Genomic DNA, 56,738 nt, shown 5'->3' with positions numbered 1-56,738 from the left:
GGACGCGGCCCTCGCCGTCGGCGGCCGGGCGGTGCTCTACACCGGGGGGTTCACCGACCCGGCCCGGCTGCGTGTCTCCGGTCACCCGGTGGCGGACACGCTCACCGACGCGGTGGCCCTGGCCGCCCGGGAGGTCAGTTCCGCAGGTAGGTGAGGACCGCCAGCACCCGCCGGTGCTGCTCGGTGTCCGGCGGGAGGGTGAGCTTGGTGAAGATGTTGCGCACGTGCTTCTCCACCGCACCGTCGCTGACCACCAGCGCTCGGGCGATGGCCGTGTTCGACCGACCCTCGGCCATCAGCGCGAGCACCTCCCGCTCACGCGGCGTCAACTCGCGCAGCGGGTCGTCGCGGCGGCGTCGGGCGAAGAGCTGGCCGACCACCTCCGGGTCGAGCACCGTGCCGCCGGCCGCCACCCGGCGCAGCGCGTCCAGGAACTCGTCGATCGCCGCCACCCGGTCCTTGAGCAGGTAGCCGATCCCGCCGCCGCCGGCGCCGCCGGTGGTGGCGAGCAGATCATCGGCGTACGACACCTCGACGTACTGGGAGAGCACCAGGATCGGCGTACGCGGCACCAGTTGGCGCGCCTGCACCGCCGCCCGCAGCCCCTCGTCGGTGTGGGTCGGCGGCATCCGCACGTCGACGATCGACACGTCGGGCCGGTGCTCGACCACCGCCTCGACGAGTGCCTCACCGTCCCCGACGGCGGCCACCACCTGGTGCCCGCTCTCGGTCAGCAGCCGTACCAGCCCCTCCCGGAGCAGGACGGCGTCGTCAGCGATCACGATGCGCATGGCTGTGGTGTCTACCACGTCGGGGCGGCCTTCCGGTGTGTTCACAGCGGCAGGTCGGCGCGGATCTCGGTGGGGCCGCCGTTCGGGCTGACCACGGTCAGCTCACCGCCGGCCGCCCGGATGCGGTCGGCGATGCCGGCCAGCCCGTGGCCCTTGGCCAGGTGCGCGCCACCCTGCCCGTCGTCGCCCACCCGCACCTGGAGGTGGGTGCCCTGACGGGCCACGACGACCATGGCCTCGGTGGCCCGACTGTGCTTGGCGATGTTGGTCAGTGCCTCGGCCACCACGAAGTACGCGGTGTTCTCCACCGCCGGGTCGAGTCGGCCGTCCCGCGTACCGAGCTGCTGGTCGACCTGAAGCTCGATGGGGATGAGCCCGCGACCGGCGAGCGCGGCCAGTGCGCTGGGCAGACCTCGGTCCACCAGGATCGGTGGGGCGATGCCCCGGGACAGCGCCCGCAGTTCGGCAAGCGTCTCCCGGGTCTGGGTCACCGCCTCGTCGATGGTCCGTCCGGCCTCCTCCGGGTCGGAGGCGAGCTGCATCCGGGCTCGGCTGAGGTCCATCGCCAGGCGGACCAGGCGCTGCTGCGGCCCGTCGTGGATGTCGCGCTCCAGCCGGCGCAGCGCGGACGCCTCGGCGGAGACCGCAGCCCGCTTCTGCTCCTCCAGCACGGTGATCCGGTCCCGCATCTCGGCCACACCGGTCAGCAGGGCCTTGGCGAAGCTGGCCTGGAGCAGCGCACAGCCCCGGACCACGATCGGCAGCGTGATGAGGAAGAACACCCCGATCGCGGTGTTCAGCCCGATCCGGGCGGTGGTCGAGTCGCCCAGGCCGAGGAGTTGCGTCAGATCCTGGTTGCCTTCGGACGGGCGGGGCAGAGCCCAGTCGTACGTCCAGTAGAGCGATTCCACGATCGTGGCGGCCCACCAGGCCATGGTCACCCCGAAGGTGACCAGTGCCACGATCAACCGCAGGAGTCCATGCGCCAGGTCGAGCCAGGACTGTGCGTCACGCATCGGCAGGAAGATCCGCCGCCAGGCGTTCGCGCCCGGCTCCGGCAGCCGGTAGCGCGGTCGCACCCGGGGCTGCCGGAGCACGGCGGGCAGTCGCAGGCGCTCGATGTCGGCCATCCCGCGTGCGGCGTACAGGGTGCCGCTGAGGATCGGCAGGCCGATCACGGTGACCATCAGGCCGATGCCGAGCGAGAGGCCGACCAGGAGCACGACGAAGCTGGCCACCGCCAGAGGGAGGCCGAGCAGCACGTACCCGGAGTCGACGAAGAGTTGGCGGGGAATACTCCGTGCCAGCGGGTGTCGGTCGCTGGTGGCGGCAACGGCGGTCATGGCAGAAAGGCTAGGCAGTCGCCGCCCCGCCCCCCATCCCGAAGCCCGGTCTCTCCCCGGTAGTGCTGCCCCCACCCCCGCGCTCCCCGCCTCTTCTCCGCGCCGATCTTGCAATTGCTGTTGACGATCTGCCCTGACGTGCGCCTTATGCGGCGACAGAAAGTGCAAGATCGCGGGGCGGGGGCAGGCGTGGGCTCGGTCGGGCGCGGGATTGGTCAGAGAAGTCGGGATTGAGCAATAATCGCGCGGGCGGTGAGCGCTCAATCGATCTTGTGGAATGGAGGGGCAGGTGGGGTCGTGTCCCGGAGCGGCAAGATCGCGATTTGTGCACGTCTTCACAAGCGCCTACTCTCTAGTTCCGACGCGCCCTGCTAGCACAGCCGGCAACCTCGGTCGCCAGCGGGAGTCCATAAGCGGCCGACCAGCGGAGTTGGCCGAGGATCGCACCGCACGGAGTCTCATGAGTCAGCACCGTCAGTCAGGTGCGCCCGGCCGCGCCGGTGGCGTACCGGCGCTCCCGGATCTTCCCGAGGCGACCGTCGCTCGGCTCCCGGAATACCTACGCGCGTTGCACAATCTTGCCGACGCAGGGCACGAAACGATCTCCAGTGAAGGTCTCTCGGCGGCCGCGGGGGTCAATTCCGCCAAGCTCCGCAAAGACCTCTCCCACCTCGGTTCGTACGGCACACGGGGCGTCGGCTACGACGTCGCGCTGCTGATCGAGCAGATCGAGTACGTGCTCGGGCTCACTCAGCGTCGCGCGGTGGCCCTGGTCGGCGTGGGTAATCTCGGTCACGCTCTGGCCGGCTACGACGGGTTCGCCAGCCGGGGCTTCCGGATCGCCGCACTGCTCGACGCCGATCCCTCCCGGGTCGGTGAAGAGATCAACGGCCTGGTTGTCCGGCATGTCGACGAGCTGCCCGCGGTCGCCGCGGAGGAGTCCATCGCGATCGGCGTGATCGCCACCCCGGCCCCCGCCGCCCAGCGGGTCGCCGATCAGCTGGTCGCGGTCGGCGTGACGAGCATCCTCAACTTCGCGCCCTGCGTACTCTCTGTCCCGGAGGGGGTCGACGTGCGCAAGGTCGACCTCGCCATCGAGCTGCAGATCCTGTCCTTCCACGAGCACCGTAAGGCGTCGCTGACCGCGCTGCCCGCCACCGGCGGGTCCGCTCTCACCGCCCTGCCCGGCGGGCTCGCGGCCACCGACACCCAGGAGGCGATCGGCACGTGAAACTGCTCGTCGTCGGCGCGTCCTACCGGACCGCCCCGGTCGCCACGCTGGAGCAGCTGGCCGTGCCCCCCGCCGACCTCACCCGCACCCTGGACCGCCTGGTCGCACAGCCGTACGTGAGCGAGGCGGCGATCGTCTCCACCTGCAACCGCGTGGAGATCTACGCCGCCGTGTCCGGTTTCCACGGTGGGCTCGGCGACATCTGCGCCGTACTGGCCGAGCAGGCCGACAGCACTCCGGCGGCGCTCGCCAGCCACCTGTACGTCCACTACGACACCGCCGCCGTGGACCACGTCTTCCGCGTCGCCACCGGGCTGGACTCGATGGTCGTGGGCGAGGCGCAGATCCTCGGCCAACTGCGTGACGCGTACCACTGGGCCACCGGCGCCGACTCCGCCGGCCGCCTGCTGCACGAGCTGATGCAGCAGGCGCTGCGCATCGGCAAGCGGGCCCACGCCGAGACCGGCATCGACCGGGCCGGCCAGAGTGTGGTGACCGCCGCGCTGGAGCTGGCGGCCGGGCACCTCGACGGCGACCTCGTCGGCCACCCGGCCCTGGTGATCGGGGCCGGCGCGATGGGTTCGCTCGGGGTGGCCACGCTGTCCCGGCTGGGTGCGGGGCCGCTCACGGTCACCAACCGGGGCGCCGACCGGGCCGTCCGGCTCGCCGAGTCGTACGGGGCGAGTGCCGCGCCGATGACCGAGCTGGCCGCCACGCTCTCCACAGTGGACATCGTAGTGGCCGCCACCGCGTCCACCGAGCCGGTCCTCACCCGGGCGGTGGTCACCGCCGCGCTCGCCGAGCGTGACCCGGCTCGAGGCCCGCTGGTCCTGCTCGACCTGGCCGTTCCGCGCGACGTCGAGGAGGGCGTCGCCGACCTGCCCGGCGTCGAGGTGATCGACATCGACCGGATGGCGGCACTGCTCGCCGACGGCCCGGCCGCAGCGGATGCCGCCGCCGTCGAACGGATCGTGCTCGGCGAGGTGGAGGGCTTCCTCACCTGGCTGCGCGGCGCCGACGTGGCGCCCACCGTGGCGGCGCTGCGGGGTCGCGCCGACGACGTCGTCGCCGCCGAGCTGCGCCGCCTGGCCCAGCGCCGCCCCGACCTCGGCGACGACCTGCGCGCCGAGGTGGCCCGTACGGTGCACCGGGTGGTGCAACGGCTGCTGCACCAACCCACCGTCAAGGTCCGCCAGCTCGCCGCCGAGCCCGGTGGTGACCAGTACGCGGCGCTGCTGCGTGAGCTGTTCGACCTCGAGGTGCCGCAGACCTCGCCGGTCGACACCGTCCCGGACGTGCTGACTCCCGACCTCGGCATGACGCTCCCGGACACCGCCCCGGTGTCCGGCACCGACGCCACCGAACCGACCCCACCCACCGGAGGTGCGCGTTGACCGCCCCCCTGCGCCTCGGCACCCGGGGCAGCACCCTGGCCATGGCCCAGTCCGGCCACGTCGCCGAGGCGGTGACCGCCGCCACCGGCCGCCCGGTCGAGCTGGTCGAGGTGGTCACCGCGGGCGACCGCTCCAGCGCGCCGGTGCACCGGCTCGGCGTCGGAGTGTTCGTCTCCGCGCTGCGCGACGCGCTGACCGCCGGGACGATCGACTTCGCAGTGCACTCGTACAAGGACCTGCCCACCGCCGCCGCGGGCGGGCTGCACATCGCGGCGGTCCCGGCGCGGCAGGATCCTCGGGACGCGCTGGTCGCCCGCGACGGCCGGACGCTCGCCGAGCTGCCGTCCGGCGCCACGGTGGGCACCGGCGCGCTGCGTCGCATCGCCCAGTTGCAGGCGCTCGGCCTGCAACTGGAGGTCACCCCGATCCGCGGCAACATCGACACCCGCCTGGCGCGGGTGATCGGCCCCGACGCCGACCTCGACGCCGTCGTCCTGGCCCGGGCCGGGCTGGCCCGGATCGGTCGGGTCGACGTGATCACCGAGACGCTGGACCCGATGCTGATGCTGCCCGCGCCCGCCCAGGGCGCGCTGGCCGTGGAGTGCCGGGTCGACGACCAGGACCTGGTCGAGCTGCTCGGAATGCTCGACCACGCACCGTCACGCTCCGCGGTCACTGCGGAACGTGCGTTTCTGGCAACCCTGGAGGCCGGGTGCAGCGCACCCGTCGCCGCCTACGCCGAGCTTGCCGAAGGCGAGACCGGTGATGAGATCTACCTGCGCGGGGCGGTGATCAGTCCGGACGGCACTCGTGACCTCCGGCTGTCCCGCACCGGAACGCCCGCCGACGCAGCGGAGATCGGTAAGGCACTCGCCGCCGAACTCCTCGAACTCGGCGCCGACTCGATCCTCGGCCACGAAGGACACACCGGCCCGGGGACCCAGCAATTTGGGAGCACAGAATGACCCGCACCCGTAAGCCCGTCGGCCGTATCGCGTTTGTCGGGGCGGGCCCCGGCGACCCAGGTCTGCTGACCCGCAGGGCGCACGACGCCCTGGTCGACGCCGACCAGGTGATCTACGACCGGGGAGTCCCGGAGTCGCTGCTCGCCGCCGTCCGGGCCGAGGCCAGGGACGACGCCGAGTTCACCCCGGCCGAAGGTGCGCCGGGAGACGTGGCGAAGGTGTTGATCTCCGCGGCCCGGTCCGGGCTGAACGCGGTGCACCTGGTCGCCGGCGACCCGTTCGGCCACGACTCGGTGGTCAAGGAGGTGCAGGCCGTGGCCCGTACCGCCGCCCACTTCGAGGTGGTGCCCGGCGTCGGCCAGGCCGAGGGCGTGGCCACCTACGCGGGGGTTCCGCTGCCGGGCGTACGTACCGCCGCCGACGTCGAGGACGTCAGCGTGCTGGACTTCGAGGCGCTGGCCGCCGCCGTCGGCCGGGGTTCGCTCGCACTCGCCGTGGACGCCGGTGACCTCGCCGCCGTCCGGGACGGGCTGCTGGCCGCCGGCGTCGACGGCACCACCGGCGTCGGGGTGACCGGCGACGGCACCGGCGAGACCCAGTACACGACCACGTCGACCGTGGACAGCTTCGTGGCCGCCGCGCTCGGCTTCACCGGCCGGGTGGTGCTCACCGTCGGGGTCGGGGTCGGGCAGCGCGACAAGCTGAGCTGGTGGGAGAACCGCCCGCTGTACGGCTGGAAGGTGCTGGTACCCCGTACCAAGGAGCAGGCCGGTGCGATGAGTGCCCGGCTGCGGGCGTACGGAGCGATCCCGTGCGAGGTGCCGACCATCGCGGTCGAGCCGCCGCGCACCCCGGCCCAGATGGAGCGGGCGGTCAAGGGCCTTGTCGACGGCCGGTACGCCTGGGTGATCTTCACCTCGGTCAACGCCGTACGCGCGGTCTGGGAGAAGTTCGCCGAGCACGGCCTGGACGCCCGGCACTTCGGCGGGGTCAAGATCGCCTGTATCGGCGAGGCGACCGCGGACGCGGTCCGCGCGTTCGGCATCCAGCCGGAGCTGCTCCCCGCCGGGGAACAGTCCTCCGAAGGGCTGCTGGCCGAGTTCTCGCCGCACGACGAGATCCTCGACCCGGTCGGCCGGGTGCTGCTGCCGCGCGCCGACATCGCCACCGAGACGCTCGCCGCCGGGCTTACCGAGCGCGGCTGGGAGGTCGACGACGTGACCGCGTACCGGACGGTGCGGGCTGCGCCGCCGCCGGCCGAGATCCGGGACGCGATCAAGTCGGGCGGGTTCGACGCGGTGCTCTTCACGTCTTCGTCGACCGTGCGGAACCTCGTCGGTATCGCCGGGAAGCCGCACGCGCGCACGGTTGTTGCCGTGATTGGGCCCAAGACGGCGGAGACCGCGACGGAGTTCGGCCTTCGGGTCGACGTCCAGCCGCCGCACGCCTCGGTGCCCGACCTGGTGGAGGCGCTCGCCGCCTACGCCGTCGAGCTGCGCGAGAAGCTGGCCGCCATGCCGGCCAAGCAGCGTCGTGGCTCGAAGGTGCAGGGGCCGACCGCCCTGCGCTTCCGGTAGTCGTCGTTCAGGAGGACCCTTCCATGTCGTACCCCGAGATCCGGCCTCGCCGCCTGCGCCGCACCCCGGCGATCCGCCGGCTGGTGTCCGAGACCCGGGTCGACCCGGCCGAGCTGATCGTGCCGATGTTCGTCAAGGAAGGGTTGTCCGAGCCGCGGGCCATCGCGTCGCTCCCGGGGGTGCTTCAGCACTCCCGGGACTCGCTGCGCAAGGCGGCCGCCGAGGCGGTCCAGGCCGGCGTCGGCGGGATCATGCTCTTCGGGGTGCCCGAACGGCGTGACCCGACCGGGTCCGGCGGCATCGACCCGGACGGCATCCTGAACGTCGCCATCCGCGACGTGGTCGCCGAGGTGGGCGGCAGCACCGTCGTCATGAGTGACCTGTGCCTGGACGAGTTCACCTCGCACGGGCACTGCGGGGTGCTCGCCGCCGACGGCGACGTCGACAATGACGCCACCCTGGCCGCGTACGCCGAGATGGCGGTGGCGCAGGCCGCCGCCGGGGTCGACGTGGTCGGGCCGTCCGGGATGATGGACGGCCAGGTCGGCGTGGTACGCCGGGCGCTCGACGCCGCCGGGCACCAGAACGTGGCGGTGCTGGCGTACGCGGTGAAGTACGCCTCGGCGTTCTTCGGCCCGTTCCGGGACGCGGTGGAGTCGGCGCTGGAGGGCGACCGGCGCAGTTACCAGCAGGACCCGGCGAACCTGCGCGAGTCGCTGCGCGAGGTGGCGCTCGACGTCGCCGAGGGCGCCGACATGGTGATGGTCAAGCCGGCGCTGCCCTACCTGGACGTGGTGTCGGCGGTCCGGGCCGCGGTGGACGTCCCGGTCGCCGCATATCAGGTCTCCGGCGAGTACGCGACTGTCGAGGCCGCCGCCGCGAACGGCTGGATCGACCGGGAGCGGGTGATGATGGAGACGCTCACCTCGATCAAGCGGGCCGGCGCGCAGATCATCCTCACCTACTGGGCGGTCGAGGCCGCCGGTCTGCTCCGCCAGCGCTACTGAGCGAACGCTCCTCCGGCTGCCTCTGCCGATTGCCGTTGCGCGGCCCTGCCCTTTCTGGTTACTTCCTGCCCCCTTGGGCGCCTCTGCCCTTTTGGGTGTCCATGCCCTTTTGCGTGTCCCTGCCCTTTTGGGTGTCCGGGCCCCAGGCGTGCCCCTGACATCCTTTGCTCTGCTTCAGCGGAGGCAACAGTCAGAGCCTGAAACTGTTGCGCCCGTTGAAGCAGAGCAAAGGACGCGCGCGAGGTGCGGCACACCCGCGGATGAGCCGGTTCTCCACAGGGTTATCCACAGGGGTTGAGTGAGCGATTCCGGCCGAGAATCGTGGTCGGATGGCTTCCGCACTCGATCCTCCTACGCCACCGGGCCCGACCCTCGGGCGGTTCCCGATCACCGGCCTCGTCCGTCGGGCCCGCCGGATGAAGGGGCTGGGTCAACGCCAGATGGCCCGGTTCGCCAAGGTCGCCCCATCGACCGTGGGCAAGGTCGAGGCCGGCAGTCTGACGCCGAGTCTGGCCGTGCTGGAGCGCCTGCTCGGTGCGGCCGGGCTCTACCCGGTGGTGGTGGACCAGGACGGCCGGATCGTCCAACCGATGGTCGACCGGGAGGACGTCCACGACGGCGCCGGCCGCCGCTACCCCGCCCACCTCGACACGATCCTCGATCCGAAGCCGGGGGAGTGGTGGGGAGACATCTACGGGCTGGCGCGACCACCGGAGACCTACCACCGCAGCTCGGCGGACCGCGAGGCGCGACGTCGGCGCAGCCAGTGGGAGGTGCGGGTCGCGCGGCATCGGCACCTGCCACCGCCGCCGATCATCCAGGAGTACTACTGACAACGCGAACGGCCCACCCTCCGTGGAAATCTGGAGGGTGGGCCGTCAGCGCCAACGATCAGTCGTCGTTGCTGATCGTTCCGGTCGCCAGCGGGTCGGCCAACCGCAGGCCGGGCACACCGGCCACCAGCAGGGTCAGCTTCTCGTCCGACTCGCGCCTGCGGTCGCCGCGCACGGTCACCGGGAAGGCCACCGACGTCTCACCGGCGGGTAACACCTTGCAACCGGCGTACGCGTCGAAGTCCGAGCCCACCTGCGCTGTGAGACCAACGGCCGCGGCGCAGAGCAGCACCGGCTGCGACAGCGGCCGGGACACGGTGGCGGTGAAGACCATCTGCCGGGTGCCCTGGTCGCCCTCGACGACCGTGGTGTCGGCGACGCTCAGCGACGCCCGGGAGCGGAACCGGGCCACCTGCGGGTCGTGATCGCTGGAACCCCGCGACCCGTCACCGGTGAACTCGGCCGGCCAGTCGGCGTTGACGTGCGCCGCCCGCACCTGCACCAGATCGCCGTAGAGCGCGTCGTTGACGAACAGGTGGTCGAGCGTCTGGGCCTGCCCCTCGAAGCTGTACGAGTAGGCCGAAGCCGGCACGTCCGCGACCAGGGTGTCCCACAGGTTGTGCAGGCCAGCCTCGTACAACGGGGCGAGCTGGTCCGACGGCGTCGGCTGTGCGCCCGTGGCGATGGGATCGTCCGGCCGGGGGAAGACGTTCAGGTCACCGCCGTAGACGACGCGGGCCGACTGATCGGCCGCCTCGATGGCGGTGACGATCGCCGCCCCGTAGCGCGCCTGCTCCCGCCGCTGCCCGATCCGGCCGTCCGGACCGGACGAGTAGTGGTTGCTGAGCGCGTACAGGGTGAACCGCTCGGATGAGCCCGGTGCCGCGGCAACGCTGAACTTGCCCAACTGGGGTGCTCGCGTGAAGACGTTGTTCCCGTCCTTGCCGGTCGACGTGTCCACGTCGGACGGCAGCACCGCGTTGAGCGCCTTGGGGTTCTGCACGTCGGCATTGCCCGGCAGCCCTGCGGTGCGGTACTGCACGGTCGGCGTCGAGCCCAGCAGAGGGTCGCTCGCCGTCGCAGCCGCCAACGACAGCCGGTCCGTGCGGTACAGGAACGCGGCGGTGATACCGCGGGCGTCCGCGCCGGTCCGGTCGTAGGCGGCGGCGTACGCCGGCCCACCGGCCGCCGCCACCGCGAGTGCCAACTCCTGGACGCTGTCCGGAGCGCCGTCGGCGTTGTTGGTGTCGCCGCAGGCCAGCGTCGCCCCGGAGACCGTGCAGATGTCCTGGTCCTCGGCCTCCTGGACGAGGATCAGATCCGGTGCGTGCAGATCCTTCGCGATCTGGTCGGCGAGCGACGTCAGGTGCTGGCGGTAGTCGGCCTCGCTGCTCGGCACGTAGTCGAACGGCGGGCTGACACCGGTGCAGCCGGCGTTGCCGGTGAAGTCGCAGCCGTCGAACGGGTCGTCGCGGTAGTCATACAGGTTCTCGACGTTGTACGTGGCGACCGCGACCTCCTGTGCCCGGTCGGCCGGCTTCGGCGGGTTGTTCTTCGACGGATCGGCGCCGGCGTCGAACTCGGCCCGCTCGACCTGCACGCCGTACTTTTCGAACGAGTAGTAGACGCCGCCCACCGCGTCCGCGCGCAGCGTGTCGAAGGTGTGCGCCGGCGGGAGCAGCGCGGTGCTGTCACCGGCGGCGGCCTTCACGCCCATGCTTCCGAGCAGTACCCGCTGCCCGTTGCCGTCGTCGAAGCGCCGGGTCGGGTCGTTGTCCAGCGGGTGCGAGTCCCGGAAGACCCGCCGGGCGTACGGGTCGGCACGGTCCAGCAGCGGATCGTCGCGGTCGACGACCCACAGCTCCGAGTCCGCCGTGGACGAGAAGACGTCCCGGCCGCTCACCGCGCCGCTGCCCGCGCGTACGCGCAGTCGGGCACCCTCGTGCCGCTCCCACCAGCGCTGCGCATCGGTGAGCTCGACCGGAGGCGCCGCGTTGGTCACCGTGACCGTCGTGTCCACGTCCAGGCCGGTGGCGATCCGGCGGACCAACGACGCGCCGGACAGCTGGGTGAAGTTGTAGTACTCCGACACCCGGGCCCGGAGCACCACCTCGTCGCCGACCGTCGGGACGTAGCCGCCGACCAGGGAGGTGAACGCGCCCATGAAGACGAAGATGCCGTCGGAGCTGGTCGGGTCGCCGTCGGTGTCGCCGCTGCGGCTCTGCAGGAAGAATCCGTTCTGCTCCGCCCCGGCCGACGTCCGGGCCAGCGTCCGCTGGGTGATCACGCCCCGGACGTCGTATATCGTGCTGCTCGTGCCGTTGCCGCTCGCCGGTGCGAGCGGTGAGCGGTCGGCGGGGCCGGCCTCGGCGTCGGTGGTCGGGCCCTGCACCTCGCCGACGGTCAGTTCCCGGGTCACCTGCACGGCCAGCGCGCAGGTGGCGGTGTCACCGCCCGCGTCGGTCGCGGTCACGGTCACGGTGTACGCCCCGGCGGTGAGGTCGGCGCTCACGCTGACCGTGGCGCGGGCCGTGCCACCCGCCTCGCCGGCCGGGGTGAACGCGGTACGGGTGATCGAGCCGCTGGCCGGGGCCGGGCTGACCTCGGTCACCGCCAGGTCGACGATCGTGTCGTCCGGGTCAGTGGCGGTGATCTCCCGACTCGTCGCCGTCCCCGACGCGGTGACCAGTGGTCCGCCGCAGGTCACCGTCGCCGGGACGTCGACCGGTCCACCGCCGTCCACGGTGTGCGAGCCGAGCCCGTCGAAGGTGTCGACCGGCAGCCCGGCCCACTGCGCGGCGGGGTCGAACGCGTCCGACGGGTCGGTGTCGCCCGCCGTCACCGAGGGCAGCCGGCGCAGCGTGTTGTCCGCCGTGCTGGCCGTGCCCGTGCCCCACTCGGTGCCCGGGTCAACGCCCACCTGACCGATCGAGTCGAGCACGGTGGTGCCGCGGCGGAGCACGATCGCGTCGTCGCCGTTGAACAGACTCGCACCGGTGGTCTGGTCGGCCTGGGCGAGGATGGCCGCTGCGGCCGAGGCGCTGGCGAACACGAAAGCGTCCCCGGCGGCGACGGTCCCGGTCAGCGCGATCGTGGTCGCCGTGGTGGAACCGTTGAAGTAGAGCTGGAGCTGGTAGCCGCCCGCGGTGAGGTCGACGGGAGCGCCGGTGCCGTTGAACAGCTCGATCGCCTTGTTGTTCGACGAGCCTTCGACGTACTCGGAGATGAAGAGGTCGGTGGGCGCAGCGCTGGCCGCGGTGGGCGTGACGCCGAGGGCCGTGACGGTCACTGCGGCGGTGGCGATCGCGAGCGCGGCTGTCGTGCGGCGCGGGCGCATAGGGCCTCCACGATGGGTGGACGGGGTCAACGCACGTTAAGGGGCGCTGCTGTCCACCGTCCATCCCCTAGTGGACACTTTCGTGAATTTCCTCAGCGTGGCGGATCGAGGCGGTGCACCAGCTCAGCGACGTCGACGCTGTATTCGCACCAGTCCCGGTCGGGCCGGTAGCCCAGCTCCGCGTTGACCTTGAGCAGCGCCTCGTTGGCCTGCGCGTTCCAGGTCTGTACCTCGATCAGCTCCGGCTCGGCGGAGCGCAGCTCCAGCAGCATCCGAGCCTTGAGCGCCCGGTCGATGCCGTAACCCCGGTGCTCCTGCGCGACGATCGTGTCGTACTGGTCGGCGCGGGTCGGGTGCTGCGCTGGCACCACCACCTCGGTCAGCCCGGCCACCTCACCGCTCTGCTCGTGCCGGGCCAGCACGATGTACGGCTTCATGCCGCGCCGGTGCAGGGTGTCGAGGCTGTCCCGCAGGCGCTCCGGGTCGTAGGAGCTGGGACGTAGCTCGCCGTCGTCGACGTCACGCACCTCGGCCTTGGCCCGCGCGTACGACTCGATCAGGTCGTCCGGTGGGCCGCCCGGGTAGAACCCCAGCTGGTAGCCGGCGCCGATCCCGGTGGCCATCTCGGTCAACTCGGCCCAGTCCACCGAGGTCAGGTCGAGTACGCTGCGCGTCTCCACGTACTCCCGGGTGAAGCCGAGCGACTCGTAGAACGCCACCGCCGGCGTGTCGCCGACCACCTCGACCCCGATCGACCGGAAGCCCTCCTGGTAGACCCGGCGGGCCGCGCGCAGGACCAGGTCGCGGCCGAGGCCGCTGCGTCGCGCCGAGGGGTGCACCAGCACCTCGAGCACCCCGATGTCACCGAGCAGGAGCACGTGGACCTGCCCGAGGACGGCACCGACCTCGGCCGCGGCGCTCGGCTCGGCCTGGGCGAGCCAGGAGATCCGCCGCTCACCGGGCATCACCTCGGCCAGATACTCCCGCAGAGAGGTCTCCCGCCACGGCGGGTCCTGCGGCAGGTCGGCCGCCAGCACCGCGTTCAGCGTGGTCAACAGCGACGCGATCTCGGCGGAGGACGCGGTCCTGGGGTCCCACTCGCGCACCATCACCTGTCTAGCTTGCCGCTAACGGCTGCCCGGCGGAAGTGCCCGGTCCTCCAATGTACGCGGACGATCACATTACGGGCGGCTGGCCCGTCCGTACCGGTCAGCGGTGTCGTAGACGGCCTTGGCGTACCGCCGCACGTCGTTGTACGACAGGATCGCGTTCCACCAGTCGCCGGGGATGCTGAGGTTGCGGCCACCCTTGCAGAGGTAGTTGCCGGCCGCCAGCGCGGCGTCGTCCAGGTCGTGCGGGTCCTTGACCCCGTCCTGGTCGGCGTCGGCGCCGATCTCCTGCCAGGTCGTCGGGATGAACTGCATCGGCCCGATCGCCCGGTCGTAGGTGCTGTCGTTGTCGAGCGCCCCGCGGTCGGTGTCGATGATCCGCATCCGGCCGCCGTTACCGTCCAGCGGCAGCCCGATGATCTGGGGCAGGGCCTTGCCGTCGGACCCCAACCGCGCGCCGTTGGCCGAACCGTGCCCGGACTCGACCTGACCGATCGCGGCCAACGTCGTCCAGCTCAAGGCGCAGCTCCGGTTGGTCTGGGCGAGCATCAGCTCCGCGTACCCGTACGCCTGCATGGCGGCCGGCGGGATGCCCACCCTGGCACCGACCTGCTGCGCCCAACTGGCCAGGGCGTCCGACGGACGACCGCCGAGGGTGGGCGCGACGGCCGGCCCGGTCGGCATGCCACCGGTCGGGAACGCCCCGGTGGGTAGCGCGCCGGTCGGCACCGCGCCCGTCGGCACAGCCCCGCTGGGCAGCGGACCGGTCGGCCGTGGGTCGAGCGGCAGCGCAGGTGGCACGGCCACGCTCGGCGCGGCCGTGGCGTCGACGGCCACCGGCTTGGACCCGCGGATGGTCGCCGGGACGAGCAGCGCTCCCGCGGCGGCGGTCGCCGCGACCAGGGCCAGCAGGAAGACCCCGGGGACGGTGAGCCGACCGCTGGGTCGGCGGGACCACTCCCGGGTCGCCCGGGCGGCGGTCACCGCGGCCTGGCGTGGCGGTGGCAGACGCACGGCGTGCGCGAACGGCACGCGCCGCCGGCGACCAGGCGTGATCACCGGTACGACGGCGACGCCGTCCACCTTGGTCGCCGTCAGGTCGGTGGGGCTGGCGCCCGCCGCGACTGTCCCGTCGCCGGTGTCGGCAGTGGGGACGTCCGCGGTGACGGCGTCGGCCGTCGGGGCGGCCGGCGGTGTGGTGGTGTCCGGGGCGGGCTCCGCTGCGGCGCTGTCGCGGGTGGCGGCATCGTCCGGTTGGTCGCCGGTGGCGGCATCGTCCGGCTGGTCAATGGCCGGGGCGTCGCCGTTCGCGGGGTCGGCAGTCGTGGTGGCGTCGGCTGGCGTCGGTGTCGCCGTCTTCGATTCGGTCGTGCCGCCGCGCAGCCAGGGCCGGCGCGGGCGAGGGATTGCCGCGGACACCGGATCGGGCGCGGCGCCCGACTCTGCCAGCGGCCCGTCCAGCGGCGCGGCCGGTCGAAGCGGTTGCACACGCGTCTTGTCCTCGCCGTCCACCACCCGTCGAGTATCACTCATGTCCCGACAGGCGTCAGGTCCACGTACCCTGGTGGCATGCCCCGGTACGAGTTCCGCTGCCGCGCCTGCGGCGACACTTTCGAGGTCAACCGCCCGATGGCGCAGGCCGGAGCGCCGGCCACCTGCCCGCAGGGTCACGCCGACACGGTCAAGCTGCTCTCGGCGGTGTCGGTCACCGGTCGCGGCGCCGGTGGCACGCCGACGCCGGCCGGCGGCGGTTGCTGTGGTGGTGCCTGCGGCTGCTGATCCGGCGGTTTCGGCGGCAGACTCGTGGATCGGCCTTGCCGGGACTGGGTTCGAGTGGCACCTTGAGGCGGCACCTGCCCGGCCGTTCTCACGATGCGTGACCGCTCGGACTCAGGCAGCATGAACCCGACGTCACGGGCGGAGGTTCCTCGCATGTCGCCACGGATCCAGCTCCCGAGCGGTTGGGTGACCTTCGTGTTCACCGACATCGAGGGCTCGACCCGGCTGGCTCAGTTGCTCGGCGCGGACTACCGCCCGGTGCTCGCCGAGCATCGGCGGTTGCTGCGTCGCACCCTGGCCGCCACCGGTGGTGCCGAACTGTTGACCGAAGGCGACTCGTTCTTCCTGGCCTTCGACGACGCGGCGGCGGCACTGACGGCCTGCCTGACCGCCCAGCGGGCGCTGGCGAACCACGACTGGCCGACCGAGGAGGCCGCACCCCGGGTGCGGATGGGCCTGCACACCGGCTACGCCGAGCCCCGCGACGGGGAGTACGCCAGTCCCGAGGTGCACCGGGCCGCGCGGGTGGCGGCGGCCGCACACGGCGGCCAGGTGCTGTGTTCGGCGTCGACGGCCCGCCGGGCCGACCCGCTGCCACCGGGCGCCACCCTGCTGGACCTGGGCCTGCACCGGTTGCGTGGCTTCGACGACCGGGAGCGGCTGTTCCAACTTGTCGCCCCCGGCCTGGAGCGGCAGTTCCCCCGCCCGCGTACCGCCGACGCGGTGGCGCACAACCTGCCCACCCAGGTGACCTCGTTCGTCGGGCGTCAGGTCGAGCGCGCCGAGCTGAGTCAACTGGTCGAGCGGTACCGGCTGGTGACGGTGCTGGGCGCGGGCGGCGCGGGCAAGACCCGACTCGCCGTGGAGTTGGCCGCTGGAGTTGTCGAGACGTACCCCGACGGGGTCTGGTTCGTCGACATCGCCTCGGTGACCGACCCGGGGTTGGTGGCTTTCGCGATCGCCGCGGTCCTGGGGCTGCGGCCCGAGCCGGGTCGCCCGATGCTGGACACGCTCGTCGAGTACGCGGCGGCTCGGCGGATGCTGGTCGTGCTGGACACCTGTGACACGCAACCGGCGGCCTGCGGCGAGGTCATCTCGCGGCTGCTCTCCGGCGGGGGCGGCGTGCGGGTGCTGGCGACCAGTCGCGAGTCGTTCAGCCTGCCCGGCGAGGTGGTGTGGCGCATCCCGCCGCTCTCGGTCGACAGGCGCGCCGACGGCGCGGAGAGCGACGCGGTGGCGCTGCTGCTGGATCGTACGGCGGCGGCGCGTGGCGGCCGGCAGCCGGAGCCCGCCGAGTCGGCCGATCTGCGGCGGGTGGTGCGGCGGTTGGACGGGCTGCCGCTCGCCATCGAGTTGGCGGCCGCCCGGCTGCGGGTGCTCTCCGTGGGTCAGCTCGCCGAGCGGCTGGACGACGTCCTCGGCACGCTGGACGCCGGTCGGGAGGACCCGGAGCCACCGCCGGTGGAGCGGGGCTGGTCCGGCAACCAACAGGACACCGTGGACCTGGTCGCGGCGGCGATCGGTACACCGCCGCCCACCGCGGCGAGCAGGGCCGTGCAGCGGTCGGCCACCGAACGCCACCTGACCATGCAGGCCACCGTGACCTGGTCGTACCGGACGTTGGGGCCGCGGGCCGCGCGGCTGCTGCGCTGGATGGCGGTCTTCGCCGGGCCGGTGGACCTGCCCACCGTCGAGTGGCTGCAGGGCGACGACCCGCTGGATCCACTGTCGGTGCTGGTGGACAAGTCGATGGTGTTGGCCGAGCCGCGTGCCGCCGGCAGCTCGTACCGGATGCTCGACCCGATCCGGGCGTACGCGGCGCGGCGGCTGGCCGAGGCGGGGGAGGAGCAGGCCGCCCGGGACCGGCATGCGGCGTGGTCCGCGCACGCGCTGGAGCGGGCCCACCTGGGGCCGGACGGGCGGCCGGTGACGCTGTCGCTCTACACCCTCGATCCGCTGGCCGACGAGCTGCGGGCCGCCCTGCGATGGTGTGCCACCGGCGGCAGCGCCCGCGCCGGTCTCCGTCTGGCGGGCGGGCTGGACCAGTGGTGGCGCGAGCGCGGGCTGGCGCGGGAGGGCCGGCTCTGGCTGTTCCGGCTGTACGGGCGGATCGCCGAGACCGGCGAGCGGATTCCGGACGCGGAGCTGGCGGCGGCGTACCACATGCACTCGCTGCACGCCGGCGCCGACGGCGAGTTCGCGGAGGAACTGCGCTACTCGCAGCGGGCGGAGGCCGCCGCCCGGCAGGCCGGTGACGCTGGTCTGCTGGCCCGGGTGCTCGCCGGCCGGGCCGCGCCCCTGGTGGACATGGGTCAGTTCTTCGAGGCCGAGCGGGTCTGTCGGGAGGTCATCGACTGGGCGCACGGGCAGGAGGTGGTCGGCGAGGCGCTGTTCGCGGTCTTCAGCCTTGCCGAGCTGCTGTGGCGGCGGGGCGCGCTGGGGGAGGCGGCGGACCTGCTGGGAGCGGCCCGTCCGGTGGAGGCCGCCCGTCCGATCGAGCGGGGTCGGCGTTCGGTGGACATGCTGCTCGGGATGGTCGCCCTGGCCCGGGGTGACGTGATCGCCGCGCACGAGCACCTGCTGGTGGCACTGCGCTCACGGATGGGGCACGGCTACCACGGCCGGGCCTGCGACACCCTGAACGCCATCGCCGTGCGGTGTGCCCTCGGCGGGGACCGGGTGACGGCCGCGCGGCTGTTCGGCGCGGCGCAGGCCACCCGGGCTAGCATGCGGGCGACCCCGGGCATCTACGGCGGCTACTGGGTTGACCAGCAGGCCGAGCTGCGTTCGCTGATGGGCGACGTGGCGTTCGACGACGCGTACGCCGAGGGTGCCGAGCTGAGCCTGGACGAGGCGGTGGCGCTCGCACTCGACGTGGAACATCCGGATCTGGCAGCGGACTCGACCCGCTTCAGCACCGAACTGTCCCAACCCACCCAGTCCCAACACCCAGCAACAAAAACCGAACACGCCTAACCCCGCCCCTCTGGTGGGTCGATCATGAAGTTATTGCCACGACACGCCGCGCGGACGGGCAATAACTTCATGATCAACGGGGTCGAGTTGGGTGGGGTTAGGTGCGGGCTTGGGCTTCGGCTTGGGCCTTCAGGCGGGTGGCTCGGTCTATGTCGGCCTGCTGGACTGCGGCTACCGAGCCGAAGATGTGGACCGCCTGGTAGTACGTCCAGGCCAGGCTGTAGCAGGCCGGGCGGACGACGGTGTTGTACGTGGCGCAGACCCGCTTCAGGTCCGCGTAGAAGGCGCTGTCCAGGCGGGCCTTGTTGGCGGAGAACTGGCCGACGGCCTTGTAGTTGCGGTAGCCGAAGTCGTGCCGGTAGCAGCCCAGGTTGAAGGTGAAGCCGAGCGGGTTGTCCGGGCTGGACGAGCAGTAGTCGGTGGACCAGACGAAGTTGTACTCGGCCCAGGGCGCCCGGTTGACGCGAGCGCTGTTCCAGGAGTTGTAGCTGGACGCGCTGGTCTGGGTCCAGCTCGACAGCACGGACAGCTTCTGTGCGGGGGTGACGGCGGCGGCGGGGGAGGCGATGGCGAGGGTGGCGAGCAGCGCGAGCGCGCCCGAGGTGAACAGGGTGGCGAGACGTCGGGGCACGGGTTACCTCCGCGGGGTCTGCGGTGGGACGGAAGTTACCGGCGGGTCACCGGATGTCGACAAGTTTCGATCAACTGATCAGCTTGCCGGTATGTGCCGCGCGAACTATCGGTGACATACGCCGAAACAGACGAATGCCCCGGGCGCGCGGGCACCCGGGGCATTCGGCGGAGCTGGTCAGCGCAGGAGGAAGGCGAGCGGGCCGGCCGGGCTCTCGTTGGCCGTCCGGTCCAGCGCGGTCAGCCGGTACGTGTAGCGCCGACCGGGCTCGACCGACGTGTCCACCCAGGACCTGGTGTCGCCGGGGGTGGCCCGGACGGTGTCGACCAGGTGGGTAGCGTCGGAGGTGGCGCACTGCCCGGGCAGCGTGGTGCCGTCGAACCGGTAGATCGCGTACGACGTGGCCGTGCCGAGTGGACCCCTGCCGTCGGCGGGCTGACGCCAGGTCAGCCGCACTCCGTCGGCCTCCCGGGTGACCCTGGTGACGACCGGCGGGAGCAGCGGCTTCGCCGGCAGGTGCGGCATGGTCGGCACGAGGGCCGGACGCGAGTAGTGCTCGGCCGCGTAGATGTCGGTGGCGCCGAGCCGGTTGGCCCGCACCTGGACGGCCGAGAAGTGCACGTTGCCCTGCACCTCGGGGTACGACCGGTTGAGTGTCAGGTGGTCGGACAGCTCACGCGGGTTCTGCCAGTACGGCCCGTACGCCTCATCGCCGCTCTTGTAGTCGGCCTGGCCGATGTAGAGCTGCACCCGGGTGCCGCGTACCGTCTCGGCCCACCACGGCACGAGTCGCGCGTAGTCGGCCGCCGGGTACTGGCCGATGTACCAGTAGAGCTGCGGCACGACGTAGTCGATCCACTCCTCTTTGATCCACTTGCGGGTGTCGGCCGAGATGATGTCGTACGACTGGCTGCCGGTGGTGTCCGAGCCGAGCGGGTCCGCGGTCCTGTTACGCCAGATGCCGAAGGGGCTGACACCGAACTTCACCCACGGCTTCGCCGCCTTGATCCTGCCGTTCATCTCCTGGATGAGCAGGTTGATGTTGTCCCGCCGCCAGTCGGCCCGGTCGGTGAAGCCCCGGTTGTACGCCGCGAACGTGGCGTCGTCGGGCACCTGGTAAGTGCCGCTGGGGTAGGGGTAGAAGTAGTCGTCGAAGTGGACGCCGTCGATGTCGTACTTCGTGACCGCGTCCATCATCGCGGTCTGGACGAACTCGCGGACCTCGGGAATTCCGGGGTTGTAGTAGAGCCGGCTGCCGGCCACGCCGGCCGGCGGGTAGGCGAAGGTCCAGTCGGGGTGCTGCCGGGCAGGGTGCCCGGGGGCGAGCTGGCTGAGGTCGGCGCCGGCGCCACCGGGGGCCGGCATGGAGACACGGTACGGGTTGAACCAGGCGTGGAATTCGAGGTTGCGCCTGTGCGACTCGTCGACCAGGAAGGCCAGCGGGTCCCAGCCGGGGTCCTGGCCGCGCACGCCGGTCAGGTACTCCGACCACGGCTCGTACGGCGAGGGCCAGAGCGCGTCGGCGGTGGGCCGGACCTGTACGACCACGGCGTTGTGGTTGAGTCGTTCGGCCAGGTCGAGCAGTTTCCGGTACTCGGCCTGCTGGGCGGCGATCCGGTCCGGGCTGGTCTGGGACGCCTTGCTGGGCCAGTCGATGTTGACCACCGACGAGATCCACATCGCCCGGAACTGCCGCTTGGGGGTGGCCGGGTCCGTGGCGCAGGTGGTGGTGCCGGTGGTGTCGACCGCGCTGGGGGTGGCGTTCGCGGGGGTGACGGCGACGAACGTGCCGAGGAGGGCTGTGACCAGCCCGGCGACTCCGAGTCGGGTGGCTTTCATGCGGTGTGTCCCTTCGGTGGGGCTCCCGGATGTTTGCACGGTGCGCGGCAAGATTCGCCGCTGATATCCACGTTCCTGGTAGGAAATTTTCACACTCTGGGCATCGCCGCAAGAGTTCGTGGTTGACCAATCCCTCCGCTGGGTAGCAACGCCGGTCACCGACCGCCACCGTGGTGGTCGCACGGTGGGAGGGGTGAGCGCATGTCCGTGCTGCGAACCAAACCGATCAAGGACGTCATAGCCCAGGGCGACGCCGACGGCAGCGACGGCGGGTTAGGGCTGAAGAGACGGCTCGGTGCCCTCGACCTCACCGGCTTCGGCATCGGCATCGTGATCGGCACCGGCATCTTCACGCTCACCGGCATCGAGGCGCGCGACAGCGCCGGACCGGGTGTGGTGATCTCCTTCGCCATCGCCGGCGTGGTGGCCCTGCTCGCCGCCCTCTGCTACGCCGAGCTGGCCTCCAGCGTGCCGACCGCCGGCAGCGCCTACACCTACGCGTACGCGACGATGGGCGAGATCGTCGCCTGGATCATCGGCTGGGACCTGCTCCTGGAGTTCGCGCTCGGCGCGGCCGTGGTGGCCCGCGGCTGGTCCGGCTACCTGGCCGAACTGCTCGACCTGCCGACCCGGTGGTTCGGCGAGGAGGGCAGCGTCGTCAACGTGGGCGCCATCGCCATCGTGCTGATCCTGGGCGTCGTCGCGATCGTCGGCATCCGGGAATCCGCCCGGATCACCAACCTGCTGGTGCTGGTCAAGGTGGCGATCTGTGTCTTCGTGGTGGTCGCCGGCCTGTTCTTCGTCAAGGCCGCCAACCTCACCCCGTTCATCCCGCCGGCCGAGCCCGCCGGCAGTGGCGACGACGGCATCAAGCAGCCGGTGACGCAGGCGCTCTTCGGGTTGGAGCCATCGGTCTTCGGCTTCGTCGGGGTTCTCAGCGCCGCAGCGGTGGTCTTCTTCGCGTACACCGGCTTCGAGGCCGTCGCCAACCTGGGCGAGGAGACGCGCAAGCCCAAGCGGGACCTCACCCTGGGCCTGCTCGGCACGCTGCTGATCTCCACCGTGCTCTACATCGGCGTCTCGTTGGTGGTCGTCGGCATGGTGCCGTACACCGAGATCGACAGGGGTGCCCCGATCGCCTCGGCGTTCGAGTCGGTCGGCGCCGGCTGGGCGGCGACGCTCGTCTCCATCGCCGCGGTCGCCGGCCTGACCAGCGTCATCCTGGTCGACCTGGTGGCGATGGGCCGGATCGGCTTCGCCATCGCCCGGGACGGCCTGATCCCGCCCTCGATCGCGGCCGTGCACCCGCGCTGGGGCACCCCGTACCGGATCTCCGCGATCATGACGGTGGCGGTCGCGCTGCTGGCCGGCTTCCTGCCGCTCTCCGCCCTGGCCGACCTGGTCAGCATCGGCGCGCTCTGCGCGTTCGTGCTGGTCTCGATCGCGGTGCCGATCCTGCGCCGCAAGCGCCCGGACCTGGAGCGGCCGTTCCGGGTGCCGTTCTCGCCCGTGCTGCCGATCGTGTCCGCGCTGGCCTGCTTCTACCTGATGCTCAACCTGTCGGTGGAGACCTGGCTGCGGTTCCTCGCCTGGATGCTGCTCGGCGCGGTCATCTACTTCGGCTACGGCTACCGCCGCAACCGGCTGGCCCAGCACGAGCCCGCCGTCGCCCCGGCGCCACGCGAGCCGAGCGCCTGACCCCCTCCGCACACCACGAAGGCCCCCGCCACGCGGGGGCCTTCGTGCGTGCCGGACCACTTCTGCAACGTTGTAGAGCGGGGTAGGGTGCGCTGGGTTACATCGGGGAGGTTGCGGGGTGCGACACAGGCTCAAGGACGTGGCCGAGCGGGCCGGCGTCTCGGTGAAGACCGTCTCGAACGTGGTGAACGGCTACGTGCACGTACGCCCGGACACCCGGGCCCGTGTCGAGGAGGCCATCGCCGAGCTGAACTACCGGCCCAACCTCTCCGCCCGTCACCTGCGCAAGGGGCGTACCGGGGTGATCGCCCTGGCCGTGCCGGAACTGGACATCCCGTACTTCGCCGAACTCGCCCGCCACGTCGTCACCGCCGCCGCCGAGTACGGCTGGACCGTGCTCATCGACCAGACCGGTGGGCGGCGTGAGCAGGAGCGAGTGGTCGCCTCCGGCATCAGCGACCACCTGATCGACGGGCTCATCTTCAGCCCGCTGGCGCTCACGGCCGAGGACCTGGCCAGCCTCGACGGCACCCCGATGGTGCTACTCGGCGAGCGTGTCGACCACGGGCCCGCCGACCGCGTGGTGATCGACAACGTCACCGCCGCCCGGGAGATCACCGAGCACCTGATCCAGCTCGGCCACCGCCGGATCGCCGCGATCGGCTCGCAGCGCACCGACGAGGGTGCCAGCGCCCGCCTGCGTCTGGCCGGCTACGTCGAGGCGCTGCGCGCCGCCGGCCTGGCCTACGACGAAACCCTCGTGGCGCCCGCGACGGCCTGGCACCGCGCCGACGGCGCGGCCGCGATGCGCGGCCTGCTCACCACGGGGGTACGCCCCGACGCCGTCTTCTGCTTCAACGACACGTTGGCCCTGGGCGCCCTGCGTGCCCTGCACGAGGCCGGCCTGCGCGTGCCCGAGGACGTGGCGGTGGTCGGCTTCGACGACATCGAGGACGGCCGGTTCTCGGTCCCCACGCTGAGCACCGTCGCCCCGGACAAGGAGCAGATCGCCCGGCTGGCCGTCGAACTCCTCGCCAGTCGCCTGGACGGTGACCGCAGCGCCCCCGCCCGGGCGCTCAAGGCGCCCTACCACCTGGAACTACGCGAATCCACCAGGGCCTAGTCGAAGAAGCGGGCCAGGTGGGAGTTCGGGGCCGGCTCGGCATCCGCCGGGAGGGGCGTCAGGTCGGCGAAGATCGACGCGCCGTCGCACCCGGCGTGCAGCGGGTACCACCGGGGGGTGCCCGGTGGCCGGAGCTGACAGATCCCCTTGAACGTCTGCACGTCCATCAGGCGGACGTGGGTCGGGTCGGCCACCGCGTTGACGTGGCCCCACCAGGGGCTCATGACGTGCAGGACACCACCCGGTCGGAGCACCCGGTGACACTCGTCGACCAGGGGCAGGAAGTCGATCAGGTGCTCCAGGATGTGCACCGCGAACAGGACGTCCACCGAGTTGTCGGCCAGCGGCAGCGAACCGGAGAGGTCCGCCACCGCGTCGACCCCCGGCGCGGGGTAGATGTCCAGCCCGAGGTTGCCCGACCACTGCTTGGTCGGGCCGCACCCGAGGTCCACCACCACCGGTGCCCGTCCGCCGACGCCGACCTTGCACCAGACGCCGTAGACGCCGGCCAGCCGCCCCACCAGTTCCCGTACCCGCCGGAGGTCCGCGGGCTCGGCGACCTCCCCGCTCAGGTGGGCGACCCCTCGGTCGAACCGCACCTCGACCGCGAGGTCGCGCAGGCGGTCGTCGTGCCGGACGTGGTCCGCCCACGCGAGCGCGAGGGACTCGTCGATCAACCGCAGCCGTTCGGCCGAGGGCGGAGTCTGTGCCAAAGCGACCATTCGGGCCACCTCCCGCCGCGCGTTACCCGCCTACGCGCCCGGTATTCCCCTTCTCGCCGTCGCGCGACTGCCGACGGGCGTGTCGGCACCTCCGAGGCACCTGCCTGTTGAGCGTGATGACTGTGCGGCATCTTGATGCCGCACAGTCATCACGCTCACTGGAGTGCGCGGTCCGGTCCGGGCTCGCGCTCCGGCTCGGGCGTGCCGTGCAGGTCAGCCCGACAGCGTGCGACGACCGCCTCGCATCCGTTGGCGGGGCGGGGGGTCGGCCGGCTTCGGCCGCTTGAGGTGGTACCGGTGCAGTTCGTGGTTGCCGGGCAGGGACGGGTCCTCGCTCATCGCGACCAGTTCCCAGCCCTGGTCGCCGGCCCGGTTGAGGTGGGCCAGCGCGGTGTCGCCGTACGGCGTCACGTCCACCATCGAGCCGTCCGGGCCGTACCAGACGAAGACGACCTCCCAGCCGAGGTCGTTGGTCGCTGCCTGGCGGCGGCGGACCAGCAGGGCGTACTCCCACTTGAGCATGGCGTCATTCTCACCCCGCGCCGGCCTGCGGACCGGCATCAATCCTCGGCGATCCGCCCGCCGTCGACCCGCAGCCGCCGGTTGGTCTCGATGGCGGCCAGCATCCGCCGGTCATGGGTGACCAGCAGCAGCGTTCCGGGGTAGCTGGCCAGCGCCGATTCGAGCTGTTCGATGGCGGGAAGGTCGAGGTGGTTGGTGGGCTCGTCCAGCACCAGCAGGTTGACCCCGCGCCCCTGTAGCAGGGCCAGCGCCGCGCGCGTCCGCTCGCCCGGTGACAGGGTCGCCGCCGGCCGCGGAACGTGCGCCGCGCGCAGGCCGAACTTGGCCAGCAACGTCCGCGCGTCCGCCGGCGACATCTGCGGTACGGCGGCCTGGAACGCGTCGATCAGCGGTACGTCACCGAGGAACAGTCCTCGGGCCTGGTCCACCTCGCCGACCACCACGCCCGGCCCGAGCGATGCGGTGCCCTCGTCCAGCGGCAGCCGCCCCAGCAGCGCGGCCAGGAGGGTGGACTTTCCCGAGCCGTTCGCCCCGGTCAGCGCCACCCGGTCCGCCCAGTCGATCTGAAGGTTGACCGGCCCGAGGGTGAAACCTCCCCGGCGTACCACCGCATGTCGGAGCGTGGCCACGACGGCGCGGGCGCGGGGCGCGGCGGCGATCTCCATCCGCAGCTCCCACTCCTTGCGGGGCTCCTCGACCACCTCAAGGCGTTCGATCAGCCGATCGGTCTGCTTGGCCTTGGCGGCCTGCTTCTCGCTCGACTCGGCTCGCAACTTGCGGCCGATCTTGTCGTTGTCCGTGGCCTTGCGGCGGGCGTTCTTCACGCCCTTCTCCATCCAGCCCCGCTGAGTGCGGGCCCGCGCCTCCAGGCCCGCCTTCGTGTCGGCGTACTCCTCGAAGTCCGCGCGGGCGTGCCGCCGCGTGACCTCGCGCTCCTCCAGATAGGCCGCGTAGCCGCCGCCGTAGTGGTTGACCTGCTGCTGCGGCAGGTCCAGCTCCACCACCCGGGTCACCGTGCGGGTCAGGAACTCCCGGTCGTGGCTGACCAGCACCGTGCCGGCCCGCAGCCCGGTGACGAACTCCTCCAGCCGCTCCAACCCGGCCAGGTCCAGGTCGTTCGTCGGCTCGTCGAGCAGGAACAGGTCGTACCGGCTGAGCAGCAGCGACGCCAGCCCGGCCCGGGCCGCCTGGCCGCCGGAGAGGCCGGTCATCGGGTGGTCCAGGTCGACCGCGAGTCCCAGGTCGGCGCTCACCTGCTCGGCGCGTTCGTCCAGGTCCGCGCCGCCGAGGGCGAGCCAGCGCTCCAACGCGTCGCCGTACGCGTCGTCGGCGCCGGCCGCTCCCGCGGTGAGCGCCTCGGTCGCCGCGTCCAGCGCCGCCTGCGCGGCGATCACCCCGGTCCGGCGGGCCAGGAAGTCACGCACCGTCTCGCCCGGTCGCCGCTCCGGCTCCTGCGGCAGGTGCCCGACGCTCGCCGTGGGCGGACTGAGTCGCACGGTGCCGGCCTCGACCGGCAACAACCCGGCGAGGGTACGCAGCAGCGTCGACTTCCCGGCGCCGTTCGGCCCGACCAGGCCGACCACGTCGCCCGGGGCGACGACCAGGTCCAGTCCGGCGAAGAGTGGGCGGTCGCCGTGCCCGGCGGCCAGGTCCTTGACGATCATCGTGGCGCTCATCAGGACGGCAGCCTATCCGGCCGCCCGCATGAGACCGGTCCCCAGCGGGCAGACTCCATGACGTGGTGACCACACTGGCGATCGACTGCGGTGGCGGCGGCATCAAGGCGTCGGTCCTCGACGAGGCCGGCACGATGCGCGCCCGACCGTTGCGGGTGCCGACCCCGTACCCGCTGCCTCCCGTCCTGTTCGTGCGGACCCTGCTGGACCTCGGTGGGCGGCTGCCCACGGCCGACCGGCTGACCGTCGGTGTCCCCGGGATGATCCGGCACGGCGTGGTGGTGGCCACCCCGCACTACGTCACCCGCAGCGGACCCCGGTCCCGGGTCGATCCGGACCTGCTCGCCGAGTGGTCCGGCTGGGACGCGCGCGGTGCGCTTGCCGAGGCGTTCGGGGTGCCGGCGCTGGTGCTCAACGACGCTGAGGTGCATGGGGCCGGTGTGGTCGCGGGTACCGGTTGTGAACTGGTGTTGACGCTGGGGACGGGGCTGGGCAGCGCTCTCTTCGACGGGGGAGTCCTCGCGCCGCACCTGGAGCTGTCGCACGCGCCGGTGCGCTGGGGCACCACCTACGACACGTACGTGGGCGAGCCGGAGCGTCGCCGACTGGGCGACGCCTTCTGGTCCCGCCGCATCCGGCAGGTCGTGGACGGGCTGCGCCCGGTGTTCCGGTGGGACCGGCTCTACCTGGGCGGGGGCAACTCGCGGCTGATCCGACCGGAGCAGCTGGCCCGGATGGGCGACGACGTGGTGGTGGTGCCGAACACGGCCGGGATCGTCGGCGGTGTACGCGCCTGGGAGCTGTCCGCCGGGCGCCGGGACGCCCGAACCTGACCCTATTTCGACCGGGGGAACAGTCGCCAAACGCCGAGTGTTGTGCCAGCGTCGGAACAGGTGACGGCGCGACCCGAGGAGGTGGGCAGATGGATCTTCTGGCGGACTACCGACGGGCGACCATGTTCTTCGAAACCGGTGACCCGAGCGGAGCGGCCCGACTGCTGGAGCCGATCGTGGACGCCGAGCCCGGCAACGCGGCCGTCCGGCAGTTGCTGGCCCGGGCGTACTTCCAGTCGGCCCAGCTCAACCGGGCCGAGGAGCAGTTGCGGGAGCTGGTCGACCGGGACCCGAGCGACCACTACGCGCACCACGTGCTGGGCCGGACGCTGGAACGGCTCAACCGGCACACCGACGCGCTGCGGCACCTGCGGATCGCCGCGGCGATGTACGCGACCAACGACGACTACCGGATCGCCCTGCAACGGGTCGAGACCCGCGTGGGCGGCACGCGCTGAGCACGGAGCAGGCGGTGTACGAAGGGGCGGTCCCACGGGACCGCCCCTTCGTCGTCGCGCAGCCCTTCGTCGTCGGGCCGTCGGGCCCGGCGACACGCGTGCCTAGGATGGCGGACATGGGACCTGACCGGCCGGGGGCTGCGGCATGAAGCTCAAGCTGGACCTGCACGAGATCTTCAACAAGGGCCAGGATATCGACCGCGCCCTGCGCGGGATCATGGACGAGGCGGTCGCCAAGAAGGCCACCCTCGTCGAGATCATCCCGGGCAAGGGGTCGGGGCAGCTCAAGAAGCGTGTGCTGCGATTCCTCGACCAGAAGGACGTCAAGCAGCTCTACCACCGGGTGGAGAAGGACTCCAAGAACTTCGGCCGCCTCTTCGTCCACTTCCGCTGGAAGTAGCTCAAGCCGCCGAAGCGACCGCGTGTCACGACCCGCCGGTCTGAGCCTGCTTCAGCGGGCCGCGCAGCCAGCGATCGGCAGCGGCATGACTGCGGAGGCGAACTACGGGAAGGTCCGGACGCCGGGCCGCCAGGGCCTCGATGCGCGCGGCCGTCTGTGAATGCGTGTTCCACGCCCAGCGAACGATGTGCTCGGGGTCGGTGAACAGGGTCCAGAGCGGCGGCTCGACGTTACCGTTCCAGAGCCGCCGGCGTCGAAGACGACGGACGGCGGTCCGCCGGACGACCTGGCGCATAACGGTGATCTTCGGCAGATCCAGCCACACCAGCAGGTCCGCGAGATCGGCGAGGTGGGCGCGAATCGCCCTGTACTGCCACTCGGTCACCCAGGAGGGGCCGGCACTGAAGCGCCGTACGTCTTCTTCGAAGGAGGGACGTCTGGTCCACGAGGGCCCGTGGAAGAGGCCGTCGATCTCCACGTGCGGCGCCTGCAACGAGATGGCGATGCGGGAGGCGAGGGTCGTCTTTCCGGCACCCGAGGTACCGGCCACCAGCACGCGGCGCGGACGGCACGGCAGGGGATCGGCGGCGTCCAGGTGCGGCATGGCAATGAGGGTAGTTCGACCGGATCGGCGACCCGTATCGCTGGACGCCTTGGTGTTCCTCAAGGGCGGTCTCGATGAACAGGAGCGCTCCGTCAGCCCCATCGACGGTTGTGGCTACCGAATGGCGTTCAACGCGTCGCGGAAGTCGGCGGTGGCCTGCTCGCGGGGGTAGCGACGGTGAAGTTCGACGTCAACTTCACCGGCGACGAGCAGCAGCGAGGGCAGGGAGCGGCGCGTAGCGGCGAACGCCGCCACCCCCTCCTCGACGGCCCGGTCCAACTCGCCAGCGCGCAGGGCTGTGGCGGCGAGAGTGAGTCTGGCTTCGGCAATCCGCATGGGTGACCGCTCGGTGCCGTCCGATCCGGTGCCGAGACGCAGAACCTCGTTGGCGTAGTGCTCGGCGAGCGTGTCATGTTCGGCGAGGCGATAGGCGTCCATCGCGTAGAACAGCCATTTCCCGGGATCGACCTCGAAGTGGTTGTCGGGCCGGTCGGGCGAACCGAGGTCGTCGAGCAGCCGCCGACCCCGATCGAGCGCCGTTCGCGCGCCCTCAACGTCGCCGAGTCGTGCCAGCGCTTTGGCTTCCTGTGCGATCAGTTGCACCCCCACCCGCTGTCGACCGGCGGCTTCCTGCCCAGCTCGGGCGGCAGTCAACATCGCCCCGTGCCGGGACTGGGTGAGTGCGAACCACGCCGTCATCTCCCACGCCCAGCCGGTGATGCCGGCGTGACCGGCCTCCTCGCCGAGCTGATGAGCGGCAGTGCGGGTGGCCTCGGCGCTGGCGCGCATGCCGAGGTCGTATTCGACGCAGCCGATCAGCAGCGCGAGCCAGCCCGCGCACACCAACAGTTCACGGTGCTGCCGTAGCCCGGTGGGTCGCTGTAGCAGTCGGGCGACCTCGCGCAGCCAACCCTGACCTTCGGCGCGGAGTTCCCCGGCGTCGCGCCACCCGTACTGGCAGCACAGCTCGGTCACGGTCGCCCGCAACGTCTCGATGGTGGCGGGGGCGGTGTCGCTGGCGTGCATTCGATGTAGCAGCTCGACGGTCTCCGACGGCCGGGTGTCGGAGGCAGCGGCGATGTCCAGGGCGGCGCAGGCGATCAGCTCCCCACGAGCGGCCAGGACGTCGTCGATCCGACGGGCCAGATCCTCACCCGGTCGTCGTCGGCCGTTCTCAAGCCGTGAGAGGTGACCCTTGTCGGCGGGCAGCAGCTCGGCGAGAGCGGCCAGGCTGAGCCCGTGCGCTTCCCGCGCTGTCCGCATTCGGGCGCCGAATGTTGGCATGTCTCGCCCCTCCCGCCGGAGTTGCCAGGTTGCCGGTGCGCATTGGCAACGCGCAACCCGTCGACCGATGTGAGCGTACCGCCGCACGGTGTATCGGACGCGTACGCGCAGTGACGGTGGGAGGCGTGGTGGCAGTTTGGAAGCGGTTCAAGAGCTGGTGGAGCAGGCGGAGTCAGGTCCAACTGGACGTGACCGGAGCAGCGACCTGTTACCCACAGCGGTTCGGCGCGTACGGGATCACGGTGGGGGACGGCAACCGCGACGGTGGGCGGGCGGCTCGGTGACGGCTGGAGAACGGCAGACTGCACGGGCCAATCGGGCTGAACGGTCGGTGTCAGCGCTCGATCGCCGGATGGACGGGGAGCACCTGCCACGCCGGCCGCAGTGGCACTGCCAGACATGTGCGGCAGACACGCCCTGGCCGTGCCATCCCGCGCGGGTGCGCCTGGCCGAGGCGTACGGGCGGGACCGCATCGGCCTTTCTATCTACGTCAGTGGACTGCTCTTCGTTATCGTCGTGGATCTGCCCGAGGTGGCGCCGGCAGGCGACGGGGTCATGTTCTACTCCGACTGGGCGCACGGTCACAGGCTGGCGGTGAGGAGGCCGCACACGGCCAGCGGGAGCACCGCGCTCAGGGTGCCCACCAGGGCCTGTCCCAGTCGGACAACTCGCATCAGCCGCCGGGCTTACCGGTCGGGGGCGGGGGACCTGCGGTGACGAGCCGGACCGTCGGTTTCAGCTCGGCGCAGAGCTTGCGGGGAAAGGCCGGAGCCGCCTTGAGGACCGCGTCGCACCCACCCGACGTGGTCCTGGCGACGGTCGACCATCCGGCCGGCTCGTTACGTAGGAAGTAGCGCCGTACGGCGGTGTTCACCTCGCATCCGGGGCGCGGCTCGACGCCGCACGACGTCGGGTCGTCCGGCACCGTCATGATCAGCCAGTTCCCGTCACAGGCTTCGACGTGGCCCTGCGAGTGGCGGGACACGTCCATTCCCCGTACGGCCGCACGCGTCCAGGTCGGATCGCAGCGGTCCTCCGGCGGCTTGCAGCCAAGGGTCTCGTCACACGGGCTGTACGCGCCGTTCTCCAGCGCCCACGTCTTCTGGTTGAGCGACAGCGAGCGGTCGCCGATCGGCTCCGCCGACGTGAGGGTCACCTCGGCGTTTGCGAAGGTCGGGCAGGCGCCGACGACGGCGGACCCGGCCGATTCCTCCACGATGTCGGCGAAGATGACGCCGTTCTCCTCGGTCTGGTTGTCGACCCGCACGTTGCGGGAGCAATCATCGCCACCAGCGAGCGCCTTGACCTGCACGGTCACCGTCCGGACACCCGGACCGGGCGTCACGCCGCTCACCTCGGCCTGGTGGGTGCCCCATTCGGCGGACGCGCTCGGTACGGCGTCTTCGGGCCGTGTCTGCGGCGCCGCACAGGCAGCCACTCCCGGCGCGATGGCAGTCAGCAGGCAGAGAGCGGTTGCGAGCCGGCGCATGACTGGCATCCTGCCCGACGGTGCCACGCTTTGCGGTCCCGGCCACGTGATCCACTCCAGTTCGGCGAACTGGGGGTATCCCCGCAGCAAGATGGCCCCAGTTCGACGATCTGGAGTCGATCATCCGGCGCGGAGGGCGGGCACGGCCGGCGGCCGAGGTGCGGGCTTGCGTGTGAGTCAGGCGTCGGTGCGGGAGGTGTGCGCGACCGGTCGCCGTGACCAGCACTGCGGGCGCTGCCGCACGGCCAGCTCCAGCGTGAGGTGGTCGGACTCGATCATTTCCCGGGCTATTCGACGCGCCATCTCCAGGCGGTCGACGTACGCGTCAAGATCGGTCGGGCCGGCGCCAGCCATAATCGAACTCCTCGTCCGCAATCGAACTAGTCGCATCATCTATCGGATCGAGAGCCATCACCATTCTCCGATCGGTGGATTCGATCCGCCGTACGGCTCTGCGTGTCGTACCCCCGGTTGGGCCGATGGTAACGGCACGTCCGCCACCCGGCCCGGGAACTGCCGAATGTGTGCACGAGATGCGTCGAGGTCAATGGTGGGGTGCGGATTTGCTGCCGGTGGCTACATTGCACGGTGCGCGGATCGGGGGGCGCGACCTGTCGGTGAGGGATCTTCGACACGAAAGGACCGCCGTGCGACAAGCGAGCAGAACCGATCCGTTGTTCGTGGCCGTCGAGTCCGACACGATCACCCGCGCGGACGTCGCCGGTCTCGTCGCCGGGCGGATCGCCGCCGTCCGGGTGCCGGGGCTGCTGTCCGCCGCCCGCTGCCACGCCGTCACCGCCGCGCTCGCCGACGCGGAGATGGACCGTTACGACGAGAGCCGTGTGTTCCCCGCCGTTGCCAAGTTCGGCCCGGCCATCAACGACCACCGCGATGGTGGTGACCTGCGCGAGGACTACTGGGAGGCCGCTGAGGCCGCCGAGAAGGGTTGGGCCACGCTGGGCCTGCCGGACGCGCCGCGCGAGTTGTGCCTGGCCGCGTTCCGGGCCGCCTGGCCGGACGTGTCACCCGGGCGGCGGCAGGGGCGTCAGATGCACGTCGGCATCGTCCGCGAGATCAACGCCGGCCTTCAGGTGCACTTCGACGACGCGGTCCGGGAGTACGCCGGTCGGCTGCTGGACGCCGAGGTGGTGGCCCAGTTGGCGTTCAACATCTACGTCCAGGTGCCGCCCGCCGGTGGCGAGACGGTGCTGTGGCGTCGCCGCTGGCAGCCGGACGACGAGGACCTGCGCATTCCCAGCGGGTACGGCTATTCAGAGGCGGTGGTCGACGGCGTCCAGTCGTTGACGTTGCGGCCGACGTTGGGAGAGGGATTCCTGTTCGACCCGCGCCACTACCACACGGTGCGTCCGGCAATGGACGGTCGGCGCATCTCCGTAGGATGTTTCGTCGGGCTCACCGACGATGGTCGACTGGCTCTCTGGTCGTAGTGAAGGGCGTTTCCCCATGGTGGACAGAAGTGACGTCGAGGCGGCCGCGGCGCGGGTCGAGGGGCGGGTCCGTGAGACGCCGGTCATCGCGGTCGACGGCGCTGACCTGGGCGTTCCCGGGCTGCTCAGCCTCAAGCTGGAGCTGCACCAGCACACCGGGTCGTTCAAGCCGCGCGGCGCGTTCAACCGGATGCTCCAGGGGTCGCTGCCGCCCGCCGGGGTGATCGCCGCGTCGGGGGGCAACCACGGTCTCGCGGTCGCGTACGCGGCCCGCTCGCTGGGCGTACCGGCTGAGGTCTTCGTGCCGGTCACCGCATCACCGGTGAAGGTGCAGCGGTTGGCCGGCCTGGGGGCGCAGGTGCGGCAGGTGGGCCAGCACTACGCCGAGGCGTTGGCGGCCAGCACCCAGCGGGCCGCCGAGACCGGGGCGCTCGTGGTGCACGCCTACGACCAGCCGGAGGTGGTGGCCGGTCAAGGCACCGTGGGGCGGGAGTTGGAGCGCCAGCTCGGGGCGGTGGACACCGTGCTGGTGGCGGTCGGCGGCGGTGGGCTGGTGTCGGGCATCGCGACCTGGTTCGACGGGTCGGTGCGTGTCGTCGCCGTCGAGCCGGAGCAGATCCCCACCCTGCACACCGCCCTGAAGGTGGGTCGGCCGGTCGACATCGAGGTGGGCGGTATCGCGACCGACTCGCTGGGCGCGCGCCGGATCGGCGAGATCGCCTTCGACACCGCCCGGCGCACCGGCGTGGTCCCGGTGCTGGTGCGCGACGACGACCTGGTGCGCGCACGTCGACTGCTCTGGTCGGAGCTGCGGATCGCCGCGGAGCTGGGTGGTGCCGCCGCGCTGGCCGCCCTGGTCGGCGGGGCGTACGTGCCGCAGGCGGGGGAGCGGGTCGCGGTGATCGTGTGCGGTGGCAACACCGATCCGAGCGACCTGGGCCCCTCCGCGCCGCACTGACAGCTCACTCGCCGTTGCGCAGGCGGCGCAGGGCATGTTCCACCTGGAGGGTGTCCAGGTGGAAGTCCCCGAGCAGCCGTCGGCGATCGGCCAGCAGTCGCTCGTACACGTCGATCGCCTCGTCGACCCGCCCGTCGAGCAGGAGCACCACGGCGAGGGTGGCCCGGATGGCGAGCACCTCGCTGCGGTCGGCGTGCCGGGGCTCCACGGTGGCCAGGGTGGCCCGCAGCTCGGCCTCCGCCTCGCCGAGGCGACTCTGCTCCTGCATGCACCGGGCCAGCGTGTGCCGAGCCTGCCAGGTCTCCGGCTGGTTCGACGGCCACAACCGGTACCGGACCTCCAGGATCGCGTGCAGCATCTCCTCCGCCTCGGGGGCGCGATGCTGGGCGAGGACGGCCAGCGCCAGGCTGTGCCGCACGACCATGGTGTCCCAGTGCTCGGGTCCGCGTACCTGGTCCTCCGCGGCGACGATCTGTCGCAGCTCCGACTCGGCCTCCGGCCACTGCCGTTGCGCCATGATCGCCTTGGTGAGCTTGTGCCGGCTGGCGAGGGTGTCGGGATCGTCGCTGCCCAGCACCTGGGTCCGGTCGGCGATGACGTCGCGGAGCACCCGGTCGGCCATCTCCGGCTGGTTGCGCTCCAGCCAGGTGCGGCCCAGCTCGTGCCGCAGCGCCAGCACCTGCGGCCGGTCCGGGTCGTGGTCGTACGCGGCGCAGCCCCGCACGATCGGTTCGAGGATGTCGAAGGCCGACCCGGGCAGGCCGACGGCGATGAGGTAGCGGGCGGTCAGCCTGGTCAACTCCAGTGCCCCGCGTACCGTTTCGGGGTCGTGCTTGTGTTTCTGCGGCACCAGGTATCCGCGGACGGCCTCGACCAGGTGCGGCACCAGTACGTCCCAGTTGGACCAGGCCGCCGAGTCGTCCGGATTCTGGCCCCCGGTGGCGGCGAGCAGCAGCTTCATGACGACGCTGTGGTACTCGGCGATCTGCTCGCGGACCTCGTCGCGGTCGCGGAACATCGCGTGCACCAGTGGGTGCAGCGACAGCACGTGCGCGAAGGCCGGGTCGGTGACGTCCTCCTGGACGTCGAAGTCGACCAGGGCGAGGTCGCCGATGCCCTCCAGCACCTTGACCCGCTGCCGGGCGGTCAGCCCTTCGAACAGGGGTGACCCGGCAAGGATGGCCGGCTTGAGGACCGCCTCGTAGGGAACCGGGGAGACGCTCAGGCAGGCCAGCACGTTGAGCAGGGGCCGGCTCTGTTCGAGCTGACGGCGGGCCAGCAGGTCCAGTGAGATGTCGTCGACCTCGCGGACGATCTCCAGACCGAGCGATTCGTCGAGGTCGACGTCGGCGGCGTCGCGCGGCGAGCGGAAACGCCGCTCCACCGCAGTGCGGTAGTCGGCGAAGGTGGTGATGGTGGAAGAGCCGCGCCAGACCGGACTGGCGTTGACCGAGCGGAGGTAGTTGCCGGCAGCGCGCAGGGCCAGGGGCAACCCGCCCAGTTCGCGCGCCAGTTCGCGGGCGTCGTCCAGGCCGCCGGCCTGCGCGCCGGCCCGGTCGATGAGCACCTGGGCCCCGGCGTCGGCGTCGAGCGGGCCCACCTGGTGCAGGGTCGACCAGGTGCCCCAGGTGGCGCGGTTGCCGTCCCGGGTGGTCACCAGGACCATGCCGTCCTCGGCCTCCGGCCTGCGCAGCCAGCCGGTGCCGTCGGCGAGCACCCCGTCGGTGGGGCCGAGCGTCGCGGGCTCGTCCGCGCTGTCGAAGATCAGCAGCCAGGGCTGCTGGGCCTGGTTGAGGTAGCGCCAGACCAGGTCGGTGGCACTGATCATGCCGGACCACGCCTGGTCGACCTGACTTTCCGACGCGCCGAGTTGACTGACGACCTCGCGCATCCCGGAGTTGAGCCGGCCGGCCTGCACCCACCAGACGGTACGACCGTCCGCCCGTGCCCGACGGGCGATCTCCAACGCCACGTGGCTCTTGCCGGAGCCGCCCATGCCGCACAGGATGTGCACCGCCGGCCGGTCCCCGTCGGTGTCCGCCGGATGCAGGATCTCGTCGATCAGGTCGTCGCGGCCGTGCAGTGGGCTGTCCAGGCGCCCGAGTGGTGGGTCGACGGAGACGCGACTCGGTCGGTCGTAGGCCGGCCGGCGCACGCCCGCATCCTCGGGTGGAACGTCCGCAGTCAATGCGGTCCCCCTTCGGTGGCGAAATTGCGGCGCGGCGGGTGGCATAAAGGATCATGTCCACTGAGTGGACATTCGGAGGGGTCGTCACCCGCCCTACGTCAACCGCAAGGGTATCCACCACCGTACCGACTTGCACACTCTCCGTTTAGGCCGCCCGGCTGACCGGAATCGACATGACGAATTCTATTTCGTCGTTCATTCGAACCGATCTGCCGGGCTCGATGCTCGCGCGGCGCATCCACGATGGACACATGAACTGGTTGCCGTACGACGATGTGGCCGACTGGGGTTCCGTTCCGGACTGGTTCGGCGCGCTCGGCTCCATCGCGAGTGTGCTCTTCGTGTATCTCGGTCTGCGTCGGGAGATCCGTGCCCGGCGCGTCGACGAGATGCGGGTCCGGGCCACCCAGGCACGACTGGTCTCGGCGGTCACCGAGATCCGCGGCAACGCGGTGCTTCGGGTGACCGTGGCCAACGAGAGTGACGCGCCGGTGCTCGACGTGACGGTGGTGCCACGACTCGTGTCGTCCGAGGCTCCGGACGACCCGCCCGTCGACCTCGCCGGAGCGAAACAGGTCCGCCGGATACACGGTCGGGAAAGCGCGCAACTGTTCGTCACCGTCACCGGGGAGCACCGGCTGCACGCGGCCACCGACACCGTTCTGGTGGAGCTGACCTTCACCGATCACGACGGAAACCGCTGGCGGCGTATCGGCGCCGGTCAACCCGAGCCGGCGAGCTGACCGGAACGCGAATCCGACCACGGTGGTCCGGCGGCGCGAATCAGCCGCCGGACCACCGGTTCGTCTTCCTCAAATGGGATAGGTGCGCGCGACGGCCAGCATCTCGGAGCTGTGTGATCCGACGACACCGACGGCCGGCGGGCGGGGCCGGAAGCCGGGCAGCGCGTCCAGCCCGTCGCTGGCGTCCATCGCCCGCAGCGCCACCTGCGCGGTGATCGTCCGCAGCGTCAGCGTGACCTCGACGCCCTCCGGCGGCGGAGCGTGGAACACCAACCCGAAGCCCCACCTGCCCGCGCGGGGCTCCACCGGCACCGACCGCCCGGCCACCTCGGCGCGCAGCACGGTGGCGGTCGCCGTGTCGACGTGCAGGGTGGCGAGCCGGACCGCCCGCTGCGGGGTGAGCCGCAGCCGCAGCGTCCGCTCACCGCCGGCGCTGGTGTCGCCCAGCACGTCGAGCTTCGGCGCCGGCAGGGTCGCCGCCGGCGCCGAGCCGACCCGCAGCTCACCGTCGCCGAGGCCGGGGAAGTCGTCCGCCACGCTGGCGACCCCGTCCACGTAGTCGTCCGTCCACGGCTGCGGGTCGGCCTCGTGGCTCAGCCAGCGGGCCTGCCCGGTGCCGGCGTCCAGGGCGTACATCAGATGGGTGGGTGCGGGGTGGGCGGCGTCGAAGCGGTCGACGGCCAGGCCGACCCCGGCGAGCACCACCGCCGCCACGGCGGCGGCCCCGGCCGGCAGCGCCGCGCGTCGCCGGGCCCGCAGCGCCACCAGGCCGCGCTGTCCGCCGGCCTGCGGGTGCAGCAGGTCGACCACCGGCAGCGCGGTCAGGCCGAGCAGCACCGCGACCAGCGCGGCCACCCCGCCCATCGCCATCCCGAGCGCGGGGAAGAGCAGGACCACCGTCGGCAGGAGGATCACCACACCGACCGCGGCGGCGGCGGTCACCGCCACCACCGGCCACGGCCCGGTCTGCCGCGTGCGCAGCGCCACCAGACCGCCGAGGGCGCCGGCGAGCGCCGGCAGGGTGGTGAGGTACGCCCCGCCGGGCACCGCCACGGCGAGCAGCACCCCGAGCAGGGCCAGCCAGGCCAGGCCGCCGACGGCCAGCGCGGCCGGGCCGATCCGACGGCGGGTCAGCGCGTACCAGGTGAACAGAATGGCGGTGGCGAGCGCCAGCACGGCCATCCGGTACCAGACCGGACGGTACGGGTCGAGGAGTTCCGCGTACCCCGGCCGGATCGCGGTGATCGCCAGCCAGAGCAGTTGGGCGGCGACCGGCGCGACCACGATCGGCACCAGAGCGAGGCCGAAACCGGCGACCAGTTGCCCTGTGCTCGCCCGTCCACTGCGGCGGGTCCGCCAGCCCAGTGCCGCGACCGCGAGCACCGCGAGCAGGGCCAACGGCAGGACGAGCCAGCCCGGGTAACGGGCCAGCACACCCGGCAGCGGGAAGTAGGTGGCGTCGTGTCCGGAGCGCAGGTCGGTCAGGTCGACCGCGCCGAACTCCCGGGCCAGGCCGAGCGCGTTGTCCCCGTGCTGCTGGAGGCTGCCCCGGTCCATCGCGGCCGGGGTGTCCAGCGGGGTGTGGTAGATCGCGCCGCCGTCGATGTACGCCGAGTTCAACCCCACGAACCTGTGGTCCAGGAAGGCGGTGAAGTCGGTGTCGTTGGGCAGCGCCCGGTAGATCTCCACGGCGAACGAGGTGCCCACCGGGTGCGGTGCGGCCCGGCCGAAGACGTCCACCAGCTTCGCGTTGTTCTTCGACGTCTCGAACATGATCACCGGGCCGGTGGCACCGCGCGCCTCCAGGTTGAGCACCACACCGCCGTCGGCGGCGAGCGGGTGACTCGCGGCGAACGCGGCCGCACCGCAGAGGCACGCCTCCTCGGCGTCGGTCAGCACGAAGACGACGTCGTTGCGGGGCCGGGGGCCGGTGGACAGCGCGCGGGCCACCTCCAGGATGGCCGAGGTGCCGGCCGCGTCGTCGTTGCCACCCGGCCCGGTCTGCACCGAGTCGTAGTGGGCGACCAGGAACACCCGGCCGGTCGGGTCGGTGCCGGGCAGCCGGGCGACCACGTTCCGTACCCGGGCCACTGTCGCGCCGCCGGCCGCCCCGCTGAGCTGGCCGGCCTCCGGCGCGACGGTGTCCTGCACGTCCGTCTCCAGGCCCAGGCCGCGCAGTTTCTGCTCGACGTGCGCGCGAACCTGGTCGTTGGCCGGGCTCCCGGCGACGTGCGACCGGGCCGCGATCACCTGCACGTCCGTGTACGCCCGGGCGGCGCTGAACTCGTCCGCCGGCGCGTCCGCCGGCCTCGGCGTCGGGGTGCCCAGGTCGAGCAGGCTGCCGGCGCCGACGGCCGCCAGCGCGACAAGCGCCGCCGCGGCGGCCAGGAGCCGCCGACGCGGTCGGGTCAGCGCACGGTCGGCAGGGGGTACGCCCGGACCGGGCCGGAGCGGTACGTCCGCCGTGACGGGGGTGGGGGGTGCGCCCATCCGAACTCCTCGAGGGTGGTGGGGCGTGGGGGTTGCACCATCCTGCCCGTCGATGCTTCGAAAAGGGGACGGCCGGGCGTCCACCGATCTTCCGCCTGTCAGGGGGTGCCCGGCCGTCCGCTGTGCCCCCGGTTCTCCGGCCGGCAGTGATCCTGCCCATCCCCGCCCCGTGCCGCGGTCATCGTGTTGTGTGCGACCGTTGTCTAATACAGGATCAGCAGGGCACTCGGAAGGAGCCCGACATCACCAGCGAACTCCCGCGTCTCGCGGCGGTGACCCGGCCGCACCGGGGAGGTGGCCTGGCCGGCTCCCCTGTCGTGCCGTACCCGCACGGTGGCCTGGCGCGGCACGCCAACCTGCCGCCCGGCGAGCGGTTGCGGGTGCTGTTGGTGGAGGACGACGAGGGCGACGCCTTCCTGGTCGGTGAGCTGCTCGCCGAGACGAACTCGATGATCGACCTGGTGGTCGCCACCAGCCTCAGCGAGGCGCGGCAGCGGATCACCGGCGTCGACTGCGTCCTGCTCGACCTGGGCCTGCCCGACGCGCAGGGGCTGGACGGGCTGCGCCAGGTGTTGGAGATGTCCAGCGGAGCCGCCGTCTGCGTGCTGACCGGCCGATCGGACGAGCACATGGGCATCGTCGCGGTCGCCGAGGGCGCACAGGACTACCTGGTCAAGGGCCAGGTCGACGGGGTGCTGCTGACGCGGGCGCTGCGCTACGCGGTCGAGCGCAAGCGCGCCGACGTCAACGCCCGCCGGCTGCACGAGGTCGAGCTGCGTCAGGCCGAGTCGGCGCGACTCGAACGTGGTCTGCTGCCCCAGCCGCTGATGACAACCGACCAGGTGGCGGTGCACACCTTCTACCGGCCGGGTCGGCACGCCGCACTGATCGGCGGAGACTTCTTCGACGTGGTGCAGACCCGTCCGGACCGTCTCGACCTGATCGTCGGGGACGTCTGCGGGCACGGGGTGGACGAGGCCGCGCTCGGTGTGGAACTGCGGGTGGCCTGGCGGGCCCTGGTGCTCGCCGGGGTGCCGGACGACGAGGTGCTACCCGCACTGGAACAGGTGCTGATGAGCGAGCGCCGCCTTCAGGAGATCTTCGCGACGGTGGCCACCGCCCGACTCGACCTCGATGCCAAACGGGCCACCGTCCGACTCGCCGGGCACCCACCGCCGCTGCTGCTCTCGGGTGGCCGGGTCGTCCCGGTGCCCGCGCCCGGAGGCCTGCTGCTGGGCGTACGACCTCGCCGGCCGATCGCCTACGACCTGGAGTTCGACACTGATGACTGGTCCCTGTTGATGTACACCGACGGCCTGATCGAGGGGCGGGTGGGCGTCGGCAACGAACGGCTCGACGTGCCGGGCCTGAGCGGGCTGCTCGACGAGCCGGCCAACCGGGAGGTGTCGCTCCCCGAGCTACCGGCGTGGCTGGTGGGTCGGGCCGAGCAGATCAACGGTGGCCCGCTCGCCGACGACGTGGCGATGCTGCTGGTCAGCCGCGGTGGTGGCCGGTGAGGCCGGTGGTCGGCGGCTGGAGTTTGCGCCGCCGCGTCATCACGCTGCTCACCGTCGTGGGTGTGCTGCTGATCGGTCTGGCCGTCGCGGAGGCCGCCGTGGCCGCGCGCAACCGCACCCAGATCGACGCCATCCTCAACCAGACCGGGCCGCTGCGGGTGCAGTCGCAGGAGCTGCTCAACGCGGTGCTCGACCAGGAGACGGCGGTCCGCGGGTACGCGGTCAGCGGTGACCCGGCCGACCTGGGTCCGTACGAGGCCGGGCTCGACCAGGAGAAGGCCACCGTCGCCGCGATGCGTGCCCTGCTGCACGACTATCCGCAGATCGGCCAGGAGCTGCGGACCGTCGAGGAGAGGTCCGCGCAGTGGCGGCAGGCCGTCGCCGAGCCGGTGATCACCACGACCGAGCAGGAGGGCACCCGCGCCGGCCAGGCGTTGGTCACCGAGCAGGCCCGGCAGCGGTTCGACCAGGTCCGCTCGGCCGTCGGTGACCTCCAGCAGGAGATCCTGGCCGCCCGGGAGCGGGCCGCCGCGGACGTCCGCGAGAGCAGCAACGTGCTCGTCGTCCTGCTGATCGTCGCGGCCCTGGTGGTCGTCGTGGCCGGCGCGGTGCTGCTGCTCTCGCTGGACCGGATGGTGGTCCGGCCACTGACCGGGCTGGCCACCCAGGTCCGCGAGGTGGCCGAGGGCGACTACCAGCACCGCATCGCCACCGTCGGCCCGCCGGAGTTCATCCGGCTCGGTGACGACGTGGACGCGATGCGCCAGAAGATCGCCTCCGACCTGGCTGAGGTGCGGGAGGCCCGCGAACGCATCGAGTGGGTCAACAGCCAGCTCCAGAAGCAGGCCGAGGAGCTGACCCGGTCCAACCGTGACCTGGAGCAGTTCGCGTACGTGGCGTCCCACGATCTGCAGGAGCCGTTGCGCAAGGTGGCCAGCTTCTGCCAGCTGCTCCAGCGCCGCTACGCCGGGCAGCTCGACGAGCGGGCCGACCAGTACATCGCCTTCGCGGTGGACGGCGCCCAACGGATGCAACGTCTGATCAACGACCTGCTCGCGTTCTCCCGGATCGGCCGGCTCACCACCGGCTTCGTCGAGGTCGACCTCAACAAGGTGATGGGCGACGTGGCCGGCCAGACCGAGGCCGCCCGACAGTACGCCGACGCGGAGCTGACCTGGACCGAGCTGCCGGTGATCCGTGGCGAGGAGCCGCTGCTCACCAACCTGCTGGCCAACCTGGTCAGCAACTCGATCAAGTTCCGTCGTCCGGACGTGCCGCCCAAGGTGCACATCTCGGCGCGGCTGGTCGACGCCGAGTGGGAGATCAGCTGCCAGGACAACGGCATCGGCATCGAGCCGGAGTTCGCCGACAAGATCTTCGTGATCTTCCAGCGGCTGCACTCAAAGGACGCGTACCCGGGCACCGGCATCGGGTTGGCGATCGTCAAGAAGATCGTGGAATATCACGGCGGCCGGGTCTGGGTGGACACCGACGTACCGGAGGGCACCGCCATCCGGTTCACGCTCCCGGCGCGCCCGGAGGACGTGGAGGCGGCCGCCGCCACCGACCCCGCCGAGCAGCCGCAGGAGGCCACGGCGGGGGACACCACGCCGGCGGACGAGGCGTCTTCCGCGCTGCCGGAGGACCCGGCCGGGGCGGACCAGCCGGACCGGGCCGACGGGCCGCCGGAAAGCGGTAGAACGGGTGACATGAGGGAGACGGTGGGATGACCGCGCCGGCGGACGGCAAGAGCCCGATCGAGGTCCTGCTCGTCGAGGACGATCCGGGTGACGTGTTGATGACCCAGGAGGCGTTCGAGGAGCACAAGCTGCGCAACCGGCTGACCGTCGTCTCCGACGGCGCCGAGGCGCTGGCCTACCTGCGGCGGGAGGGCCAGTACGCGGACGCGTTGGCGCCCGACCTGATCCTGCTCGACCTCAACCTGCCCCGGCGGGACGGGCGGGAGGTGCTGGAGGAGATCAAGAACGACCCGGAGCTGCGCCGCATCCCGGTCGTCGTGCTCACCACCTCGCAGGCCGACGAGGACATCCTGCGCAGCTACCAGCTGCACGCCAACGCCTACGTGACCAAGCCGGTGGACTTCGAGCGCTTCATCTCGGTCGTCCGGCAGATCGACGAGTTCTTCGTCAGCGTGGTCAAGCTGCCGCCGCGTGGCTGACACCCTGCTCGACGACGTCGGCGACCTGCTCCGGGAGGCCGCCGACCAGGTCGTGCTGCCACTGTTCCGCAAGCTCGACGACGCCGACGTGTCGGAGAAGGCGCCCGGCGAGGTGGTGACCGTCGCCGACCGCCGCGCCGAGGAGCTGCTCTCCGCCGGGCTGCGCAAGCTCCGACCAGGTTCGCAGGTGGTGGGTGAGGAGGGCGTCGCCGACGACCCGACGCTGCTGACGCACCTGCGCGACAGTGGGGACGTGTGGCTGGTCGACCCGGTCGACGGCACCGCCAACTTCGCCGCCGGTCGCCGACCGTTCGCCCTGATGGTGGCGCTGCTGACCGACGGGCGGCCGAGGGCCGGCTGGATTCTCGATCCGCTGGCACAGACGCTGGCCGCCGGTCGGGCCGACGAGGGCACCCTGCTCAACGGCCAGCCGGTCGGCGCCGCCGACGTCGTGCCGTCCCTGGGCGACATCCGCGGCGTGGCGATGACGCGTTTCCTGCCGCCGGAGGCCCGTGACCGGGTCCGTGCCGGTGGTCGCCGGCTCGGCGAGCTGCTGCCCGGCCAGCACTGCGCCGGCCGGGAGTACCTGGACATCCTCACCGGCGAGCAGCAGTTCGCCCTCTTCTGGCGCACCCTGCCGTGGGACCACGCGCCGGGCACCCTGCTGGTCCGCGCCGCGGGTGGTGTGGCCCGCCGGTTCGACGGCGTCGACTACGACCCGGCCGACGAGGGTCGCGGGCTGCTCGTCGCCGTCAACGAAGAGGTCTGGACCGAGGTCCACGAGGCGCTGCTCAGCTCCTGAGCCGGGGCGGCCAGCCGGTTTCGTGACTCTCGCGACGCAGCGCGCTACGGCGGCAGCACGCTGCGTCGACACCGGCACCGGTGAGCGCTCACGGGGCTGGTCACCGGCGCGCGTTCCGGTATCGTGACCGGCGGTCTCCGCCAGCAGGCCGCCGACCGGCGCCGGTGGGGACGCCGCCGCGCAGAGTTCACCGGGGGCCGGCGGTCGACGGAAGGACGCTTTCGTGCCCAGGACCAGGCTCAGTCAGCCGCGCGTTCGCCGCTTACTGCTTCCTCTGCTCGCTGCCGTCGCGCTGGTGCTCGCCGGCGGTGTGCCCGCGTCCGCCGAGCCCGGTGAGGGCGGCACCAAGAAGTTGCAGGACGCGCTGGAGCTGACCGCCAAGGGCCACATCGAGGCCAAGGCCAAGCTGGACAACTCCAAGCGCCGGCAGACCGCGCTGACCGGCGAGCTGAAGACCGTCGAGGTTCGGCTCGTCGGGCTGACCGCGCAGGTCGGCGAGGTGGCCGCGCAGTCGTACCGGTCCGGCCGGCTCACCCCGACGGCGATGCTGCTCAACACGGCGACGCCGCAGGCGTTCCTGCAACGGGCGGCCGACCTGGACCTGATGGCCCAGCGGGACAGCAAGCGGTTGCGCGATCTCACCGAGGCCCGGCAGCAGGCCCAGCAGGCCAAGATCGCCATCGACGCCGAGGTTCGTGAGCAGCAGAAGCAGCTCGCCGTCATGGCCAAGAAGAAGAAGGAGGCCGAGGCGGCCCTCGCCGAGGTCAGCTCGGGTGGCAGCAGCGGCTTCAGCGGCGGCAACTCGTCCTCGGCGAAGCCGGCGCCCCGGAACTCCGACGGTTCCTGGCCGTCGGAGTCCTGCTCGGTGAAGGACCCCACCACCTCGGGGTGCATCACCCCACGCACCCTGCACGCCCTGAAGGAGACCCAGGCGGCCGGCTACAAGCGGCACGTCTCCTGCAAGCGCAGCGGTGGCGGCGGCGAGCACCCGAAGGGTCGGGCCTGCGACTTCTCGGCCGCCACGAACGGCTTCGAGGACAAGAACGCGACCGGCGGCGACAAGGCGTACGGGGACAGCCTGGCCGCCTGGCACGTCCGCAACGCCGAACGCCTGGGTGTGCTCTACGTGATCTGGTACCGGCAGATCTGGCACCCGGGCACGGGGTGGCGTGCCTACAGTGGCAGCGGCAGTCCCGCCGCCTCGCACACGAACCATGTTCATCTCTCGATGTACTGACCCGGAGCGCCAGCTTCGCTGCGTACCATCGCGACGATGAGTTCCTCAGCGTCCGACGTAGCGGCTCCTGCGGCCCCGCCCGTGCCGGTAACCGGCCGGGCGCTGCCGGGCGGCCTGGCCGCCTTCCTGGTCTTCTTCGCAAGCGGCGCCGTGCTGGTGCTGGAGACGGTCGCGCTGCGCCTGGTCGGCCCGTACGTGGGGGTGACCCTCCAGGTGACCAGCTCGGTCATCGGCATCGCGCTCGCCGCGATCGCCTACGGGGCGTGGTCCGGCGGCTGGCTGGCCGACCGGCGGGACCCACGCGGTCTGCTGGCGCCCGCGCTGGTGCTGGCGGGGATCGCCACCGCGGTGACCCTGCCCGTGGTGCGCTACGCCGGCGAGGTGCTGCGCGGCGGGGCGGCCAGCGCCATCCTGCTGCTCGTCGCGCTCGCCGTGTTCGTGCCGGCGGCACTGCTGGCCGCGGTGACCCCGCTGGTGGTCAAGCTCCAACTCGCCGACCTGCGCAGGACCGGCCAGGTGGTCGGCCGGTTGTCCGGCATCGGCACCCTGGGCGGCATCACGGCCACCCTGCTCACCGGGTTCGTGCTGGTCGCCGCGCTGCCCAGCACTGTCATCCTGCTGGCACTCGCGATCTCTCTCGGGCTGGTCGGCATCGGCCTCGGCTGGTACCTGCGCCGCCAGGCGCGGACCGACCTGCCCGGTCCGGCCCGCACCCGAGCCGCGCTGGCCGTCCTCGGCCTGCTCGGTGCGGGACTGAGCGCCATCGCGCCGAACCCGTGCGACATCGAGACCGCGTACCACTGCGCCCGCGTCACCACTGATCCGAACCGTCCCAGCGGCCGGACGCTGCTGCTCAACTCGGCCCAACACTCGTACGTGGACCTGGCCGACCCGAAGCACCTCGAGTACGCGTACACCAAGTGGATCGGCGCGGTCGCCGACGTGGCCGCGCCGGCCGGGCAGCGGTTGGACGCGCTGCACCTGGGCGGCGGCGGGTTCACCGTGCCGACGTACCTGACCGCGACCCGACCCGGCACCGACAACGTGGTGTTCGAGATCGACGGCGGGCTCGTCGAGCTGGGGGAACGGGAACTGGGCGTACACCCGGGGCCGGACCTGCGGGCGGTGGTGGGCGACGCCCGGATGCTGGTCGCCGGTGAGCCGACGGACAGCCGCGACCTGGTCGTCGGCGACGCGTTCGGCCACCTGGTGGTGCCCTGGCACCTGGCGACCCGGGAGATGGCCGCCGAGATCCGGCGCGTGACCCGCCCCGGCGGCGTGTACGTGCAGAACGTCATCGACTACCCGCCGCTGCGGTTCATCCGCGCCGAGCTGGCCACGGTCGCCGCCGAGTTCACACACGTCGCGTTGATCGCCCCGCCGGAGGCGCTCGCCGAGGAGCGGGGCAGCAACTTCCTCATCGTCGCCTCCGACGCGCCGTTGCCGCTGACCGCCGTCCGCGCCCGCCTCGACGCGGTCGACGCGACCGTCAGCCTGCTCTCCGGGTCGGACCTCACGGACTTCGTCGGTACGGCGATGGTGTTGACCGACGACTACGCCCCCGTGGACCAACTGCTGGCGACCGCCTGATCGGGTGATTCTCCTGACCGATTCCGATCCTTCAGGTGTAACCCGACCGGTCCTGGGCAACAACGGCCACCATGGGCGGTGGGGACCGGAACGGCGCGCAACTCCTCGATGAGCGGTACCGGCTCATCGAGCAGCTCGGCGCGGGCGGCATGTCGGTGGTCTGGCGCGGCTACGACGAGGTGCTGGGCCGCCAGGTAGCGGTGAAGGTGCTGGCGTCGCGGCTGGCCACCGACCGGGCCTTCCGGCACCGGATCCGCGTCGAGGCGCAGGCCGCCGCGCGGCTCTGCCACCCCAACATCACCAACGTGTACGACTACGGCGAGTCCCACCAGGTCGGCCTGACCGTGCCGTACGTGGTGATGGAGCTCGTCGACGGCGGTTCGCTGGCTGGCCGGCTCGGCCGGGAGATGCAGCTGCCGTGGCGTGAGGCGGTGACCATCGGCGCGGAGGTCAGCTCGGCGCTGGCCACCGCGCACGCTCGTGGTGTCGTGCACCGCGACGTCACCCCGGGCAACGTCATGCTCACCTCGACCGGCGTGAAGGTGGTCGACTTCGGCATCTCCGCGTTGGTGGGGGAGAGTGAGAAGGGGCCGGACGGCGCGTTGCTGGGCACGCCCGCGTACCTCGCGCCGGAGCGACTGGACAACGGCCAGGTCTCCCCGGCCACCGACGTGTACGCCGTGGGTCTGCTGCTCTACCGGATGCTCACCGGTCGGCTGCCCTGGGAGGCGAACACGACCACGCAGATGCTGCGTGCGCACATGTACAGCGACCCCGACCCGATGCCGGCGGTGCCCGGGCTGCCCGACGCGGTGACCGACCTGGTGCGGCGCTGCCTCGCGAAGCGCCCGGCCGACCGTCCGACCACCGCGGAGCTGGCCCGCACCCTCGCGGAGGCGGCCGGCATGCTGGCGGCGGTGCCGGTCTCACCGGCGGGCGGTCCGTTGGATCCCGTCGCGCTGGCCAACGCCGGCACCACGATCCTGCCCTGGTCGGCGGAGACCGACGCCCTTCCGCTCTCGCGGACGCGGCGAGCCCGCGTCCGTCAGGTGAACCGGCGTCGGCGGGTCGAGGCCGGGGTGGCAGCCGTCGGGCTGATCGCGGTCACCGGCGCGATGTGGGGCTTCACCTCCCGCAGCCCCGCCAGCGGCGAGGACCGGCCCACCACCGAGGCGCGGATGGGCCTGCCCGAGACGACGCCCTGCGAGGTGGCGTACGCGCTGCGCACCGACTCCGGCAAGGACTTCACCGCCGAGCTGACCCTGACCAACACCGGTGAGCGCGAACTGCGTGACTGGACGATGAACTTCACCTTCCCGGGTCAGCAGAAGGTGACGAAGGCCGAACCCGCCCCCGTTGAGCAGCAGGGTGGCGCGGTGCAGATCCGGCCCGCCGCACAGCGGACGACCCTGGCAGCCGGCGCGACCGAGAAGCTCACCCTGGCCGGGACGTACACCGGGGCGAATCCGCTGCCGGTGGAGTTCCGGCTCGGCGACGCGACCTGCCGGGTACGCGTCTCCGGGGTGGCCGGGTCCGCCCCGTCCACCGCCCCGGCGGTCAAGGCCGCCCCGACGAAGGCCCCGCCCAAGAAGACGACGAAGACCACCACGAAGGTCGCCCCCAAGGCGCCGGCCCCGCCGAAGGCACCCGAGAAGGCGAAGGCGCCGAAGACGAACAACGGCAAGGGGCCGGGTGGTCCGGGAAAAGGGTGAAGCCTCCTGAGGCGCACGCCGGCCACCAGAAGTGAGGCGTCAGCGTCGCCCCGCGAACCGCTGCACCTGGTCGATCCCGCCCTCCACGACCAGCACCCCGCCGTCGACGAGCGCCGTGTCGTCCGAGGCGTACCGGAAGCGTTCACCCGGCACCTTCGCGCCGATCACCCGGACGCCGTCGCGTTCGTCGGGGCGCAGATCGAGCAGGGTACGACCGACCAGGGACGGCGGAACCCGGACGGTGGCGATCGCGAAGGCGTCGTCGAACTCGATGAAGTCGAGCAGTCGACTGACGATCAGATGCGCCACCCGGTCGCCGGTCTCCGCCTCCGGGAAGATCACGTGATGTGCGCCCACCGACGACAGGATCTTGGCGTGCTTCTGTGACGTGGCACGCGCCCAGATCTGCGGCAGACCCAGCTCGACCAGCGCCAGTACGGTGAGCACGCTCGCCTCCACCGACGCCCCGATGGCCACCACGGCCCGGCCGAAGCTCGCGACGCCCAGTTGCCGCAACGCCCCCTCCTCGGTCGCGTCGGCCTGGACCACCCGGTCCAGCTGGGCCGAGAAGCGCTGCACCTGATCCGGGTTGCGGTCGACGGCGAGCACCTCGCGGTCCATCCGGGCCAGTGACCCGGCCAGGTGACACCCGAACCGACCCAGCCCGATCACCACGACGCCGCCGCCGTCCGCTCGTCTCGTCGACACCTCGACCCTCCTCGTCGCTAGCCGACAATCGGCTGTTCCTGGGGATAGCGGTAGAGCCTGCGCCGGGTGTTCAGGGCGATCGCCGACCCGAGGGTCAGCGGGCCGACCCGACCGATGAACATCAGCACCGTCAGTACCACCTGACCACTGCTCGGAAGCTCGCCGGCCAGACCGATGGTCAGCCCGGTGGTGCTGAACGCGGACGTGACCTCGAACAGCACCGAGACGAACCGCACGCCCTCGGTGAGCAGCAGCACGAGCATCGTCCCGGCCGTGACCAACGCGACGCTCAGCAGAGCGACGGTGACGGCCTGCCGTTGGCTGGCCGTGGCCACCCGGCGGTGCCCGACCGTCACGTCGGGCTCCCCACGCAGTTCCGCCCAGATGGTGAACGCCAGCAGGAAGAACGTGGACACCTTGATGCCGCCAGCCGTGCTGGCGCTGCCACCGCCGATGAACATCAACGCGATGAGCAGCGGATAGCTCTCCTCCTGCAGGTCGGCGATGTCCAGGACACTGAACCCGCCGGTCCGGCTCAGCGCGATCTGCGTGAACGACGCGAGCATCTTGCCCGCGGCGTCGTACGGGCCGATCGTGCTGGCGTTCGTCCATTCGGCGGCGAGCAGGCCGACGAAGCCGATCAGCAGCAGCGCCACGCTGCCCCAGATGGTCAACTTGGTGGCCACCGCCCACCCCGCCGGCCTGCGCCACTCGCGGACCGCCTCGAACAGGGCGGGGAACCCGAGACCGCCGACGATGGCGCCGAACGCCAGCGGCAGCGACACCCACGGGTCACGGTCGAAGGCCAGCAGGCCGTCGGAGTAGAGCGCGAAGCCACCGTTGTTGAACGCCTGGATGGCGTGGAACACCCCCGACCAGAGGGCACGGCCCGGCGCGTAGTCGTACGCCCACCAGAGGCGGCCGGCGACCAGCGCGGTCATCACCGCCTCGCAGGCGAAGACGGTCACCGCGATCCGGCTCAGCAGCCGCGTCACATCTCCGACGCCGAACTCCGCCGTCTCGGCCTGCACCAGCAGCCGGTTGCGCAGGCCGAGCTGACGGGAGACCACGAGGATGACCAAGGCCGCGACGGTGAGGATGCCGAGACCGCCGAGCTGGGTGAGCAGGGTGATCACCACCAGGCCCCCGCCGGACCAGTAGTTGGGGGTGTCGGTGACCGCCATCCCGGTGACGGACACCGCCGAGGTCGCGGTGAACAGCGCCGTGACCAGGGGCGGTCGGTGGTGCTGGACGGTCGACCAGCGCGCCATCAGCAGCGCGGTACCGAGCAGGATCGGCACCAGGAACCCCAGCGGCACCAGCCGCACGGGGTTGCGGAGTAACCGGCGCACCAGACAATCTTCCTTTTCCGGGTGCCCCGTGGAGGGGGAACGCCCATTCCGGAGATTCACCTGCCGGTCAATCCTCGACCAACTCCCCGTCAACCACAGCCGATCTGCTGTCTGCGACACCCCTCGATGACAGGAGACGGCGTTGCGACGTACCCTCTCGACCCTCGGCGTGGCCGGCGTACTGCTCGCCGCCGCCGCCGTGGCCGTGCCCACCCTGGCCGCCGCCGGCCCCTCGGCCGACGCGGACCGCACCCGGGCCACCGACCGGCCGATCGTCGTCGGCCACCGTGGCGCCAGCGGATACCGGCCGGAGCACACACTGGAGGCGTACCGGCTGGCGATCCGGATGGGCGCCGACTACATCGAGCCGGACCTGGTGTCCACCTCCGACGGCGTGCTCGTCGCCCGGCACGAGAACGAGATCTCCGGCACCACCGACGTGTCGACCCACCCGGAGTTCGCGGCCCGCAAGGCGACCAAGACCATCGACGGTGTCGCCGTGACCGGCTGGTTCACCGAGGACTTCACCCTCGCCGAACTGAAGACGCTGCGGGCCAAGGAGCGGCTGCCGCAGGTCCGCGTGGCGAACACCGCCTTCGACGGCCGCTTCGAGGTGCCCACCCTCCAGGAGGTCATCGACCTCGCCCGGACCGAGGGGCGGGCACGGGGCCGCACCATCGGCATCTACCCGGAGACCAAGCACCCGAGCTACTTCACGTCGATCGGCAAGCCGCTGGAGGAGCCGCTGCTCGCGGTGCTGCGGCACAACAAGCTGGACCGGAAGAACTCGCCCGTCTTCATCCAGTCGTTCGAGACGGCCAACCTGCGCCGACTGAGCCGGCTGACCGAGGTGAAGTTGATCCAGCTCCTCGACGCCACCGGCCGCCCGTACGACTTCACCGCTACCGGTGACACCCGTACCTACCAGGACCTCGCCACGTCCGCCGGCCTCAGGTGGATCGCCGCGTACGCAGACGGCATCGGCGCGAACAAGAACCTGATCGTGCCCCGCGACGCCGCCGGCAAGCTGCTCGCCCCGACGAACGTGGTGCGTGACGCGCACCGCGAGCGGTTGCTCGTGCACTCCTGGACGTTCCGCGCGGAGAACCAGTTCCTTCCCACGGACTTCCGGATCGGCACCGACCCGAACGCACGCGGCGACATCACGGCCGAGTACGAGCTCTTCTTCGGCCTCGGTCTCGACGGCGTCTTCAGCGACCACCCGGACACGGCAGTCGCCGCCCGCGCCGGCCTCTGACCCCCTGCCACCGAACCTCGACCCGGCCGCTGACCCGCGCCGGGCCGATCACCGGGGCGATCACGCCCGGCCCACCCGCTGGCCCGTCGTTCGCCACCTCGGACGCACGATCTTGACGGGGCGCAGGCAGCAGGTTGTCGGTCCCTGACTGGCGGCTTCGTTGCCAGCGAAGATGCCGGGCCGACACGCCGCGCAACCCTTCCTATGCGTACGGTTGTTCGACAGTATGGGCCAGTCGAGCGGAAGGAGCGGCGCATGGCAGACAAAAGCGCCATCGAGTGGACGGAAGCAACCTGGAATCCGACCACCGGTTGTGACCGCATCTCGTCGGGCTGCGACAACTGTTATGCGATGACCCTCGCTAAGCGCTTGAAAGCCATGCGCTCGGCCAAGTATCAGACCGATGGAGACCCGCGCACCTCCGGCCCCGGCTTTGGCGTCGCCCTGCACCCTGATGCCCTCGATATTCCTCGTCGCTGGCGTGACCCACGGACAGTCTTCGTCAACTCCATGTCGGATCTGTTCCACGCCCGGGTTCCACTCGCCTACGTGCAACAGGTTTTCGCTGTCATGCGCGAGACCCCCAGGCATACGTTCCAGGTGCTCACCAAGCGCGCCGCCAGGCTGGCGAAGGTCGCCCATCAGATCGACTGGCCGGCGAACGTCTGGATGGGCGTGAGCGTCGAGGCTCACGCTCAGCGGGAACGGGTCGCCCAGCTCCGCGAGGTGCCGGCCGCAGTACGTTTCATCTCGGCCGAGCCGCTGCTGGGGCCACTGGTCGACCTGGATCTCGACGGCATCGACTGGCTGATCGCGGGGGGCGAGTCGGGGCAGGGCTGCCGCCCGATGGATCCGGAGTGGGTGCGTGACCTCCGGGATCAGTGTCTATCTGCCGGCACCGCCTTCTTCTTCAAGCAGTGGGGCGGGCGTACGCCGAAACTTGGCGGCCGGCACCTCGACGGTCGGACGTGGGACGAGATGCCCGCCCCACGTCTACTTGTGCAGGCGTAGGGGTTGCCGCGGGTAAAGCCCCTACTCAAGGCCGCCAGAGGACTTCCTTCCAGAAGTCTCCCGTGCCGGGGCTGCTGATCCGGCCCTGTCGATGCAGCGACTTGACGGCCTGTCGTACATGTGGTGCCCAGGCGTGCCCAAGTACGTCACCGTAGATCTCCGGCACATGATCGACAATCTTGATCGTAGAAGCCTGTTCGAGCAACTTGATGATGTTCCGCTCGATCGCACCTGACCAGCGAGGGGCGTTCTCGGCCTTGTACTGCTCGGCGTCGAATACGGGACCGTCTCCGAATAGCGTCTCCGCTACATGGTCGCCCCGCCGGATCTGCTCCCGGACCCACGCCTCCTCCCATTCGACGCCAGCCTTGCCCAGGGTGTCGGCGAAATGCCAGGCCCCTTCGCCATGGGTGGTGAACAGGGCGAGGACGTATTTCGGGGCGAGACCGGGGCGTGGGCGCACCGGCATCTGCACCGCCTGGTAGTTGGAGCCCTGGGTGAGATCTCGGGCATACCTGTCCGCAACCCGGAGTGCGACGTCCGTGGCGCGCTGGTCATCGCCCGCATCCGACACCTCGGCGAAGTAGCTGCGCCACCAGCCGCCACCCAGGAACCGGTCCAATCGCGCAGCCGTCCTCCGGTCGCTCTCCGACAGCCCACCCGATCGACTCTCGGCAACGTGGACGGCCCGTCCCATCCGAGCCACGGTGGAAACGCTGAAATGCAGCAGCAATTCGGTCGGCGGCCAGCTGGGGCGTCCGAGCAGCCGCGTCCGGATCAAATCGAAGTCAAGAGCCGGTCCGAAGGGGTCGAGAAAGGCGAAGAGCGAGGCACCCTTGGCTAAGGCCAGCACCTCGGGCAGGTGCTGGTCGAGGGTGCCCTGGCGCAGTTCGCGTCGAACCGCCCCGCCCTTGTCGCGGAGCACCTGCTCCAGGTTCGCGTAGCTGTCCGGATCCTGCTCGACGAAGAACGCGAGCACGTCGCGGAAGCCTTGGACGAACTCGGCGCACCGGGACAACAGCAGCGGAGACCCTGGCTCTCCGCCGTCGTACTCACCTCTGCCCGCGTAGCCGTCGAGGAAGACGATCGGGTTGCCCTGCCCTGTCTTGGAGGCGAAGACCACGGGATAGCGCTTGAGAATGCCGTGCTTCAGTACGGCAGCTGCCTTCTTTGACCGGAAAAATTCGTCGTTGCTGGACAAAGGCCCTCCCCGCATCGCTCACCTTCGGTCATGAGAAGGTAGCGCTGCGTCGTCGGGCTCGCTGCCCTGCGGCTCAGGCCATCCGGAGTGGATTCGATTGGGGGGACGCCCAGTGAGCACTGCTGACGGCTCCCTGGTGATTGGCCGTCGCGCAGTCCTCGGTCCATGATCTGACACAGCCGCAGCGCGGACCCGGGACTCGTTGCGCTGGAGCCCTCGTTGGGCAAATGGTGGGTCGCCGGAGTGCCTACCGGCCGGGGTGCTCGGCGACGTAGGTGCCGCGCCCGGGCTGGCCGGTGATCAGCTCGCGGTCATGCAGCAGGGAGAGCGCCCGCGACGCCGTGTTCATGTGCACGGCGTAGCTCTCGGCGAGTTCCCGAGTGGAGGGCAGCTTGTCACCCGGCTTCAACTCGCCGCTCTTGATCTTTGCGGCGATCTCGTTGGCGATGCGCCGATATGGCGCTTCTGCTGTGGGCATGGTGAGGACTCCGGTTGGTTCGGCAAACCCTCGGAGTGCGGGCCTCTGGTTGGTCCCGCGTTCGTACCGCCGCCGTCGAAGGCTGCGGGCGTGGGGCCGGGCGGTCCGGTGGGCGTCCCCTACCCGCACACCGGACCGCCCTCCATGCTGAGAGGACGGTGGTCGTGGAGAGGGAACGCTTCGTGGTGCACCTGCCGGTGGTGGCCGCTGATCTGCCGGGCGCGCTGCGGTTCGCGCGGGCGATCACGCGGGCGCTTGGTTTCCTCGCCGACGTGGACCGGGCGGAGACGACGGTGTCGGAGGAGGACGCTCAGTGCGTACGACATCGGGTTTTCTGTGACCACCTGCTCGGCGGTCGGCGGCGGTGCCCGCGCCCGGCGGACCACGACGGGTCGTGTGGGTGACGGCGGATGGCGCGAGGCGACACACGGCCCTGGTGGCCCGTGGGGGTGCGAGCCATCGAGGGGGTGGCCCGCTGTTACCCCCGGCCACCCCCTACCTGTTACTTGTGTGTTTCCGCCACATAGCTCGTGGGTGACGTCACTTCTAGCGTGAGCCGACAACCAAGCATCCTGTCCTCACCTGGAGTCGCGATGACGGTCCGGCACACGCGGCGGGCGTTCCTCTCCGCCGCCACGATGATGGCCGCGGCGTTGGCCGCCACGGCCTGTGGTAGCCCGCAGGACACCGCCACCGGCGGCGGCGACAGTGCCGCCCCGGTCAAGGTCGGTCTGGTGTACTCCCAGTCGGGAGCCCTGGCCAGCTACGGAAAGCAGTACATCGAGGGGTTCAAGGCGGGGCTGGACTTCGCCACCAAGGGCACCGGCAAGGTCGGTGACCGGAAGATCGAGCTGACCGAGGTCGACGACGCCGGTGACCCGGCCAAGGCGGTCTCCGCCGCGAAGGACCTGATCGGCAAGGGTACGAAGATCATTGCCGGCTCGACCGCGTCCGGGGTGGCGTTGCAGGTCGCGCCGATCGCTGCGCAGAACAAGGTCCTGTTCATCTCCGGCCCGGCCGCCACGGACGCGGTGACCGGCGCGAACAAGTACACGTTCCGGTCCGGGCGGCAGTCCTACCAGGACGTGGTGACCGCCAAGTCGTTCATCGGGGACCCGGCCGGCAAGAAGGTCGTGGTCTTCGCCCAGGATGGCGCGTTCGGCGACGCCAACGAGGCGGCCGTCAAGGCCGTCATCGGCGGCGCGGGTGCCACCGTGAGCAGTGTCCGGGCGCCGGCCAGCGCCACCGAGTTCACCCCGTTCGCCAGCCAGATCAAGGCCGCCAAGCCGGATCTGCTCTTCGTCGCCTGGGCCGGCACCACCGCCCCGGCGATGTGGCAGACCCTCGACCAACAGGGCGTCCTGTCGTCCACGACTGTCGTCACCGGTCTGGACATCCGCGCCTCCTGGCCGACGTTCGGCGCGGCCGGCGCGAAGATCTCCTTCCTGTCGCACTACTTCGACGGCGCGTCCGACACCGAGGCGAGCAAGGCGCTCAAGGCCAAGGTCAACACGATCGACCTGTTCCACCCGGACGGCTTCGCCGCCGCCCAGATGGTGGTGCGGGCCGTGCAGGAGGGCGGCGACGACGTCGACAAGATGGTCAAGGCTCTCGAGGACTGGAGCTTCGACGGGGTCAAGGGCAAGATGACCATCCGCGCTGCCGACCACGCCCTGCTCCAGCCGATGTTCCAGGCCAAGCTGACCGGCAGCGGCACGGCCTTCACGGCCACCGCGCAGAAGAGCCTCACCGGCGACGAGACCGCGCCACCGGCCGTGGCCATGAAGGGCTGAGAAATGCTCGCCACCCGCGGTCTGACCTGGCGGATCGGTGAGGTCGCCATCGTCGACAGCGTCTACCTCGACCTGGCGCCCGGGGAGTTCCTGGGCGTGATCGGGCCGAACGGCGCCGGCAAGACCTCACTGTTCAACCTGATCACCGGCCTGCGCCGGGCCACGGAGGGCCGGATCACCCTGGACGGGCAGGACATCGGTTCGCTCCCGCCGCACCGGCGGGCCCGCCTCGGTCTGGGCCGTACCTTCCAGGCTTCCTCGGTCTTCGGCTCGCTCAGCGTGCGGGAGAACGTCCGGCTCGCCGTGCAGGCGCACCGCGGGGGCTCGATGGCGCTGTGGCGGCGGGCGGCGGCCGAATCCTCCGTTCCTCGGGGTGATCGAAGTGGGAACGCTCCCAAACCCACTGTTACATCCATGTGTCTAAATATCAATGCTGATCTATCTAAAACGG

General features: G+C 71.4%; 50 protein-coding genes (1 of these 50 running past the window's edge). 30 read left to right on the top strand and 20 right to left on the bottom strand.

All coding sequences use genetic code 11. From position 1 onward, the window contains the following. A protein-coding gene (locus tag ABZV06_RS18620) for an HAD hydrolase-like protein (RefSeq protein ID WP_355622830.1) crosses the window boundary here: on the top strand, positions 1-154 show its final stretch. Its footprint begins 512 nt before the window's first position; 154 of the gene's 666 nt are visible here — the last part of the coding sequence; its start codon lies beyond the left edge, outside the window; its stop codon occupies positions 152-154. Here the strand turns inward: ABZV06_RS18620 and ABZV06_RS18615 are convergent. Continuing rightward, positions 135-791, bottom strand: a complete 657-nt coding sequence (locus ABZV06_RS18615; RefSeq protein WP_355622827.1) for a response regulator transcription factor — start codon at positions 789-791, stop codon at positions 135-137. The genes ABZV06_RS18620 and ABZV06_RS18615 overlap by 20 nt on opposite strands. Positions 792-832: 41 nt before the next feature. Further along, complete coding sequence (locus ABZV06_RS18610) at positions 833-2,134, bottom strand: sensor histidine kinase (RefSeq protein WP_355245004.1); 1,302 nt, start codon at positions 2,132-2,134, stop codon at positions 833-835. A gap of 460 nt (positions 2,135-2,594) precedes the next feature. Here ABZV06_RS18610 and ABZV06_RS18605 point away from each other — a divergent pair, with 460 nt between their 5' ends. From ABZV06_RS18605 to ABZV06_RS18580, 6 genes are all read left to right on the top strand, one after another. Further along, positions 2,595-3,365, top strand: a complete 771-nt coding sequence (locus ABZV06_RS18605) for a redox-sensing transcriptional repressor Rex (RefSeq protein ID WP_355245007.1) — start codon at positions 2,595-2,597, stop codon at positions 3,363-3,365. Continuing rightward, positions 3,362-4,759 carry a glutamyl-tRNA reductase gene (locus ABZV06_RS18600; RefSeq protein WP_355622824.1) on the top strand — a complete coding sequence of 466 codons (1,398 nt, stop codon included), beginning with the start codon at positions 3,362-3,364 and terminating at the stop codon, positions 4,757-4,759. Before ABZV06_RS18605 ends, ABZV06_RS18600 begins: the two co-directional genes overlap by 4 nt. Continuing rightward, a complete protein-coding gene (hemC, locus tag ABZV06_RS18595) occupies positions 4,756-5,724 on the top strand; it encodes a hydroxymethylbilane synthase (protein WP_355622821.1) in 969 nt (322 codons plus the stop codon). Before ABZV06_RS18600 ends, hemC begins: the two co-directional genes overlap by 4 nt. Next, positions 5,721-7,301, top strand: a complete 1,581-nt coding sequence (locus ABZV06_RS18590; protein WP_355245016.1) for a uroporphyrinogen-III synthase — start codon at positions 5,721-5,723, stop codon at positions 7,299-7,301. Before hemC ends, ABZV06_RS18590 begins: the two co-directional genes overlap by 4 nt. 23 nt (positions 7,302-7,324) lie before the next feature. After that, positions 7,325-8,308, top strand: coding sequence for a porphobilinogen synthase (gene hemB / locus ABZV06_RS18585; protein WP_355622818.1), 984 nt, complete (start codon positions 7,325-7,327; stop codon positions 8,306-8,308). Positions 8,309-8,637: 329 nt separating this feature from the next. After that, positions 8,638-9,141, top strand: coding sequence for a helix-turn-helix transcriptional regulator (locus ABZV06_RS18580; protein WP_355622815.1), 504 nt, complete (start codon positions 8,638-8,640; stop codon positions 9,139-9,141). 58 nt (positions 9,142-9,199) lie between these two features. Here ABZV06_RS18580 and ABZV06_RS18575 read toward each other — a convergent pair whose 3' ends face one another. From ABZV06_RS18575 to ABZV06_RS18565, 3 genes are all read right to left on the bottom strand, one after another. Beyond that, positions 9,200-12,478, bottom strand: coding sequence for a lamin tail domain-containing protein (locus tag ABZV06_RS18575; RefSeq protein WP_355622812.1), 3,279 nt, complete (start codon positions 12,476-12,478; stop codon positions 9,200-9,202). Positions 12,479-12,570: 92 nt separating this feature from the next. Next, entirely contained in the window at positions 12,571-13,587 is a 1,017-nt protein-coding gene (locus ABZV06_RS18570; protein ID WP_355245145.1) for a GNAT family N-acetyltransferase, read from the bottom strand. 72 nt (positions 13,588-13,659) lie between these two features. After that, on the bottom strand, positions 13,660-15,102 hold the full coding sequence (locus ABZV06_RS18565) for a lytic murein transglycosylase (RefSeq protein ID WP_355622862.1): 1,443 nt from the start codon (positions 15,100-15,102) through the stop codon (positions 13,660-13,662). Between the two features lie 54 nt (positions 15,103-15,156). Between ABZV06_RS18565 and ABZV06_RS18560 the strand changes: the two genes are divergently transcribed. Then, entirely contained in the window at positions 15,157-15,366 is a 210-nt protein-coding gene (locus tag ABZV06_RS18560) for a zinc ribbon domain-containing protein (RefSeq protein ID WP_355245028.1), read from the top strand. Positions 15,367-15,519: 153 nt separating this feature from the next. Continuing rightward, positions 15,520-18,342 (top strand): adenylate/guanylate cyclase domain-containing protein, encoded by a 2,823-nt coding sequence (locus ABZV06_RS18555; protein WP_355622809.1) that lies wholly within the window; start codon positions 15,520-15,522, stop codon positions 18,340-18,342. A gap of 97 nt (positions 18,343-18,439) precedes the next feature. Here ABZV06_RS18555 and ABZV06_RS18550 read toward each other — a convergent pair whose 3' ends face one another. Then, positions 18,440-18,973: a phospholipase gene (locus tag ABZV06_RS18550; RefSeq protein ID WP_355622806.1), complete on the bottom strand. Its 534-nt coding sequence runs from the start codon at positions 18,971-18,973 to the stop codon at positions 18,440-18,442. Positions 18,974-19,150: 177 nt separating this feature from the next. After that, positions 19,151-20,812 (bottom strand): family 10 glycosylhydrolase, encoded by a 1,662-nt coding sequence (locus tag ABZV06_RS18545; protein ID WP_355622803.1) that lies wholly within the window; start codon positions 20,810-20,812, stop codon positions 19,151-19,153. Positions 20,813-21,013: 201 nt separating this feature from the next. Here ABZV06_RS18545 and ABZV06_RS18540 point away from each other — a divergent pair, with 201 nt between their 5' ends. Further along, positions 21,014-22,510: an amino acid permease gene (locus tag ABZV06_RS18540; RefSeq protein ID WP_355245040.1), complete on the top strand. Its 1,497-nt coding sequence runs from the start codon at positions 21,014-21,016 to the stop codon at positions 22,508-22,510. Between the two features lie 118 nt (positions 22,511-22,628). After that, positions 22,629-23,633 (top strand): LacI family DNA-binding transcriptional regulator, encoded by a 1,005-nt coding sequence (locus ABZV06_RS18535; RefSeq protein WP_355245043.1) that lies wholly within the window; start codon positions 22,629-22,631, stop codon positions 23,631-23,633. Here the strand turns inward: ABZV06_RS18535 and ABZV06_RS18530 are convergent. The 3 genes from ABZV06_RS18530 to ABZV06_RS18520 all read right to left on the bottom strand — a co-directional run bounded on the left by ABZV06_RS18530 (position 23,630) and on the right by ABZV06_RS18520 (position 26,553). Next, a complete protein-coding gene (locus ABZV06_RS18530; RefSeq protein WP_355622800.1) occupies positions 23,630-24,355 on the bottom strand; it encodes a methyltransferase domain-containing protein in 726 nt (241 codons plus the stop codon). The two genes, ABZV06_RS18535 and ABZV06_RS18530, sit on opposite strands and share 4 nt — an antisense overlap. 213 nt (positions 24,356-24,568) lie before the next feature. Next, positions 24,569-24,916, bottom strand: a complete 348-nt coding sequence (locus tag ABZV06_RS18525; RefSeq protein WP_355245049.1) for a hypothetical protein — start codon at positions 24,914-24,916, stop codon at positions 24,569-24,571. Beyond that, positions 24,916-26,553, bottom strand: a complete 1,638-nt coding sequence (locus ABZV06_RS18520; protein ID WP_355622797.1) for an ABC-F family ATP-binding cassette domain-containing protein — start codon at positions 26,551-26,553, stop codon at positions 24,916-24,918. The genes ABZV06_RS18525 and ABZV06_RS18520 overlap by 1 nt, the downstream gene beginning before the upstream one ends. Positions 26,554-26,615: 62 nt before the next feature. On the opposite strand from ABZV06_RS18520, the gene ABZV06_RS18515 reads away from it, so the two are divergent. The 3 genes from ABZV06_RS18515 (at position 26,616) to ABZV06_RS18505 (ending at position 28,244) form a co-directional block, all read left to right on the top strand. Beyond that, positions 26,616-27,386, top strand: coding sequence for an ROK family protein (locus tag ABZV06_RS18515; protein WP_355245054.1), 771 nt, complete (start codon positions 26,616-26,618; stop codon positions 27,384-27,386). Positions 27,387-27,475: 89 nt separating this feature from the next. Next, entirely contained in the window at positions 27,476-27,844 is a 369-nt protein-coding gene (locus ABZV06_RS18510) for a tetratricopeptide repeat protein (protein ID WP_355245057.1), read from the top strand. A 145-nt stretch (positions 27,845-27,989) separates the two neighbouring features. Further along, the gene (locus ABZV06_RS18505; protein WP_007465523.1) at positions 27,990-28,244 is read left to right on the top strand and encodes a Smr/MutS family protein; all 255 of its coding nucleotides are present in this window, start codon (positions 27,990-27,992) and stop codon (positions 28,242-28,244) included. A gap of 25 nt (positions 28,245-28,269) precedes the next feature. Here the strand turns inward: ABZV06_RS18505 and ABZV06_RS18500 are convergent, their stop codons facing one another. Beyond that, a complete protein-coding gene (locus tag ABZV06_RS18500) occupies positions 28,270-28,848 on the bottom strand; it encodes an AAA family ATPase (RefSeq protein WP_355245060.1) in 579 nt (192 codons plus the stop codon). A 114-nt stretch (positions 28,849-28,962) separates the two neighbouring features. Continuing rightward, the gene (locus ABZV06_RS18495) at positions 28,963-30,132 is read right to left on the bottom strand and encodes a helix-turn-helix domain-containing protein (RefSeq protein ID WP_355622794.1); all 1,170 of its coding nucleotides are present in this window, start codon (positions 30,130-30,132) and stop codon (positions 28,963-28,965) included. Between the two features lie 128 nt (positions 30,133-30,260). Between ABZV06_RS18495 and ABZV06_RS18490 the strand changes: the two genes are divergently transcribed. Continuing rightward, positions 30,261-30,416: a hypothetical protein gene (locus tag ABZV06_RS18490; RefSeq protein ID WP_355245066.1), complete on the top strand. Its 156-nt coding sequence runs from the start codon at positions 30,261-30,263 to the stop codon at positions 30,414-30,416. A 390-nt stretch (positions 30,417-30,806) separates the two neighbouring features. Here ABZV06_RS18490 and ABZV06_RS18485 read toward each other — a convergent pair whose 3' ends face one another. Together ABZV06_RS18485 and ABZV06_RS18480 are read right to left on the bottom strand one after the other, a co-directional pair. Further along, positions 30,807-31,622 (bottom strand): hypothetical protein, encoded by an 816-nt coding sequence (locus ABZV06_RS18485; protein WP_355622791.1) that lies wholly within the window; start codon positions 31,620-31,622, stop codon positions 30,807-30,809. A gap of 177 nt (positions 31,623-31,799) precedes the next feature. Next, positions 31,800-31,976, bottom strand: a complete 177-nt coding sequence (locus tag ABZV06_RS18480) for a hypothetical protein (RefSeq protein ID WP_355245071.1) — start codon at positions 31,974-31,976, stop codon at positions 31,800-31,802. A 293-nt stretch (positions 31,977-32,269) separates the two neighbouring features. On the opposite strand from ABZV06_RS18480, the gene ABZV06_RS18475 reads away from it, so the two are divergent. Beyond that, entirely contained in the window at positions 32,270-33,070 is an 801-nt protein-coding gene (locus ABZV06_RS18475; protein ID WP_355622788.1) for a hypothetical protein, read from the top strand. Between the two features lie 16 nt (positions 33,071-33,086). Beyond that, positions 33,087-34,028: a threonine/serine dehydratase gene (locus ABZV06_RS18470; RefSeq protein ID WP_355622786.1), complete on the top strand. Its 942-nt coding sequence runs from the start codon at positions 33,087-33,089 to the stop codon at positions 34,026-34,028. A gap of 4 nt (positions 34,029-34,032) precedes the next feature. Here the strand turns inward: ABZV06_RS18470 and ABZV06_RS18465 are convergent, their stop codons facing one another. After that, positions 34,033-36,183, bottom strand: coding sequence for a tetratricopeptide repeat protein (locus ABZV06_RS18465; RefSeq protein WP_355622783.1), 2,151 nt, complete (start codon positions 36,181-36,183; stop codon positions 34,033-34,035). A gap of 284 nt (positions 36,184-36,467) precedes the next feature. Here ABZV06_RS18465 and ABZV06_RS18460 point away from each other — a divergent pair, with 284 nt between their 5' ends. Further along, the gene (locus tag ABZV06_RS18460; RefSeq protein WP_355245083.1) at positions 36,468-36,959 is read left to right on the top strand and encodes a hypothetical protein; all 492 of its coding nucleotides are present in this window, start codon (positions 36,468-36,470) and stop codon (positions 36,957-36,959) included. Between the two features lie 69 nt (positions 36,960-37,028). On the opposite strand, the gene ABZV06_RS18455 is transcribed toward ABZV06_RS18460, so the two are convergent. Next, the gene (locus ABZV06_RS18455) at positions 37,029-39,449 is read right to left on the bottom strand and encodes a M28 family peptidase (RefSeq protein WP_355622780.1); all 2,421 of its coding nucleotides are present in this window, start codon (positions 39,447-39,449) and stop codon (positions 37,029-37,031) included. Positions 39,450-39,721: 272 nt separating this feature from the next. Here ABZV06_RS18455 and ABZV06_RS18450 point away from each other — a divergent pair, with 272 nt between their 5' ends. From ABZV06_RS18450 to ABZV06_RS18420, 7 genes are all read left to right on the top strand, one after another. Then, positions 39,722-40,966 carry a fused response regulator/phosphatase gene (locus ABZV06_RS18450; protein WP_355622777.1) on the top strand — a complete coding sequence of 415 codons (1,245 nt, stop codon included), beginning with the start codon at positions 39,722-39,724 and terminating at the stop codon, positions 40,964-40,966. After that, on the top strand, positions 40,963-42,696 hold the full coding sequence (locus ABZV06_RS18445; RefSeq protein WP_355622774.1) for an ATP-binding protein: 1,734 nt from the start codon (positions 40,963-40,965) through the stop codon (positions 42,694-42,696). The genes ABZV06_RS18450 and ABZV06_RS18445 overlap by 4 nt, the downstream gene beginning before the upstream one ends. Continuing rightward, positions 42,693-43,145 carry a response regulator gene (locus ABZV06_RS18440; RefSeq protein WP_355245095.1) on the top strand — a complete coding sequence of 151 codons (453 nt, stop codon included), beginning with the start codon at positions 42,693-42,695 and terminating at the stop codon, positions 43,143-43,145. Before ABZV06_RS18445 ends, ABZV06_RS18440 begins: the two co-directional genes overlap by 4 nt. After that, positions 43,138-43,947 carry an inositol monophosphatase family protein gene (locus ABZV06_RS18435; RefSeq protein ID WP_355245098.1) on the top strand — a complete coding sequence of 270 codons (810 nt, stop codon included), beginning with the start codon at positions 43,138-43,140 and terminating at the stop codon, positions 43,945-43,947. The genes ABZV06_RS18440 and ABZV06_RS18435 overlap by 8 nt, the downstream gene beginning before the upstream one ends. 223 nt (positions 43,948-44,170) lie before the next feature. Beyond that, positions 44,171-45,184: a hypothetical protein gene (locus ABZV06_RS18430; RefSeq protein ID WP_355245101.1), complete on the top strand. Its 1,014-nt coding sequence runs from the start codon at positions 44,171-44,173 to the stop codon at positions 45,182-45,184. Positions 45,185-45,220: 36 nt separating this feature from the next. After that, complete coding sequence (locus tag ABZV06_RS18425; RefSeq protein ID WP_355622771.1) at positions 45,221-46,774, top strand: fused MFS/spermidine synthase; 1,554 nt, start codon at positions 45,221-45,223, stop codon at positions 46,772-46,774. A 71-nt stretch (positions 46,775-46,845) separates the two neighbouring features. Then, a complete protein-coding gene (locus ABZV06_RS18420) occupies positions 46,846-48,486 on the top strand; it encodes a serine/threonine-protein kinase (RefSeq protein WP_355245107.1) in 1,641 nt (546 codons plus the stop codon). Between the two features lie 39 nt (positions 48,487-48,525). On the opposite strand, the gene ABZV06_RS18415 is transcribed toward ABZV06_RS18420, so the two are convergent. Next, complete coding sequence (locus ABZV06_RS18415; RefSeq protein ID WP_355245110.1) at positions 48,526-49,194, bottom strand: TrkA family potassium uptake protein; 669 nt, start codon at positions 49,192-49,194, stop codon at positions 48,526-48,528. A 17-nt stretch (positions 49,195-49,211) separates the two neighbouring features. Further along, entirely contained in the window at positions 49,212-50,546 is a 1,335-nt protein-coding gene (locus ABZV06_RS18410; protein ID WP_355245113.1) for a potassium transporter TrkG, read from the bottom strand. A gap of 142 nt (positions 50,547-50,688) precedes the next feature. Here ABZV06_RS18410 and ABZV06_RS18405 point away from each other — a divergent pair, with 142 nt between their 5' ends. Together ABZV06_RS18405 and ABZV06_RS18400 are read left to right on the top strand one after the other, a co-directional pair. Beyond that, a complete protein-coding gene (locus tag ABZV06_RS18405) occupies positions 50,689-51,804 on the top strand; it encodes a glycerophosphodiester phosphodiesterase (protein ID WP_355622768.1) in 1,116 nt (371 codons plus the stop codon). Between the two features lie 255 nt (positions 51,805-52,059). Then, a complete protein-coding gene (locus ABZV06_RS18400) occupies positions 52,060-52,815 on the top strand; it encodes a phage Gp37/Gp68 family protein (protein ID WP_355245119.1) in 756 nt (251 codons plus the stop codon). Between the two features lie 25 nt (positions 52,816-52,840). On the opposite strand, the gene tcmP is transcribed toward ABZV06_RS18400, so the two are convergent. Next, positions 52,841-54,016, bottom strand: a complete 1,176-nt coding sequence (gene tcmP / locus ABZV06_RS18395; protein ID WP_355245122.1) for a three-Cys-motif partner protein TcmP — start codon at positions 54,014-54,016, stop codon at positions 52,841-52,843. 247 nt (positions 54,017-54,263) lie between these two features. Beyond that, complete coding sequence (locus ABZV06_RS18390) at positions 54,264-54,494, bottom strand: winged helix-turn-helix domain-containing protein (RefSeq protein WP_139586398.1); 231 nt, start codon at positions 54,492-54,494, stop codon at positions 54,264-54,266. A 164-nt stretch (positions 54,495-54,658) separates the two neighbouring features. Here ABZV06_RS18390 and ABZV06_RS18385 point away from each other — a divergent pair, with 164 nt between their 5' ends. The 3 genes from ABZV06_RS18385 to ABZV06_RS18375 all read left to right on the top strand — a co-directional run. Next, entirely contained in the window at positions 54,659-54,898 is a 240-nt protein-coding gene (locus tag ABZV06_RS18385; protein WP_355245125.1) for a hypothetical protein, read from the top strand. Between the two features lie 189 nt (positions 54,899-55,087). Continuing rightward, positions 55,088-56,287: a substrate-binding domain-containing protein gene (locus ABZV06_RS18380; RefSeq protein ID WP_355245127.1), complete on the top strand. Its 1,200-nt coding sequence runs from the start codon at positions 55,088-55,090 to the stop codon at positions 56,285-56,287. A gap of 3 nt (positions 56,288-56,290) precedes the next feature. Beyond that, on the top strand, positions 56,291-56,738 hold a 448-nt coding region (locus tag ABZV06_RS18375; RefSeq protein ID WP_355622765.1), incomplete at its 3' end, for an ATP-binding cassette domain-containing protein.

It is taken from the genome of Micromonospora sp. NPDC005172, from assembly GCF_040608555.1.
GTDB lineage: Bacteria > Actinomycetota > Actinomycetes > Mycobacteriales > Micromonosporaceae > Micromonospora.
This window is presented reverse-complemented; position numbering and strand designations above follow the sequence as displayed.

What these genes read in the sequence shown, in the direction of transcription:
- ABZV06_RS18615 (WP_355622827.1), bottom strand. Translation starts at nt 791, where the DNA reads ATGCGCATCGTGATCGCTGACGACGCCGTCCTGCTCCGGGAGGGGCTG.
- ABZV06_RS18610 (WP_355245004.1), bottom strand. Translation starts at nt 2,134, where the DNA reads ATGACCGCCGTTGCCGCCACCAGCGACCGACACCCGCTGGCACGGAGT.
- ABZV06_RS18605 (WP_355245007.1), top strand. Translation starts at nt 2,595, where the DNA reads ATGAGTCAGCACCGTCAGTCAGGTGCGCCCGGCCGCGCCGGTGGCGTA.
- ABZV06_RS18590 (WP_355245016.1), top strand. Translation starts at nt 5,721, where the DNA reads ATGACCCGCACCCGTAAGCCCGTCGGCCGTATCGCGTTTGTCGGGGCG.
- hemB (WP_355622818.1), top strand. Translation starts at nt 7,325, where the DNA reads ATGTCGTACCCCGAGATCCGGCCTCGCCGCCTGCGCCGCACCCCGGCG.
- ABZV06_RS18580 (WP_355622815.1), top strand. Translation starts at nt 8,638, where the DNA reads ATGGCTTCCGCACTCGATCCTCCTACGCCACCGGGCCCGACCCTCGGG.
- ABZV06_RS18575 (WP_355622812.1), bottom strand. Translation starts at nt 12,478, where the DNA reads ATGCGCCCGCGCCGCACGACAGCCGCGCTCGCGATCGCCACCGCCGCA.
- ABZV06_RS18570 (WP_355245145.1), bottom strand. Translation starts at nt 13,587, where the DNA reads ATGGTGCGCGAGTGGGACCCCAGGACCGCGTCCTCCGCCGAGATCGCG.
- ABZV06_RS18560 (WP_355245028.1), top strand. Translation starts at nt 15,157, where the DNA reads ATGCCCCGGTACGAGTTCCGCTGCCGCGCCTGCGGCGACACTTTCGAG.
- ABZV06_RS18555 (WP_355622809.1), top strand. Translation starts at nt 15,520, where the DNA reads ATGTCGCCACGGATCCAGCTCCCGAGCGGTTGGGTGACCTTCGTGTTC.
- ABZV06_RS18545 (WP_355622803.1), bottom strand. Translation starts at nt 20,812, where the DNA reads ATGAAAGCCACCCGACTCGGAGTCGCCGGGCTGGTCACAGCCCTCCTC.
- ABZV06_RS18540 (WP_355245040.1), top strand. Translation starts at nt 21,014, where the DNA reads ATGTCCGTGCTGCGAACCAAACCGATCAAGGACGTCATAGCCCAGGGC.
- ABZV06_RS18530 (WP_355622800.1), bottom strand. Translation starts at nt 24,355, where the DNA reads ATGGTCGCTTTGGCACAGACTCCGCCCTCGGCCGAACGGCTGCGGTTG.
- ABZV06_RS18525 (WP_355245049.1), bottom strand. Translation starts at nt 24,916, where the DNA reads ATGCCGGTCCGCAGGCCGGCGCGGGGTGAGAATGACGCCATGCTCAAG.
- ABZV06_RS18520 (WP_355622797.1), bottom strand. Translation starts at nt 26,553, where the DNA reads ATGAGCGCCACGATGATCGTCAAGGACCTGGCCGCCGGGCACGGCGAC.
- ABZV06_RS18510 (WP_355245057.1), top strand. Translation starts at nt 27,476, where the DNA reads ATGGATCTTCTGGCGGACTACCGACGGGCGACCATGTTCTTCGAAACC.
- ABZV06_RS18505 (WP_007465523.1), top strand. Translation starts at nt 27,990, where the DNA reads ATGAAGCTCAAGCTGGACCTGCACGAGATCTTCAACAAGGGCCAGGAT.
- ABZV06_RS18500 (WP_355245060.1), bottom strand. Translation starts at nt 28,848, where the DNA reads ATGCCGCACCTGGACGCCGCCGATCCCCTGCCGTGCCGTCCGCGCCGC.
- ABZV06_RS18495 (WP_355622794.1), bottom strand. Translation starts at nt 30,132, where the DNA reads ATGCCAACATTCGGCGCCCGAATGCGGACAGCGCGGGAAGCGCACGGG.
- ABZV06_RS18485 (WP_355622791.1), bottom strand. Translation starts at nt 31,622, where the DNA reads ATGCGCCGGCTCGCAACCGCTCTCTGCCTGCTGACTGCCATCGCGCCG.
- ABZV06_RS18480 (WP_355245071.1), bottom strand. Translation starts at nt 31,976, where the DNA reads ATGGCTGGCGCCGGCCCGACCGATCTTGACGCGTACGTCGACCGCCTG.
- ABZV06_RS18470 (WP_355622786.1), top strand. Translation starts at nt 33,087, where the DNA reads ATGGTGGACAGAAGTGACGTCGAGGCGGCCGCGGCGCGGGTCGAGGGG.
- ABZV06_RS18460 (WP_355245083.1), top strand. Translation starts at nt 36,468, where the DNA reads ATGAACTGGTTGCCGTACGACGATGTGGCCGACTGGGGTTCCGTTCCG.
- ABZV06_RS18455 (WP_355622780.1), bottom strand. Translation starts at nt 39,449, where the DNA reads ATGGGCGCACCCCCCACCCCCGTCACGGCGGACGTACCGCTCCGGCCC.
- ABZV06_RS18440 (WP_355245095.1), top strand. Translation starts at nt 42,693, where the DNA reads ATGACCGCGCCGGCGGACGGCAAGAGCCCGATCGAGGTCCTGCTCGTC.
- ABZV06_RS18425 (WP_355622771.1), top strand. Translation starts at nt 45,221, where the DNA reads ATGAGTTCCTCAGCGTCCGACGTAGCGGCTCCTGCGGCCCCGCCCGTG.
- ABZV06_RS18420 (WP_355245107.1), top strand. Translation starts at nt 46,846, where the DNA reads ATGGGCGGTGGGGACCGGAACGGCGCGCAACTCCTCGATGAGCGGTAC.
- ABZV06_RS18400 (WP_355245119.1), top strand. Translation starts at nt 52,060, where the DNA reads ATGGCAGACAAAAGCGCCATCGAGTGGACGGAAGCAACCTGGAATCCG.
- ABZV06_RS18390 (WP_139586398.1), bottom strand. Translation starts at nt 54,494, where the DNA reads ATGCCCACAGCAGAAGCGCCATATCGGCGCATCGCCAACGAGATCGCC.
- ABZV06_RS18380 (WP_355245127.1), top strand. Translation starts at nt 55,088, where the DNA reads ATGACGGTCCGGCACACGCGGCGGGCGTTCCTCTCCGCCGCCACGATG.